Consider the following 57,671-nt stretch of genomic DNA (forward strand, 5'->3'; position numbering starts at 1 on the left):
GGTTGATTCACCCTGAATAATACTTGCAAAGCTTTTGTCTTTAGCAAAAGTGAACAGAGGTTGAGAACCTCCACCTGTTTGTGCTGATACTGTAATGGTAACGGGTGAAGATTGATCCGTGATATTTACTGCAGTGGCAGAAAGCGTCAGATCGGGTGTTACCGGCTCAACAATAGTGAATTTCACGGAGGCGGTGCTTGTACCCGAAGTATTGGTGTATACTACTTCGAGTTTGTTTTCTCCGGCATTCAATGCAGTTGTATTAATGGTGATACTGCCATTATTTACTGTCACCGGAGTACCGTTTATCGATGCAGTAACAGTTGTTCCGCTTGTTGCCGTAGGTAAATTATCGAGCGCAGCTGTGAGTGACCCTGCATTTCTGCAATTGGTACTTTGGATGCCACTGATAGAAGGCTGATCTGGTTTTACAATCACCAGTGTTGTCTGATGCAAATTGGTGATCACCGGCAGGTTGTAATCGAAGAATATAGCAGCAGAATTTTCCAGTACCGATCCCACAGAAAGGCCGGGTACCGGTTTTACCCGGAATGATACAAAACCGTGACTCCGGGGTTCATTGCGATTGCTGTCCGGAAGCAGGATGCGCTTGAATTTCCAGATATAGATATTATCCTTTACTCTGTTGAGTTGATATGGATGGCTTGCAGCAATCATTTCAAGACTGCTTCTGTCGAACCGGTTGCTTAGGGTATCGGTGATGGTAATGTTGAATGCAGTATCCGTTCCAGTATTCTGGAAGCGGATGGTATAGTACAGATAATTTCCTTTATCGTAGGCTGATTTCGACCAGCTGTTTCCTGTGCTGGTGATCTTGTCGTTAGGATCATACGAACCTGTTACAATCTGATTAAGTGTAAAGAAGTTATCATCTCTGGCCAGATCGCCCACGGAATCTACATTTACGGTGCTAATCAATGTATCGTTAAGGTTGAGATCGGGAGGGATGGCGGCATTGAAGCGAAGCTGGATCTTAACAGTGGAGTCCGGGTATACATTATTCAGCACCCACTTCAGAGTATCGCCAGAGTTATAGGATTGAGTGGGTACAGCGTCAACAAAAAACAGTCTGCTGTCTTTTATCATTTCTACTGTTCTGTTCTTTAAAGTATCGGTGCCTTTGTTCTGGACAACCACTTCGTATAGTATTTCTTCCCCGGGCCTTGCAGGCGTGAGAGGAATGATGGCTGCAGAGTAGTTGCGTTTTCCCGGCAGCATCGTAAGTGCGAAATCTACTTTGTCTTCATTGCCATAATTGGAGAACGATGAGTTGTGAGATACTGGCTGAACACTGTAGAAAGGATTGGTGAGCACCGTAGTAACATAGTTGCCGGTATCAGTCTGATTGTTATAGATACCGCCGTAAGGAATTGCTTCGATTGTTTCAGTGCCTTTGGTTGTGCGTACTTTGAACTGATCGAACAGTTTATCGCCTGCATCGAATTGCTGGTTGTTGTTGTGGTCGATATAAACCAGTCCGCTTACCAGATTCTTTTTGATATCTGCTGAATCGTTGAGGCCTACGATCCAGAAGTCGTTCATCCCTTTATTTCCGGTGAGGTCGCCATCTGAAGAAGAAGAAAAACCGGCTACAACAAAGCCTGACCCCAATTCTCTTTTGATGGCAGAAAATCCATCTTCATTGCTGCCACCGAAATAGAGTGGAGCTGGCTTGTCTGGTCCGTTGAAACTGTACCTGAAGAGGAACGCTTTACCATTTGAAGGATCCTCCTCCCCATTAGGAAAGGTAATGCGCTGGCCTGTGATCAGCAGATTGCTGTCTGTAAGAGCAAGGATACTATTAGGAGTAAGGATATTGGCATGACTGGTAATAAAACCTTCAAATTGATCAATAGGATGTTGTTTGTAAAGGTTGGTGGTAGTTCCATCATACCGGTTAAGATACATGGCAAACACGGTTTGATTGGGGTAAGCCTGACCTGAGCCGATAATTCCGTTTTCTACCAGCACAATGCCATAAGGGGTAAGCTGAAGTGCGCCCTCAGAGCGGTCGGCTCGAGGATTGAAAAAAGGAGGAGGTGTAGGACCAACGATCGGTTTTTGCCATATTTTTTCACCATCCGGTTTCAGTTTTATCAGCCAGGCTTGGCTCTGAAAGGGGTTTTGAGGGAAAGTGAAACCTTCATTACCCAATACCGGTTGAACAGACATCAGCAAATTTCCATCCGGCAGTAAACGGAGATCCTGTCCGGAACTGCCTGAAGCGTTTGGAAAGGTATGACCGCCCAGGAAATTTCCTGATTCATTAATCCTGAAATACCAGATCGTATGATTCAGGCCCGATATCACCGCGTTGACCTGACCATCTGATGAAGAAGAGTTTCCGGTGATCATATATCCACCGCCCGGAATGGCAACCATATTGCCGGCAGTATCTTTTGCGCTTCCGCCGTAACTTTTACTCCAGATGATATTGCCGTCTCCGGAGAATTTGATTACCCAGATATCCTGTCCGCCGAAGTTGTTGGTGATATCGTAATCAGCTGTTGAGGAAGTGCCGAGTGCGATGAAGTTTCCATCACTTGTTTTGAGTACAGATCTCAGGTGATCATCCCCTGTTCCTCCTGCACTTTTCTGCCATACGATCTCCTTCTTTGCATTTAATCTTACGATCCATCCATCGGAAGTAGAAGTGCTTCCATGATGCCCTGTTACATCACCATCATTTGAAAAAGAATAACCAACTACAAGGTAGCCGGAATCGCTCAGGGGAAGAATGTCGTTGGCCCGGTCTTTCTGGCTTCCGCCGAAGTTCTTTTGCCATTTAATAGAATAAGGTAGCTGGGCCATAGCAAACGTACCCAAATGCACCATCAGAAAAATCAGGTAGAATTTGATTTTCATAGCAGCGTGAAGTTTATAAATTAATTGTTAGAGACCGGTACTAAAAAGCACGGGTAATATGGGCTGGCTGTATCTTGTAAAAAGCTGATACAAAATAACAAAGAATAATCTGATATTGAAAGAATGCAATTCCCGGGGGATATCAAATGAGTCTGTTGCTGATCCGTTGATTGAATAAATCCCTGTAACTGTTGCTAATAGGCAGTTTTGCGTTATGGATCTCCACGAGGCCCGGCTCGATACTTTTTATGTATTGCAAATTGATGATATAGGAGTTGTGAATGCGTACAAACTCCGCAGGCAACTGCTCCGCCATTTCCTTCATGCGCTTGTATACGAGTACCGTACCCGTATTGGTGTGAATAGCGATGTATTCTTTCAATGCTTCTATAAAGTAAATGCCGGCATAATTGATTCTGTGGATCTGCTTTCCGCTTTTTACGAATAGAAAATCGTGCGACTCTTCTGTAGTCTGTTTTTCTGCAACGGAGACGGGTGCTGTGAGGTATTGCAGTTTATTGATGGCCTGCATGAACCGTTTGAAAGAAATCGGTTTCAGCAGGTAGTCGATCACATGAAATTCAAAACTGCTGAGCGCATGCTCCGAATAAGCTGTGGTGAAAATAATTTTCTGATAAGGAGGAAGCATTGCCGCCAGTTCTATGCCATTCAGTTGCGGCATATTGATATCGAGAAAAATCAAATCGCACTGATGGGCTGAAAGAAACTGCGCTGCTTCGGCCCCATCGTAACACTTGCGGATCGGTTGCAGGTAAGGAACCTTGGCAATATGATCTTCGAGCAACTGCATGGCAGGCGGCTCATCTTCAACTATCATGCAGGTGATCTTTCTCAAATGGGAATATTTAGTTGTGTACGATAGATTCCTTGCTCTTCTGCTGAAACCAGACTGTAATCCGCGCCATAGATCAGATCGAGGCGGGATTGGAGGTTGGTTAATCCTTTTCCGCTTTTGCTGCTTTCGTCGCGATGTGCAATGCGATTGCGAACCTGCACGAATAAAAACCCGGATTGCATAGTCAGCTTCAACTCGATAAAATTATCGTTTCTTCTTTTATCGATTCCATGTTTGAATACATTTTCAACAAGTGGTATCAGCATCATGGGCGGCAGTTCGATGCTCTGATCGATGTGCTGATCGGCAATGGTTACTTCAAGCGGAAAGCGCATGCGCAGCTTTTCGAGTTCGATATATCCTTTTACAAATTTCAGTTCTTCTGACAAATGGACTTTGTTTTTTGGGGCTTCATCCACAAAGTACCGCATGATGGCAGAAAGCTGTTCCAGCAAAGCCGCTGTAGCAGGAGATTCCCGGTGTGCAGTAGCGTAGATGTTGTTGAGCGTGTTGAACAGAAAATGAGGCTGCACCTGTGCTTTCAGCAGGTTCAGTTCGGTTTCTGCATTTTTCTTCTGCAGCTCTTCCTGTTTTCTGCGAAGCCGGAAATAATTCATGGCAATCCGGAAAAGAATGCCGGAGATGAAAACAAGTGTAATAGACAAAGCAGAATTAATAACGGCCGCCCATTGGAAGAACGACGGCTCTTTTGCAAAGAATCTCGAATAAATAAAGTAGCTGGCAAAAAAGCGCCCTAATGTAATGGCTATAACAAAAACCAGCGAACAGAGAATGTAGAGCAGCTTATGTCCACGTTCATATAATCTGGGCAGCAGAAAAAAAGCATTGCCATAAAAAGTGATCACATAAGAAACAATGAAGAGCAATGAATAGCTGCCGGCTTGGATAATAGGATCATAGGGAAGCAGTGAAACGATATTCAACCCAAGTAGAATTATCCAGATAATCCACTGCGCCTGCACCACTGATAACTGCCTTGCTTTATTCATATGTACAAAACTATTTATTCGCCCATCTATGCCCTGATTTTTTCAACGCATTGAAGCGGTTTTTCAACGGATCATCTGATTGATCATAAACGCAGATCCGTTAAAACCTTGTGCTGTATTGTTGAATTCAGCAGCAACCGCAAACCGCAGTGCTGCACCTTTATCTCACAATCACTTAAATTATGAAAAAAGAATGGCTATTAGTACTGCTGCTGATTGCTCAGCTGTCAGTTAACGCACAAAAAACCGATACCGTTCGGATCGATTCCAAACAACTCGATACCAAGGTACTGATACCAGGCACTCATCGCTGGCTGGTCTATTACAAAATGGGAAAAGACAGCAGCCGTACCTGGCTTCATATCTGGACACGCAAAATAGATCTCATCAATTATCAGGGTCGCGACGCTATCAGCATCACACAGGAATGGGAAAGCGATAAAGAGATCATGCATACAGCCTACTCCGTTTGCGACCGCAAAACCTTTGCGCCACTGGTGCATAATTTCTGGTGGCTGAAACCCGGCCAGAAATGGGCCATGAATTTTGAGAAAAAAGAATTTACCATAGACGGCGTAGCCAAAAGCAATGCCGATACCACAAAAGCCATCCGTACTGCCTGGAATTCGCTGGACTCTGCGGTACTTGAACCCACAACAGCCCTCAACTGGCATCTCGATCTGGAAACCTTTCCCCTGCTGCCTTTCAAAGAAAACAGAACATTTCTGATAAACTATTTCGAACCCGGCTTTTCTGCTCCGCAATGGGTGCCATATACCGTAACCGGATCTGCAAAACTCGAAGGCTACGATAAACAGGCCATCGATTGCTGGATAATGGAACATAACAGCAACTGGGGAACAGAAAAGTTCTGGATCAGTAAAAAAACAAAAGAAGTTTTGAAGCTCGAGCAGGGATTTGGAGGAAGATTCAGGTATAAAGTGAAGCTCGGTTTCAGCGCATAATGCAGATCCTTTTTTTCACATGAGAGAGAGTCTCGAAAGATGATCGCTGTTTTGGTTCGCCCCGGTAGAGCTCACTCTTTCCGGGGCTTTCTTTTACAGGGAGAGATGTTGTAAATTAGGGGGATAAACCCTGCCGGAATGCAATGGCTTCCTTCTGAAATATTAAGGCCTTATGTGAAGAATTATACGCTGATCACTATCGACGTTGATCTGGAAGACGAAGTTTTCTATCCCAGCGGATATGTTGATTTTGTAATGAATGTTTCAGACGGCAATGCAACTACACTGATCGATGGCCGCAAAAGAAAATTGCCCGGTGTAGAAGTGCTTGGGCATTTGACCACCTGGTCCCGCCTGAGTGTCTCAAAAGGAACTTCGGTGCTGATCGCCCGCATCTATCCTCACGCCAGCTCATTGTTCTTCATCAGCTCCATGTCGGAGCTTACCAACTATGCAACAGATGCGCATGGAATATTTTCCAAAGAGATCAATGAGTTTTACGGCAGACTGCAGGATCAATCTACCATAGAAAAGAAAATTGCTGTACTGGAAGAGTTTCTGATCAGTAAACTAATCAGAAATGAAAAGCTGCATAAGAAAACTACACTGATTGCACAGGTATGCGGAGACATCTTTTCGATGGGCGAAGCATACAGCAGCAAAGCGATATCAGCGGCATATGGACTTTCTGAGAGGTACCTCGAAAAACTGTTTACAGATCATGTAGGCATAACGCCCAGTGCATTTTTCTCCGTGCACAGATTCAATAAAAGCCTCGGCCAGATCTTAACATCCGACCGAAGCCTTACATCGATTGCATATGAAAGCGGCTACTTCGATCAATCTCATTTCATACGCGAATTCAGAAAATTCACAGGCATAACTCCTTTTGAGGCCAGGGCTTCGTTGCTGAAAAACGGAGAAGAGTTTCAGCAAACAGTGAATATTGGTTTCTGAGCTAACTGCAGTTGTTATTGCTGTACTGCCCGATTGCTGCTGAACATATCGCGGTGCATCTTCCAGCCATCTTTTGTTTTCTTCCAGATCACTATTATTTTTCCTTCATCGATTAACTTGTGGTTAAGGTCATAGAGCTCATAGTTGCTTTCTTCTGTAACGAAATCATTGCCTGAGCCATAGATATTCTGAATGATGAATTTGCAGTGCACTTTAGGGCCGCCATTGAAAAACTTCAGAATGTTTTCCTTGCCACAAAGCGGCGCTGCATTGGGAGGAAGCAGACAGGCGTCCTCGGTGTATCTGCTGAGAATGGATCCATCGCCTTTCATGGCGAGGTCGGAAAAAACGGCATTACTGGCGGTGATGGCTTTTCTGGCTTCTTCGAGTTGCTGATTGTTCTTAGACTGGGCTTCACTGATGCCGGCAATGGCCAGCAATGGAAAGAGGAAAATGATTTTTTTCATGTGCTATTTTTAGGCAAAGCAACGGCACGGGGTCGGCTGGAAATTGTACAATTCCGCATAAACAGCAAAATGTATGGGCGAAATCATGCCTTATACATTTTTTTGGAAATCGATCAATGCAAACTAATTTTGGAACAGAGGGCATTTATTTTCGATAACAAACGTATCTAATGTTAGTAAGACTCATTAATAAGGCTGCCGGCAAGTTTGGATTTGAGCTGACAAAAAAAGAACCTTCGCTTAGCTTCGACATCAAGCAGGATAAGGCTTTCATGGACATTTACAATAAATGCCAACCCTTCACCATGACCAGTGCAGAACGGATGTACAGCTTATACAAGGCCATCGAGTACACGCTCGCAAAAAACATTCAGGGAGACTTTGTGGAATGCGGTGTTTGGAGAGGAGGAAGCTCCATGCTGATAGCCTTGACCCTTCTCCAGAAAGGCATAAGCAACAGAAATATTTATCTGTACGATACTTTCGAGGGAATGAGTGCGCCTACCGAAGCAGACATCGCTCATTCGGGCGATAGCGCCAGCAAACTATTGAGCGAGCAGGATAAAGCCAAAGATGATTCCGTTTGGTGTTATTCGCCAATCGATGCAGTGAAGGCCAACCTGATCTCAACAGGCTATCCAGAAAACCAGCTCCACTTCGTAAAAGGCAAAGTTGAGGATACATTGCCACACACTTCTCCATCGAATATTGCACTGCTTAGGCTGGATACAGATTGGTATGAGTCAACAAAAGTTGAAATGGAAATACTCTACCCACTGCTGCAACGCGAAGGCATTCTTATTATCGATGATTTTGGCTTTTGGGAAGGCGCCCGAAAAGCAGTAATGGAATATTTTGAGAAGACCGGTCAAAAACCTTTCATACACAGAATTGATGATACGGGAAGGCTGGTGATCAAAAGCTGATGCAATGCGAACGAATCCATAGTTATTAAATGCTATGCGTTTTTCTGCTGGTATTAAAGCCGGGCATAATACCTACCTTTCTGATTAATTACCATTAAGCGGAAATCTATCTCAAAAAAGCTCTGCCCTATGCGATTATTATTCTTCATTTGTTTTATTTCTCTTTCAGTTTCATCCGTACAAAGTCAGCCAACCAACAAGAAACCCATTCTAACCGGAGCAGAGCAGGTGAATAAATACCTGCCATACCTGAAAGGAAAAAGAGTGGCGATCATGGCCAACCTAACTACAATCATTGGCAAGAAGCACCTGGTTGATAGTCTTCAGTCGCTTGGCGTAAAGATTGTAAAGGTGTTCGGTCCTGAGCATGGTTTCAGAGGCAATGCAGGTGCGGGAGTAGATGTAAAAGATGAAGTAGACGCTGCTACAGGCATCCCCATTATTTCTTTATACGGACCCAAAAATAAACCCAGCAAGCAGGATCTGGTGGATGTGGATATTCTCATCTACGACCTGCAGGATGTTGGTGTTCGGTATTACACCAATATCAATGCACTCGTTCGGTTAATGGATGCCTGTTATGAAAGCGGAAAAGAAATGCTGATACTCGACAGGCCCAATCCAAACGCATATCTGATAGACGGTCCCATCCTGGATATGAAGTACAAATCAGGAATCGGCATGTTTCCTATTCCTATGTCTCATGGATTAACTGTTGGTGAGTTTGCACAAATGGCCAACGGTGAAGGCTGGCTCACCAATAAAGCGAAATGTAAGATCAAAGTAATACCGGTAGCAAATTATAATCATGATATGGAATATGTGTTGCCTGTAAAACCCTCTCCGAATCTGAATACGCAGCAGGCGATTATGTTGTATCCTTCTGTGTGCATGTTTGAAGCCACTTACCTCAATCATGGCAGAGGCACTTATTTCCCGTTTACTGTTTTTGGAAGTCCGGAATTAAAAGGGATTTATGAGTTCTCATACACACCTACCAGCATAAAAGGTATGTCTGCAACACCGTTGTTCATGGATCAGGTATGTTATGGGATCGATCTGCGGAATTATGATGTAAGCAAGTTGCGCAAAAGCAAAAAGATCAATCTGCAATGGATAATGGAGCTGTATAAAGCGCATCCGCATAAAGAAAAGTTCTTCGATTCGAAGCTGAGCAAGGAGATGAATGCGATTGAAATACAGATTGGCTCTGGTCTTTTCCGTCAGCAAATTATCGATGGAAAATCGGAAGAAGAGATCAGGAAGAGCTGGGAGCCGGGCTTGAGTAATTATAAGGTGATGCGTAAAAAATATTTATTGTATCCCTGATAGCAGACTAACGAATGCCCAATCTGTGAACTATCATTTCCCCCTAATACCCAACCATGCCAATCACTACTTATATCAAGAGGCTTATTTATCCATTATATATTTATCAAAGGATCACCTCAGCGAAAAGAAAAGAACTGCGCCGGTTATTCGATCATTTCAGAAAGCCAGAGAATAATTTGTCTTTGGGCAGCAAATTGCAAATTCAGCTGTTCAGTAATATGGAGGAAGATGGGATCATTTTGAGATTGATCGCTTCTTTAGGAATAGAAAAAGGCTATTTTATCGATATCGGCTCAAACGACTGTATCAACAGCAACTGTGCGAATCTGGCATTCAACTTTGAATGGAAAGGCGTGTTTGTGGATGCGGATGAAAAGCTCCTGAAGATCGGAAAACGGAACTACAGGTTTTTCAATAAAGAAACAGGTAACCGGTTTGTACAAAGTTTTCTCACTGCAGAGAATATCAATAGCATTATAAAGGAGAATAGCAGCACAGAGGAAATCGACTTTCTGAATATCGATATAGATGGGGATGATTATGCCATCTGGAAGGCAATCGACTGTATTCAGCCCAAAATCGTTCTCGTGGAGAACAAAATTGAATATGGAACACATGATATAATTGTGCCTGCAACGGAACCATTTCTGTCATCGGAATGGGGAGCTTCTCTGGTGAGCTTCAATAAACTGGCAAATCAAAAAGGATATTCCCTGGTGGCTACAAACCGCGAAGGGTTCAATGCATTTTTTATGAGGAACGATTGCCTGAAAACTTCAGGGCTTCAGGTGCTGTCTGTGGTGCAGGTTTTGAACAGGAGACATATAAAGAATTCCTTTTATTCGCAGGAGGTGATGATGCCATTGATTGAAAGCTGCAAGAGGGAGGAGGCTGAAAAGAAAAAGCGACTACAACTTTCGCTGTAATCGCTTCTTTTTGTGGTGCGAGACGGGATCGAACCGCCGACACAAGGATTTTCAGTGTTGAAAACAGCAACTTTACATGGGTCTAAAAAACGCTAATCATCTAAGGAGCAGCTTTTTAGATATATTGTAATTTCATACTAGACCACGTAAATACATAAATTGTTGTACCTATGTTGTACCAATCTTAGGTAGCAACTAATGGTACTGGTTAGTCTTCCAGATCAGGAATTGTCCCTTTCATCACATGATCCGGGGTCTTCAGTCTGGGCGAGATATTTTCCCAAACCTTTCTTGCCTCATCTTCTGGAAACGTGCCTAACACGTGGTAGGGATTTATTGTATCAGTCTTGCTGACCCAGAATCCGAACGCTTTAAATGAGTTGATAAAATCTGAGTGATCGTCATTTTGAAAGTAGACAATCCATTTATCTGATACCTCTTCAACCTTGACAACTGCCTTCCGGTTACTAACCACAGTTTTAAAGAACTTTAATTCGTAAGTCATCTTACAAAATTTAGGATGCAAATGTACTGATTTCATTGAAGCTGGTTCGATAAGAATCTATCTGCTTTTTAATGAGTGTTAGTCAATATTATGTGTGTATAGTTCACGACGAAAATTCCCAATAAACTGCTGTTCAACCGTACCTCTGCTGTACCACTCAAACAAGGTACAGCAGCATGTCCTCTCTCAAAATCGTTTTACGCCAAAAGTCCACGTTATGCCTCCTGTTGCCACCTCAGAAATTGCCATACAGCGATTGCTCCTATCCAGCAGCATAATTTTGAACTGCTCGACAAGCTGGATTTTGTCTTTGTCCCAGTTGTCTAAAAACAATTTATAAGCGTCTTTTGCCTCCTTGATCTTAGGTCTTTCTGACGGCTTAATTTGATTGCGATAGATAAGCTCCACTCGCGCAATGTTGAATGCTTGTTCAATAGGTAACGTATCAATCATTCATTACCTCTCAAACCCAGTTTTGAAACAAGAAAATGATTGAGGTCTTTATGTTCTTTGTATTGATGCCGCATACAACTATGGCGCAGTTCATTTTGAGTTCCGCAAAAACTTGCCAAGTAATTGGTTGCTTTGTCTCCTGCTTTCCGATTGGGAAACCATGTATACACCGTTTTATAAGTGTAGTTCTGAATCAGGGGCGGAGCTTCTTTTAAAAATCGTAAGGAATGCAAAACAATTGCGTCATCCTCATGTTTTACCTTGCCTTTTATGCGAAGCCATGAAAGAAAATCCTTTCTGTGCAGGAATAAATGGACTTTTTCTTGTATTTCTTTCGTTCCCCGGATAAAAGAAATGTCTTCTTTTCTTACATAGCTTTCCAAAAACTTAGTGCAGAAATAGTAGCCGCCGGATTCATTCTTCATACCAAGTGCCAGAAAGCTCTTGTTTTTTTCATGGTTGTAGATCCGCAGTTCTCTGAAATAAGATTTAGCAAGAAGTTCGGGAATGCCTTGATATTCCGCAAACCTTATTAAAGCAACATTCTTCAGTCTTTTTACTTCTTTGAGTTCAAGAGATTGGGGGGCTGGTGGTCGCTCCTTTTCTGAAATTTGGGCAATAGGGTTCTTATTTGTTTGTGTGACTTTCACAGCAAACTCCTTTTATAGAGGTTAGTTTTTTTATTGAGTTGTTTAAGAATTAGCCTTAGAAAAACTTGGTTTGGTTTTCTAAGAATGCATCAAGCTCAGTAAGTCGGTAATACGTTCTTCCAAACCTCTTGATGAGCTTTAAGTTATAACGATTAGTGCTGTGCCATACGGCAAGTGTTCCGGGCGATTTACCAAGATATTTTGCCGCTTCTTTTCGTGTTAGCAAAAAATCGCCAACTACTTTGTCTGTCATTTATCCCTCCGGGTTATTTTATTGAGGATGTTAACCTCGTGTTTTGGAGGGGTGTAGATACGGAAATATTTTATGACGGTCAACAATAGGCCGTGAAAGTTTAAACTGATTAAAGGTCAATGCGAGTTGATTGATACCAATGTATGCATGGGCAATTTTATGAAGTGAATTTTGTTTTAATCACAATTGGGATTTTGAAATGAAAATTTTGCATCTGCTATGCCTTGCGCTGATTTCAGAGAGGAAACATGAAAACCATTTGTCAGGCATCCGATTCTCATCAACCTTCAATTCAAGAATTGGAAAACACATTGAAAATTGCAGCAAAAGTTGTTGCGATGTATGGCGAAGTTTATTTGACGGGATTTCTTCGATTGCAAAAAGAAATAGAAGTAGCCAAAGAAGCTCATGAAGCCAGATCCGTTGCCATTGCTCTCGCCAGAGAAATTGCAGGAGCGTAGTCTTAAAAAGGTTGTTATTATTTCCTCGTTTGCTATGATGGCATATTGAAATTCCGGCTACATAGTCGGCTACAAAAGCGGCTACACTAGAATTTCATGAAATATATTCTACAATCATTTCAACAACATAGGAGCGTGGAACTCTTAGCTATGCCGCCTGCCCAGGGAGCCATTTTCAATCTGAATCGGTCTTAATTCCATTAAACAGGTGATTGATTTCATTCAAATCACACCTGTCATTGCCTTTTCTGCTGCAAATTGCCTTCCCATTTCCGGCTACAAATCCGGCTACATAGCTCAGACCATGAGAAGTAATGCAGTATCTGACAAGGATAAATAACCACTATTATTTTTACCGTCGTATCCCGGAAGAAATACAGGAATTTGATCCCCGCAAGTACATCCGCATATCCCTGAAAACGGATTGCCAAAAGGTCGCCCAAAAGCTGGCACTGGCCCGAAATGACCAGATAGAAGCATACTGGAATGATTTAGTTCAAACCGGACAAAAGCATTGCCACAGCGTCTATCAAGATCTGGTCAAAAGGGCAAAGCTGTTTGGTTTCTCATACGTACATAATTCCTTGTTTGCCTCATTGCCTATCAACGAGGTAATCGAGCGATACACGCATGTAGAAAAGGAACAGTTTAACGAAAGGCATGTAGAGGCAGTTCTGGGCAAAGAAGAACCTCCAGCACTCAAAGTTGATGAGGCGTTGGTCAAATATTGGGGATTTGCCAAAGACAGAGTAATAAACAAGTCCCCTAATCAATTTCGGAAGTGGCGCAATCCTCGCCAGAATGCAATTGAAAACTTCATCAATTGTATCGGAAACAAAGAGCTTTCCAAAATCACACGCGATGACATTTTGAAATTTCGAGATTGGTGGCTTGGCCGTATTGAAAAGGAAAATCTTGCGAAGAACAGTGCGAATAAGAATTTTACGCATGTAAAAGATGTTATCGAGACTGTAAGCACAAACCTGAAGCTTGGTTTAGACATCGACCATCTGTTTGTAAAACTATTTTTGAGCGAAGACGATGCTGGTACCTATCCACCTTTTGAGATGGAATGGCTTGTAAACAAACTGCTGAAAGTCGAAAACTTCATTGATCTTGATAGTCAAGCAATGTGGGCAGTCTTTGCATTTTCGGAAACTGGTGCAGGTCTGGCTGAATTGTTGAGCTTGTTGCCGGAAGATATTCACCTGAATACTGAAGTTCCGTACATCTCTATCAAGCGGCGACGCGGAAAAAGTTCCAAAACAATGTTCCGTCCTCGTGAGATTCCGTTAGTTGGATTTGCGCTGGACGCCTTTAGGTCTTGTCCGAAAGGCTTTACTGATTATCTGGATCAGCCAGACACCTTAGGCACAAAAATCGGGGTTTATCTACGCGAAAGAGCTTTGTATCCTTCAGATGAGCACGTACTCTATTCACTTCGGCACAGCTTTCAGGACAGGCTTATAGACGTAGATGCACCAGACCGGGTTCAGGCTGAATTGATTGGGCATAAATTCAATCGTCAGAAGTACGGCAAAGGCCCTACACTTCAGAAAAAGATGGAGTGGATGAAAAAGGTACAGCTAAAGGCAGTGATGGAGAATCCAATCAGTTGATAGAAAAAAATTGATGGCCAATTAAATCTAGGCGCTTGATTTTGTTTCTTGATATTTCTGTTTCAGAAACCTGTTTTGTTTTGTAAAACGTGCCCGAATATATTCATTTAGATCTGGCAAATCATTTGTTAAGCGATCTGAGTTTATTGTCAAAATGTATTGTGTGCCTTCAAAAGCAGCCTTGTCGGTCAGAAAACTAATGCTTCGGTTTAAGGTGTCCTGATCAACGTCAAAAATATTATCATGTATTAAAAACCCCGGATGCCTTTTCTGGGTATAATCATTAAGGAGCAAAGCAATGTCGTAAATAAATACCTTTTCTCTTTCAACACTATGACTTCCATCGTCTGCTATACGCATTATGATTTCAACGACCTGTTTTGTGTTCGTGTGCTTTAATTGAAATGATGCTTGCTTGTTTCCTTGAATATATTCGTGAATACTTAAAATCGTTCTCTCGAAATTGTCAGTTATCTTTTTTTGCTCTTGGATTAATGACTGAAGCTTCAATAATTCCTTTTCTTTTTCAGTTTTTGCTTTTTGCTTGTCAATTTCCAGCTGATCATATCGATCAACAAAACTTCGGAGTTGTGCAAGTTGGTCGGATTTTTCCTTGAATGCTGCGTATGTCTGTTTCAGACTCTTTAAGTCCCCCTGTTGGTTGAGGACTTTTAGGGATTTTGTGTATTGTTGGTCAAGAGCCGAAAGCTCCTTTTCAAACCTATTCACCTCTTTAGTCAGAATGGTACGTCTTTCTGTAATCAGTTTGTTTTGGAACTCGTCTATTTTGTCTTTAAATCTTATGGCCTCATCAAGACTTTTTTTAACTAGTGAACCTAGCCCTTGTTTTAATTGTTCGTAAAATTCTGCTATTTCGGCAGGATCTATGTCCACCCTCTGGGATACGTATTTAAGCTTAGATAGTTGTTGTTTTAAAATACCTTTTTGGGTTCGTCTTGAGTCTATCTCTTCTTCAAGCTTGATTAATTCAGACTTTATTACTTCATAGCCTGAAATATTTTCCAATTTATCTATACTTTCTTCAATTGCTTTTACTTCGCTGTCTAATTCATTTAAATCAGATCTTGCATCATCAATATCCTTTTGTCGGATCAGCAAAACGTTTTCCTTTATTCTGGAAATGTCTTTTTGTATTTCGTCAATAATATTTATATGCTGCTTTATTAGTTCGTATAAACTAATATCAATGCCTAAAAGGTATAAATGTGGAGAGTAGTCGTCAGCTATTCTTAGTTTTGTGTCATAACAGCCTATTAAAGACTTAAATTCAGAACGTTCATCCCTTATTAAGGGGCCAAGCATCGTTCTAAAGGAAGGATAAGGGTCTTCGGAATTGAAAAAAAGCTTTTCCGTCAGGAAATTATTTGCGTCTTCGATTTTACTGAAAACTGTCTTGGTATTATTTTCTATTATTGTTGGAGTTTCTGCCTCAGCTATTGACCTTTGAATAGTATAGTTTTTACCATGTAACTGAAAGTCTAGGCAAATTTGAACATCATGCGGAAATGTTTCTTTGGGTATTTGAGCAACCCTGCTACTTGATTTCCTTTTAAAGAAGGCGAAATTTATGAACTCAACACATAAGGATTTTCCTACTCCGTTTCTTTTGTCACTTGTTTCGTCTTTTTCTCCTAAAATTATATTGAACCCAGAAGTAAAATTAATCGGGTCGATTATTGAGGGTTCTGTATATAATTTAGTTAGAATAAGCATACTATTTCTTCAAAATATAAGAGTTGTCAAAATCAATGATCTCAAGAGTAAAGAGAAAAATCATTGCTAAGTATAAATTCTTTGGGCTAAACCAATAATCATTCTTGAAGTGTTCGGCAACATCAAAGATGCTGATCTTCTCAACTTTCTTCACCTTCATAAAGTGCAATAGGCGATATGCAACTATAGGCGGTGAAGTCATCAAATTCTCGTCTTTTAATATGATATTTGACATTACGCTATTATTGCCTTGTTCGGGAAAACGTTACATTTTATTAGCTGATCTAATAAGAAGAACCTTATTGCACTTCTATCAAAAAGCAGGCCCTTGTCTCGTAAAACAGATTCGTATCGATCTGTAAGAGCATCAATCGCTAATTTGGGATCATTTTTTTGTTCGGTAAGAACTCGGTCGCTTTCATTTTTTAAATGAAGCCCAAGTCTTCTAATTCTAACCTGCCCAATATCAGAAATTTTCAATACATCAGTCAAAACTAAACCATACTCAATGTATAGATTTTGATACTCGGATGTTAAATAACTCGCATGGTCTGAAAATCTATTATAGACTTTTTTATCTGGGTCAGGTTCTTCAATAAATCCTTGTCCCGCTCCGGGTTGTGCTTCGTCGCTCAAAAAAGATATGAGGGACATGAAGGTTGTTATTTCTTTAGGAACACTGGGCCCATTTCCAAACTTAATTTCAGCATCTAAAAAGTTTGATATTTTCTCTAGTTTTCCTACGTCCTGAATGTCCTGTATTTCTTTTAAAAGGGTGCTGATATCCCAGATATCATTTTGAGTGCATAACTCAAACTTTTGTGGGTCTCCAATTTTGGGGTCTCGATGATTACTTTTAGAAGCAATATTGAGAATAACCAATCGGTCATACTTTTTGTAAAGCTCCATTTTAATGAAGCCAGTTACAGTCTTTTTAGTTTTTGCGAGAGCAGAAGTTGATGTAACCTGAAAGCAAATCTTACTTGTTTCATCACCCAAGTCTATAGCATCAGCATTGGCTTTGCTCATATTTAGGTTTTCTAAGCTATATCCAAACAAAAGATTTAAAAAATCTCTGAAGAAATTTTCGGAGATGATATTGATATCTGTAAAATTAAGAGGATTAGATATTTCAACTTCCGATTTCAGGTAGCTTAACTTGCTTATTATGTTGGCAAGTGCAGTTTTTCTTTGAATCATGGCTGAAGCAATAGGTGGTTTAATGGGCTGTACTACCAAATATAACATTTTAGAAAATATACTACAATACCCTCGTCGTAGATATGTTGTACCTATGTTGTACCCACATAAAAAAAGCGACTACGTTGTTATCGTAATCGCTTGATTTTTCTGTGGTGCGAGACGGGATCGAACCGCCGACACAAGGATTTTCAGTCCTTTGCTCTACCGACTGAGCTACCGCACCATTATTTCAAAGTCAACTTAGAATCAATCCTCTTTTCTTTATCACCTGTTGAACTTCCCCAAACGGGTTGCAAAAATAAGGGGATTGATTCTAATTTCCTGAAAATTATTAAATTATTTCTCTTCTTTTTTCTGATTTGCTGATTGTTCGGCTTCTCTTCTTAATGAGATTACATTCCGTACTGCGCCAGAAACTTGATACGCATGATTTTCAGCTGTTCCCAGGTGAAATTGCCATCGGAAAGTTCCTGCTGCGCCAACTGCAATGAAGAGGTCTCACATCCCTTGAAATATTCGAGAATGTCTTCCTGCTCGTATTCATCCAGCATTTCATCGATCGCATAATCCAGGTTGAGTTTGGTTCCGCTGGCAGCGATGGTTTCCATCTCTTCGAGCATTTCATCCATTCTCCATCCCTTGTTTTTAGCGATGGTTTCAAGTGGAATGCGTTTATCGGTCTGCTGAATGATGTATACTTTGTTCTGGCTCTTGTTCACTACGCTCTTCATCACAAAATCGTCCGGACGCTCGATGTTATTGTCGGCAACGTACTTCGATACCATTTCAATGAACGGCTTTCCGTAACGGATGGCCTTTCCTTTACTCACACCCGAACATTTCTCCAGTTCCTGCAGGTTGGTTGGATACAGGGTGGCCATATCCTGCAGGGAGGTTTCGAGGAAGATCACAAACGGAGGAAGGCTTTTCTTCTTAGCTTCTTTCTGACGAAGATCTTTCAGCATTTCGAAGAGCTTGTCGTCGGTAGCGGCGCCAGTGGCGGCTTCTGTGCTTCCTTCATCATCATCGGCATTCGCCTCTTCGTAGAGGTTGTTGAGAATGATCGGGAACGATTTCGGTTTCTTGAAGAAGCTTTCTCCTGCTTTGGTGATCTTGAGAACGCCATAGTCTTCGATCTCTTTGCTGAGGAAACCGGCCAGCAACATCTGGCGGATGAGGCTGCTCCAGTAATGATCGGGTTCGTCTTTACCAATTCCGAATTCGGCGATGCCTTCGTGACGGAACATGGTAATATTAGGAGTGAGCCTTCCGATGAGGATGTTCACCGTGTAGTCGGTTGCAAAACGTTCATCGAGGGCTTTGATGGCTTTCAGTACTTTCAGTGCATTGTCTTTTGCTTCCACTTCTTCTTTCGGATGGAGGCAGTTGTCGCACTCTCCGCAGTTTTTGGTAGTGTAATCTTCCCCGAAGTAGCTCATGAGCACTTTCCGGCGGCAGACGCCACTTTCTGCGTAGGCAACGGTTTCGTTGATGAGCTGGGCGCCTACTTCGCGTTCGCTGAGCGGCTTATCGCGCATGAGGTGCTCCAGTTTGGCAACGTCTTTATGAGAATAGTAGAGAATACATTTTCCTTCGAGACCATCACGGCCGGCGCGACCGGTTTCCTGATAATAGTTCTCGATGCTCTTTGGAATATTGTAGTGGATCACAAAACGGATATCGGGTTTATCGATACCCATGCCGAAGGCGATGGTGGCAACAATCACCTGCACATCCTCGTTCAGGAACAGATCCTGCCGTTCGGCGCGCAGCTTGCTGTCGAGACCGGCATGGTAAGCAACAGCTTTGATGCCATTGGCCACCAGCATGTCTGCCAGCTCTTCGGTGGTTTTGCGGTTGAGTGTATAAATGATACCGCTCTTATCTTTCATCTGCACAATGAAGCGCACGATGCTTTTGAGGGTCTGGTCTTTTTTGATCTTGGGCTGGATCTCGTAGTAGAGGTTTGGCCTGTTGAAAGAAGATATGAATACATCCGGTTCGCGGAGACCGAGGTTCTGGATGATATCGCTCTTTACTTTCGGAGTGGCAGTAGCCGTGAGTGCGATAACGGGAATATCAGGATTGATCTGCGTCATCATTTCGCGGAGACGGCGGTATTCCGGGCGGAAATCGTGCCCCCACTCGGAGATACAGTGTGCTTCGTCCACTGCAAAGAAAGACAATTGCAGACCAGCGAATAATTCGAGGTTCTCTTGTTTGGTGAGCGTTTCAGGAGCAACGTACAGCATTTTGGTGCGGCCGCTCTGAAGATCTTCCTGAACGGTTCGGATCTCTTTTTTGCTGAGGGTTGAGTTGAGGAAGTGAGCCACATCGTCTTTACTGCTGTAACTTCTTACGAGGTCTACCTGATTTTTCATCAGGGCAATCAGCGGGCTTACAATTATGGCAACTCCGGGGCTGATGATGGCCGGAAGCTGATAACACAAACTCTTACCACCTCCGGTGGGTTTAATCACAAAAGTATCTTTTCCGCTGAGCAAGCTCTGGATGATGGCTTCCTGATTTCCTTTGAATTTATCGAATCCGAAATGTTCCTGTAATGCTTCACGGAGAAATGCACCGGTGGGAGTTGCATTAGTGGCAGAGCCGATTGATGAGTTATCGCTCTCGCTTTTTGTTGCTTTTACCGCTTTGGCGGTTTTTTTGGTCGTTGTTGCCATGCTCTTAGTATTTCCTTCACACAAAAGTTTCCAACAATACCTGCTACTATCAGTTTATTTTATTGTTGTTCGAATATCAGACTGCTGTATAAATATAGAATTAAAGCACCTATTTTCAGGTGTTGAATAGGAAAAGGACCATTCATTCACTATGCTCAACAGCAATAGCTTCCGGTCTCATGTGGCTGACCCCCGTTAAAGGTCTTAGTTAGTTTAGGCACCGGGCGAAGCCCGTAATGGTGGCTGGTATTAAATAAGGGTTGCGAATTTACTTCAAATTACTGGTTATGCCATAGATTTAACACTATTGTTTCAACATTTCGACCATTGCTGCATTTAATTAAATTCACACTACATTTTCGTAGGTTTGCCACTAATTGAAATATGACAGCCGTGTCTTCTATTGATATTAAATCAGTTGCGCTGAAAACCATTCAGCAGGAGGCCAATGCGATCAACGCATTGCAGCCTATGATCGACGACCAATTTGAGAAAGCTGTGGAGGCCATCCAGCAGACCAAAGGCCGGCTGGTGATCAGTGGCATTGGCAAATCGGCCATCATTGCCCAGAAAATAGTGGCCACCCTCAATTCTACCGGCACTCCAGCTATCTTTTTACATGCCGCAGACGCCATTCATGGCGATCTGGGAATGGTACAACAAGATGATGTTGTGATGGTTATCAGCAAAAGCGGGGAAAGTCCCGAAATAAAAGTGCTGATTCCTCTCATCAGAAATTTCGGCAATACCCTCATTGGAATGGTAGGGAACATGGCCTCCTTTCTGGCCAAAAATTCAGATATCACCCTTAATACCACCGTTTCGCAGGAAGCTTGTCCCAATAACCTCGCCCCTACTTCGAGCACCACCGCACAGCTGGTAATGGGAGATGCTATCGCCGTTGTACTGATGGAACTCAAAGGCTTCGGGTCCGACGATTTTGCCCGCTTCCATCCGGGAGGCACCCTGGGCAAGAAGCTGTACCTGCGCGTAGGCGATCTCTACATCCAGAATGAGAAACCGGCAGTGCTCAATACCGCCTCTCTCCGGGAAGTAATTGTGGAGATCTCCCGCAAAAGACTGGGCGTAACAGCCGTAGTTAATCCGGATCAGCACCTGCTGGGCATCATCACCGACGGAGACCTTCGGAGAATGCTGGAAAAAAGCGTAACATTGGACAATGTAACCGCTTCCGAGATCATGACCGTTCACCCTAAAACGATCTCCCCGGATGCACTGGCTGTTGAAGCACTTGATCTGCTCAGACAATACGATATCACTCAACTGGCAGTAACCGCCGGAACCCAATATCTTGGTATTATTCATCTGCACGACCTCGTAAGAGAGGGATTGATATAGAGCGTACAAATTTTCACAATGAACAAACACCATTATGTAGTGATCATGGCCGGAGGAATTGGCAGTCGTTTCTGGCCAATGAGCCGGACCAACTACCCAAAGCAGTTCCTGGACATTCTCAATACAGGTAAAACACTTATCCAGTCTACATTTGATCGATTTGCAGCCTTCGTTCCCACTGAAAACATTTATGTGGTAACATCAGGTGAATATGTGAACATCGTGAAAAATCAGCTGCCCGATCTGCCCCTGCAGAACATCCTCGGAGAGCCATCGCGCAAGAACACCGCTCCCTGCGTTGCCTATATTTCTTTCAAGCTGATGCTGCTCGATCCCAATGCTACCATGATTGTAGCCCCTGCGGATCACCTGATTCTCGACAATATCGCTTTCAATAAAGTTTGCTTCGAAGCGCTCAGCTTTGTTACCAAACACAATGCACTGATCACACTCGGCATTAAACCAACCTATCCAAATACAGGCTATGGTTACATCCAGTACGAACAGCACGAAGTGAGCGACAATGTGTACAAAGTGAAAACCTTTACGGAGAAACCCAATCTCGAACTGGCCAGAACTTTCCTTGCCAGCGGAGAATTTCTCTGGAATGCAGGCATCTTCGTATGGCAGGCAAAGAATATCGTTGCCGCCTTCGAAAAACACCTGCCCGAAATGTATGAAGTATTCGCTGCTGAAAAAGCGCGTTTCAATACACCCGAAGAACACGTGGCATTGCAGGAAATATATCCGCTCTGCACCAATATTTCCATCGATTTCGGCATCATGGAAAAAGCAGACAACGTTTACCTCATCCCCGCCTCTTTCGGATGGAGCGATCTCGGCACCTGGAACAGCGCCTACGAAAACCTGGGCAAAGACTATTTCGGCAATGCCGTTGCCGGAGATCAGGTGATGGTGTTCGATACCCACAACTGCATGGTACATACGCAATCGGACAAACTGGTACTGCTGCAGGGAATGGAAGACTTCATTATTGTAGATACTTCAGATGTACTGCTCATCTGCAAAAAAGAAAAAGAACAGGAGATCAAAGAATACGTAGCCGAAGTAAAAAGAAACAAGGGCGATAAATATTTATGATATGATCCCACTTAATAACATTCTCTTTCTCGACATAGAAACAGTTTCGCAATATCCCACCTACGATCAGGTACCTGAAGAGTGGAAAGAACTGTGGACGGCCAAAAGCGCCTTCCTGCTGCGCGGAAAAGAAGATGAAACAGTGGAATCTGTATACAATAAAGCTGCTATCTACGCTGAATTTGGAAAGATCGTCTGCATCAGTTGCGGACTGGTTCAGGGAAACAGCGAAGGAAAAAAGCTGATACTGAAATCGTTTTACGGGGATGATGAACAACTCATCCTCGTTCGCTTTTGCGAAATGCTCAAACGATGGGCTACCGACAGCAATAAATTCCTCTGCGCGCACAACGGTAAAGAGTTCGACTTTCCCTATCTCTGCCGCCGGATGATCATCAATAATATCATCATCCCTCCCATTCTCAATACCGCCGGAAAAAAACCATGGGAAGTTGCCCATCTCGATACCATGGATCTCTGGAAATTTGGCGATTTTAAAAACTATACTTCCTTAAATTTGTTAGCTCATACATTAGGTATCCCCACCCCCAAAGATGATATCGACGGCAAAATGGTGGGCGATGTTTACTGGCGCGAAAAAGACATTCACCGTATTGTTACCTATTGTCAGAAAGACGTAGTGACTGCTACGCAAGTTTTCCTCAGGTTGCACAATGAGGCACCAATCCTGCCCGACAATATCGAAATCAAGAACTGATATGAATAGAACCAATTATTCTTCGGGAGCCAAATGGGAAGACATTGTTGGCTACAGCCGCGCTGTGCGCGTAGGAAACGTTGTTGAAGTAACCGGAACCGTTGCCGTAGACGAAAACGGTAAAACCGTTGGTGTGGATAACCCTTACGAACAAACGAAATTTGCCTATCAGAAAATCGAGAAAGTGCTTGCTCAGGCCGGCGCTTCGCTCAACGATGTGGTAAGATGCAGAATGTTTGTAACCGATATCAGCCAGTGGGAAGCCTATGGCCGCGGACACGCCGAGTTTTTCAAAGACATCAAGCCATGCCTGTCGATGATCGGCATCAACGAACTCATCGAACCGGAATACATGGTGGAGATCGAAGTGAGCGCCATCATTCCGTAAATTCGTAGCATGAATATCGAAACACTGAGAGCATACTGCCTGGCAAAGCCGGCGGTGGAAGAGACCCTGCCCTTTGGTCCGGATACACTGGTATTCAAAGTTGCGGGTAAAGTGTTCCTGCTCACCGGGCTGGACAGTGATCCGCTCAGCTTCAATGTAAAGTGCAATCCCGATCTCGCAGAAGAGCTCCGGGAGCGATACGAAGCCGTGAAGCCGGGATATCATATGAACAAGAAGCACTGGAACACCATCACTGTAGACGGAACGGTTTCTTCGAAGCTGATCAAAGAGTGGATCGATCATTCATACGACCTGGTAGTGGATAGCCTGCCCGCAAAAGTGAAGGCCGAGCTGAAAAAATAGCCAATTACTGCGGTTGCCCGCTAAGAGAACGATTTTCAAAAAATTTTTTTCCGCCTTCGGCGGAAGCAGCCCATGCTGTGTCACATTTTTGGTGGCTGAACTCCCATGCGCCGCGCATAATTTTTGCAGCAATTATTTATGGAAGAACACGCAAAACCGCAATCAGGTCTTACGTATATTTGAAATGCGCGCAGAACAAGCGCAATAACCGAAGCATAAAAAACATTGAAATGATTGCTGTGAACAATCCAATAACCATCACGTCGAAACTGCCGGATGTTGGCACCACCATCTTTACAGTAATGAGCGGCCTGGCCAGCGAGTACAACGCCGTAAATCTCGGACAGGGGTTCCCTGATTTTCCCATGAGTGAAGAGCTCACCGGATTGGTGAACAGCGCCATGCAGAATGGCTACAATCAATATGCACCGGCGCCCGGATGGATGCCGCTTCGCGAAGCCATTGCAGAAAAAATTCAGTTTCTCTACAATACAAAAGTAAATCCCGATACAGAGATCACCATCACACCAGGCGGAACATATGCTATTTACACAGCGCTCACCACCGTTCTTCAGCCAGGTGATGAAGTGATTATTTTCGAACCGGCTTACGACAGTTACATTCCGAATGTTACCATCAACGGAGGCGTGCCGGTACTCATCGATCTGAAATTTCCGGATTATCGCATCGATTGGGAAGAAGTGAGAAACAAGATCACACCACGCACGCGCGTGATTGTTCTCAACACGCCGCACAATCCCACAGGGTCGGTACTGCGCGAAGACGATATCGATCAGCTCCGCTCCATTGTGCAGGATACCAATATCATCATTCTCTCCGATGAAGTGTACGAACACCTCATCTTCGACAATATTCCGCACCAGAGCATGTTGCGTTATCCTGATCTGTTGGCGCGCAGTTTTGTATGTTTCTCTTTCGGAAAAGTATACCACTGCACCGGCTGGAAACTCGGTTATGCAGTAGCGCCCGCCGCACTCAGCAAAGAATTCAGAAAAGTGCATCAGTTCAATTGCTTCAGCTGCCACACTCCATCGCAGGTGGCACTGGCAGCATTTCTGCAAACGAGGGATTCTTATCTGAGCCTTGCTCCGTTGCTGCAACAAAAACGCGATTACTTTCAGGAGCTGATGAGTAAAACGCGCTTCACGCCACTGCCCAGTTACGGCAGCTATTTCCAATGTTACAAGTACGACAGAATCAGCAACGAAAGCGATAAGGACTTTGCCATCCGCATCACCAAAGAATACGGAATTGCAACGATCCCCGTATCGGCATTCTACAAATCCGGAAAGGATGATAAAGTGATCCGGTTCTGCTTCGCCAAAAAAGAAACAACTCTGGCGCAAGCGGCGGAAAGGCTCAGCAAAATCTAAGCAGGTCAGAAAAAAATTGTTTCGAAATAAAAACGGTTCCTGATAAGTTGTGAAACGAATCAGGAACCGTAAATTTTTTATAGGGGATCAGTCTTTCAGATATTTTTCGGGGATCGGCAACTGAGGCGTTTCATTTTGCCAGTAAATGGTAACTACCCACCAGCGTTTTCCATCATTCCATAATTGAATGCTGTTGATGCCGCGCATGAATGGCGCCGGATCCTCCTTCATTTTTCTCGATTCATAGGTGCTGAACACATGCACTACGCCACCGAAAGTTTCCACTTTGCGATGCAGCTCCGTTTCGAAGAAACCCATTTTTTCAAGAATGGGAGAACTGCTGTTGATGTAATCTTCTATGCTCATTACTTTTTTACCGGTGTTGCCATCCGCTCTTTTGCCAATGGGAATCATGCGCGCTTCGGGAATGAAAAGAGTACGGAACCGGTCCCAGTTGCGCTTTTGTCCGGCCGGACCGGAAATTACATCGTAGAGAGCGGTGAGGATACCGTCCATCGAACCCACATCTTTCGGATCGGGGGCAATGCTATCTTTGCTCATCCCTTCTCCTGCAAATGCGCCGAAGCTGCAAACAATAGCAAATGCAACCGCAAGAATTATCTTTTTCATATTTAAGGTTTGATGCTTGAATCTATCCAATAAGCGTCATACTTTCAACGCCTGTTTTCCGGAATGTGTTAAAACATTGTTGAACGGTTCATATTAAGAATCCGCTAACAAGCTCCGGAGTAAAATTTGAGTCTATGAATAACATAAGCCCACTTCGTATGAACCGTATTTTTACCCTCATTGCAATTGCAGTAACCCTGGCATCCTGTGCTTCTTCGAAGTTCAGGCCTCCGACAAAAGAAGACAAACCATTATTCGCGGCGATCAATGAACTGATCAAACATCCGGATAATGCGAAAGCGCAGAACGATCTCCGTTATTTTCATGATCAGTCTGTTTCCCGCCACGAAAACGCGGCAGTAACTTATAAGAACAGCAACGATCCCAACCGCTGGGACAGAATCATCAACGAATACAACGCTCTCCAAACAATTTATACTGCAACGCAGGCGGTGCCTAACGCAACAGCATATGTGCAGCCGAAAAGCTTTCTCACCGAACTGGAATCTGCCCGCGAGGATGCAGCTGAATATTTTTACCGTGAAGGCCACAGAAGCGCTGGCGAAGAATCCAGGAAGGGAGATCTGCGTGCACACGAATTATTCAAAAGAGCAAACGCATATATCCCCGGATACAAAGATGCCCTTCAGTTAAGCAAAGAAGCTTACGAGAACAGTATCGTAAATGTTATGGTAGGACCCGTTCGTGAAGATGATCCTCTGTTCTTCCGTGAGTGGGACGATGAAACCCGCTACAGATCCGACTACTATCAGGATGCGCTGGTGCGCGAGCTCGGTGGAAAAACTGCCGCATACACTTCTGCCAGATTCTTTACTGATTATGAAGCGAGCAAAGAAAATGTGCGTCCCGATTGGGTACTGGATGTTGAGTGGGATCGCATCAGTCCTTCCACCGGAATACCCAGCAGCAGCAGCCGCTCATTGTCGAAGAAGATTCAGGTAGGAAAAGACTCAACAGGTAAACCTGTGTATGAAGTGGCAACCGGAACACTCACCCTCTACAACAGAAACGTATCGGTAAATGCAACTATCGATTTCAGATTGTGGGAAGTGTACAGCAAGAAAACCATCCAGACAAACAGTGTATCGGAACGCGTGGAATGGAACGAACAATATGCCACTTACAATGGCGACAAACGTGCGCTCACCGACGAAGACCGGGCATTGCTCCGCCGCCGGAACTTCGATCGCGGCCCATCCAAAACACAGGTGATGGATGCGCTGATGCGAAAAATGTTCCCTGAGCTTCGAAGCAAAATCATTCAGCTGGTAAGCAACTCATAAAATATTTTTCAGTCGGACGGTTTATATTTTACCATTTGGGTATTGGAAAACGGAAGGGCGTATCATCGGATACGCCCTTATTTTTTTGTTGTGCCGAACAGTGAGTCGATCCGCTTCCTGCAAAAAAAATCGCCCGCAATTTGCGGGCGATCGGAGTATCGGTTAAATCAGCTTATTTGAAAATGTTGTAGACCAGCAGGCTCATGAAGTACGCGAGTCCGGTCATGTAAGCGAGTTGAATCAGTGGCCATTTCCAGCTTTTGGTTTCGCGTTTCACAATGGCGAGGGTGCTCATGCACTGCATTGCAAAAACATAGAACACCATCAGCGAAAGTGCGGTGGCGAGAGTGTACACTTTGCTTCCGTCGGAGCGTTTGGCGGCATCGAGTTTCTGGGCGAGGGTGGCTTCATCTGCATCATCGCCTCCTTCTACACTGTAGAGGGTAGCCATGGTTCCGATGAATGCTTCGCGGGCAGCAAAAGAAGTGATGAGCGCGATACCGATTTTCCAGTCGAAGCCCAACGGCTCGATGGCTGGTTCCAGCTTGTGACCAAGAATGCCTGCATACGAATTTGCCAGCAGTGCTGAACTTTTCGCTGATTCCAGCTCTGCTACTTTCACGGAATCGGATTGGTTTTGCTCTATCAGGGTAGCATACTCTTTTTCTACATTGGCCATTTTTTCTCCGGGGCCATAAGAACTGAGCACCCAGAGAATGAGCGAGATTACGATGATCACTCTACCGGCTTCGAACACAAATATTTTTGCTTTGCTCACCATGGTTACCAGCGCATTCTTCCAGCGTGGCGCACGATAGGTAGGCAACTCAAGTATGAAGAAACTTTTCTCTTTGATGTTGATGAACCATTTGGCTACATAGCTAACGATCAAAGCCATCACCAGACCTAACAGATAAAGCCCCATGAATACGAGCCCCTGCAGACTGATAATGCCGAGATAGAATTTTGAAGGGATCACCAGGGCAATGAGAATGGAGTACACCGGAAGACGGGCACTGCAGCTCATGAGTGGCGTAATCAATATGGTGAGTAATCTTTCTTTTTTATTCTCGATGCTTCTGGAGCTCATGATGGCGGGAACCGCGCAGGCGAATCCGCTGATCATGGGCATTACGCTTTTTCCGTTGAGTCCCACCTTGCGCATGAGCTTATCGGTAAGGAAGCTGATGCGGGCCATGTAACCGGTGTCTTCGAGTATGGTGATCAGTCCGAACAGGATCATGATCTGCGGAATGAAGACCACTATCCCTCCGATACCTGCCAGCAGACCATTGATGATGAGATCGCTCCACCAGGCTTGCGGCATCCAGCTGCTCATCCAGCCGGTGAGGGCGGCAAAGCTCTGATCGATCCAGTCCATCGGATAGCTGGCCAGCCAGAACACGCTCTGGAAAAGCATAAAGAGAACAGCAAACAGAATCACATATCCCCAACGGCGGTGGAGCAGAATATCATCGAGTTTTTCGGTGAGCAGGGTTTTCTCCAGCGGAGAAGGTTCCGTTACCGCCTGTTTCATGATATTTCCGATCCGCTGGTAACGCTGCAGAATTTCTTCCGCCTGCGTTTTGGTATGATTGAACTGATTGGCTTCTTCGATGGCTTCGATCTTTTGCTGGATGGCTTCGTCCAGCATAAAAGATTCGTGATTGATAAGGTAATGGATGGCTTTGTAGTCGCTCATGCCGGGGATCAGCGCTTTCACGCCTGCAACGGCATTCGAAGCCAGGGCCTCATTATTGATAAAATCGCGAACGGGCGTTTTGTACAATTGCTGGGCGGTCTGCTCGATGGCGCGTTTCAGCTGGGGCATGCCCTTGTTTTTCCGGGGATTGATGGGAATTACAGGAACTCCGAGTTCGCGTTCCAGTTCCGGAACATCGATGCGGATGCCTTTGCTTTTGGCCAGATCCATCATGGAAAGGGCTATCACCACGGGAATCTTGAGGTCGATGATCTGCGAAGCGAAGAGCAGATTGCGTTTGAGATTGCTCGCATCGGCCACCAGCACCACCATATCGGGGGCTTCTACCTGTTTATCCTGCTGCATCAGCACGCGATAGGCCACCCACTCGTCTTCGCGGCGGGGGTACAAACTGTAAGTTCCGGGAAGATCGATGATAGTAGCGTTCATCCCATCCGCAATGAATGAGCTGCCCGTTTTCTTATCCACCGTTACTCCGGGGAAGTTGCCTACTTTCTGGTTCAGACCTGTAAGTGCATTGAACAGGGAACTCTTGCCGCTATTAGGGTTACCGACTAAACCGATATTTATTGTTGCTTTCAAGACCGTTGCGTATGGTACAAAAGAGCAAATTTACCGAAATCATCGGGGCGGGATTTACGAATTGCAGAAAAACATAACCTCCGCGGGCGTCAAAATAACCGGAGAAGGCCGCTAAAACCGAATTTGTACGCTTTGTTTCTGGCCGCTGCTGGTTATCTTTGTTCCCCGCCTGCAAAAAGCAGGCATTTATTGATAAAATCTGCAGAATTATGTTTAACAAAAGAGTCAAGATCAAAGAACTGCTGGCTACCGAACCGACGGGCCAGGAGGTTACAGTTATGGGTTGGGTGCGTACATTTCGCAACAATCAATTTATTGCGCTGAATGATGGCTCTACCAATAATAATCTGCAGATCGTAGTTGAACTCGGAATGCTGGACGAAGCCACGCTGAAAAGAATCACCACCAGCGCTTCGCTGAAAGTAACCGGAGAATGTATTCCTTCGCTGGGCAAGGGCCAGAAAATGGAGATCAAGGCAAAAAGCATCGAGATCCTGGGCGACAGCGACCCTGAGCAATACCCTATTCAGCCCAAAAAGCACAGTCTGGAGTTCCTGCGCGAAAAAGCGCACCTGCGTTTCCGTACCAACACATTCGCGGCAGTATTCCGCATTCGTCATACACTGGCTTTTGCCATTCACAAATTCTTCCATGAGAAAGGATTTGTATATATGCACACGCCCGTGATCACTGCCAGCGATGCCGAAGGCGCCGGTGAAATGTTCCGTGTAACCACCCTTCCGATGGATAACCCTCCGCGCAACGAAGACGGTACCATCGATTTCAAAGAAGATTTCTTCGGACGCAGCACCAACCTCACTGTGAGCGGACAGCTCGAAGGTGAACTGGCAGCTACCGCATTCAGCGAAATCTATACTTTCGGACCAACCTTCCGTGCCGAGAACTCCAACACAGCGCGTCACCTCGCTGAGTTCTGGATGATTGAGCCGGAAATGGCCTTCTGCGATATCGAAGACAATATGAACCTCGCGGAAGAATTCATCCGCTACGTAATCAAATATGCACTGGAACACAACCGTGAGGATATCGAGTTTCTGGCGCAGCGCCTCGCCGAAGAAGAGAAATCGCTTCCGCAGGACAAACGCAGCGAACTGGGACTTCTCGAAAAACTGGATTTTGTAGTGAACAACAACTTCGAGCGCATCACTTACACAGAAGCAATCGATATTCTGCTGCAATCGCCCGCGTACAAGAAGAAAAAATTCCAGTACGAAGTGAAATGGGGAATCGATATGCAGAGCGAGCACGAACGTTATCTGGTAGAGAAGCATTTCAAAAAACCGGTGATTGTTACCAACTATCCGAAAGACATCAAATCTTTCTACATGCGTCTCAACGAAGATGGCAAAACCGTAGCAGCGATGGATATTCTGGCTCCGGGCATCGGCGAAATCGTTGGAGGATCGCAGCGTGAAGAACGTTATGATGTGCTGGTCGAAAAAATGAATGCCATGGGCATCCCCACCGAAGAACTGTGGTGGTACCTCGATACCCGCCGCTTCGGAACTGTGCCCCATGCAGGTTTCGGTCTCGGATTCGAGCGTCTGGTGCTGTTCGTTACCGGTATGACAAATATCCGCGATGTGATTGCATTCCCTCGCACACCAAAGAGCGCAGAGTTTTAATTGAAAGAAATATCAAACCGCATAACAGGGCTGTCTCAACAATGAGGCGGCCCTTTTTTCTGTGATATATTGGAAGATGTATGGAAAAGTTTTCATCGTGTATCTCATATGAAAACTACCTGTATGGCTGAAATAAATATGGCAGCCAACTCCGGCAGAGCCGGTGTTCGCCGAAGCAAAAAGTTATCTACCCGCGTTGATCTTACTCCAATGGTAGATCTTGGATTTCTGCTGATCACCTTCTTTATTTTCACTACCACCATGTCTGAGCCGAAGGCTACAAAGTTAATCATGCCTGCTGACGGCCCTCCGTCAGAATCCGGCGAAAGCAGCTCCCTTACTGCAGTTCTGCTCGATGAAGACAAAGTGTTCTACTACCACGGCTCATTGGAAGAAGCTCAGAAAAATGGCACCTATGGCACTACCAATTTTTCATACGCTAACGGTCTCGGACAAGTGATTCGTGAAAAACAAACGCTCCTCAACAGCAGAAAACAAAATGGCAGAAAAGACCTTGTATTCATGATCAAACCACTGGACAACTCAGCTTACAAAAACGTAATCGATGTGCTCGACGAAGTAATGATCAATGGTGTTGGCACATATGCCCTGATGGACATCGACCCAACCGAAAAAGAAACAATTCTCAAACTGGTAAAGCCATGAAAAGTACCAGACACTACAATCCTTAATCCCTGATGGTTGTACAGAACAGCAACCGAAAGCAACTCCGAAATCCCGGCCCTTCGCCGGGATTTTTGTTTGCTCTGCCATATCCTGCCGGTAATCCCCTCTTTCAAACACCGCAGGATTTTCGTAAATTGTTATTTGCAGTACCTTCGCATAACATTCTTAAATAATTTGTCATGGCAATACCGGTAGTTAACCTCGCCGATTTTACATCAGGCGATCCTGAGCTGAAACAAGCATTTGTGAATCAATTGGGCAAAGCATATGAAGATGTTGGCTTTGTAGCTGTGAAGAATCATGGTATCCCCGACGCATTGATCGCCGACCTCTACAAATATGTGCAACAGTTCTTTTCACTTCCTTCGGATGAAAAGAAAAAATACGAAGTTCCGGGGCTGGCAGGCCAGCGCGGCTATACATCTTTCGGAAAAGAACATGCGAAAGGAAGTGATGCACCGGATCTGAAAGAGTTTTTCCAGTATGGACAGATCGTTGAAGACAATGATCCCATCAAATCGGAATACCCGGATAATGTGAAAGTGACTGAAGTAGCAGGGTTCAACCCAACATTCGAAGATGCATACCGCGCATTCGAAGTATCCGGAAAAGCGCTGCTGCAGGCGATTGCCCTCTATCTCGGCCTCGATGAGCACTATTTCGATCAGCATATCCACAATGGCAATTCCATTCTGCGCGCCATTCACTATCCGCCGATTACGCAGGAACCGAAATCGGCTATCCGCGCAGAACAGCACGAAGATATCAACCTCATCACCTTACTGGTAGGAGCATCAGCAGACGGATTACAGATACTCACCAAACAGAACGAATGGGTGGGAGTAACATCACTGCCGGAACAGATTGTAGTGAATGTGGGCGATATGCTGCAACGCCTTACGAACAACAAACTGAAATCAACCACGCATCGTGTGGTGAACCCTTCGCGTGACAAATGGCATACTTCACGCTTCTCTATTCCGTTCTTTCTTCATCCGAAAGGAGAAATGAGTCTGGCTTGTCTGGAAAGCTGTATCGATGCCAATCATCCAAAAGCTTATCCTGATGCCACTGCGGGAGAGTATTTAGACGAACGTTTACGCGAAATAGGGTTAAAAAAATAGAACGGATAGGGGTAGACCCGGTTCGGTTTGTCTTATAGCTGATTCAGGTACCGGAAGAGTACCCAGAAACCTGAAAATCAGCGGCATGGGCGGTTTTAACGCCCGGTTAACGCAAACCTGATTAGCTTTGTATCAGTTCATTAAAACTAGAAGGCTATGAAAAAAGTAATACTTCCACTTTTTGCCTTGATCACTCTGGCAACAACAGCCGGAGCTCAAAACCTTGCACCCGACCAGAACCCCAACTATCTGGTGAGCCAGCAAAAATATATGCGAATGGCTGACTCCGTGAACACATGGCACAGCACTACACCACAGGAAACCTATAAGGCTATCGATTTTCTGGCCGATAAAAGGGAAGCCCGTGCGCAACGCAAACAGTTCCGCCGCGAACTGAGACTCGAAAGAGCACGCTGGGGGTACGACAGTTACTATGGTAACGGCTACTACTATCCTACTTCTTACTATGGAGGTTGGGGTGGCTATGGCAGGTACGGTCGTCACAATCACTGGAACAATTATCTGTGGGGCGCCGCAGCAGGTATTGGATTATCATCCTGGTGGTGGTAATAAAATCAATTGCCTCACCTGCGCGTTATTCACAAAACCATTTGTATTAAATATCTCAATATGAAAAAATTTCTGTTGGCTTGTACAGCTGTTGTGGCTGTAAGTGTATTTTCTGTATCCTGTAAAACCCAGGTAACCCGTATCGATCCGGGTGAGCAGGTTGATCTCAGCGGCCGCTGGAACAATACCGACTCCAGACTTGTATCTGAAGAAATGATTCAGGACGTATTGAATCAGGCATGGCTCGGCAATCACCTGGAAGCCAACAAAGGACAGAAACCTGTAGTGATCGTAGGCTTTGTTACCAACAAAAGCCATGAACATATCGAAGCAGAAACCTTTGTGAAAGATATCGAGCAAACCTTCATCAGATCACAAAGAGTAAGACTGGTTCAGGGTGGAAAGAAAAGAGAAGAACTCCGTGCCGAAAAAGCAGACCAGCAAACGAACGCCTCCGCTTCTTCCATGAAGAAATTCGGACTGGAACAAGGCGCTGACTACATTCTGCAAGGTTCTATCAACTCCATTGTGGATTCACAGAAAAGAAGAAAAGTGGTATACTATCAGATCAATCTGGAGCTTACCAATATCCAAACCAACGAAATCGTTTGGAACGGAGACAAGAAGATCGCTAAATACGTGAAGAACTAGTTTGTAGTAAACCAGAGCCTTTTCAATGCAGTTACTACCTAATAATAAGAGAGCATTGGCTTTACTTCCGCTAATGCTCTTTTTCTTTTCCTGCGTTACTTACAACAACCGCATTGCTGAATACTATTCAGAAGTGCGGCAGAATAATTTTGCCGCAGCGGATGCAAAGCTGGAAAGCACCAAGATCCTGCGGGCAAAACGCAATCGCCTGCTCTATTATTTCGAGAAAGGAAAGATGGCCCATCTGCTGAAACAGTACGATTCGAGCAACAGGTATTTCAACGATGCGGATATCTTCATGGAAGAAGTTCGCACCACGGCCGGAGATGTTGCCGTGGGTACTTTGCTGAACCCTATGATGCAGACCTACAAAGGCGAAGCCTTTGAAAAGTTCATGCTTCATTACTACAAAGCGCTCAACTATCTCTATCTCGGCAAAACGGCTGATGCACTGGTTGAAGCAAGAAGGATCTCCATTTCCAACTACGAACTCGACGATAAGACCAAAAGCGAGAACAAATACAGTGATGATGCATTCTCACTTATGTTGCAGGGCATCATTTACGAAACCTCTGGCGACTGGAACAATGCCTTCATTTCGTATCGCAACTCGGTAGATCTTTTTCTGAAGAACAACAACAGCTACTACGGAGTTTCCATTCCCGATCAGCTGAAAAAGGATTTGCTGCATGCAGCCTACATGAACGGATTTTCCGATGAACTGGGCCGCTACGAAAAATTACTCAATACCACCTATACCCGAAGCGAAGCATCGCCCGGCGGTGAGCTGGTATTGTTCTGGGAAAACGGACTGGCGCCAGTTAAGGAAGAACAGAATTTCTTTTTCACGCTCACCAAAGACGGATTAGGAAACTTCACATTTGTAGATGCTACCGGTTCTTTCAACATACCATTCAATTTCAGCGGAACCAGCATCAGGGATTCGGACCTTAAACTTGCTGATCTCCGCAGTTTCAGAGTGGCGTTTCCGCGATATGTGGAGCAACCGATGTTCTATCGCAATGCCACAGCCACCTTAAACGGAAAGCAATTCACGCTCGAAAAAGCTGAGAACATCAATGCGCTTGCATTCACTACGCTTCGCGAACGTTTTCTCAAAGAGATGGGAGTAGCGCTCAGCAGACTGGTGGTGAAAAAGCTTGCAGAAATGGCGGTTCGTCCGAATGAGAACGACAAGAACAAAGACACCCGCGAAGCGATCTCACTGGCTATTCAGGCTTTCAGTCTGGCTACAGAGAAAGCAGATACGCGCAACTGGCAGAGCCTCCCGCATACTATTTATTATACGAGAATACCTTTGCAGGCAGGAACCAATCAGATCAAGTTCCAGGCGAGCGGCCAATCTAATCAGGATGTGAATCTGGTTATTGAAGGAAAGGGAAGATTGGTGGTGCAGAATATTGTTACGTTGAGATAAGCAGTGAATCAATAAAAGATATCAGCCCGGCTCATCAGCCGGGCTTTTTTATTCGCCGCACAGGCCTTTTGAATGAAGGTTATGAGCCAAAAACTTTCCTGAATCGATTAGGTAAAGGGAGTTTTCATAAAACACCTCAGAAAAGCAAAGACCACGCTCAACTATCTTTTATTATGTATTGTGCATAATCAGCCACCCCTCATTCTCCCACTCATAGCGGGTAAGGCGGGGGTGTCGGGGTATGATAACTGCGGCCTTGGAATATGTTGAACAACAGTTGATTAGACACCTCTCGCTTAATCCTCCGTACCTCCGTCCATCTATGTAACTACTCTGCCGGGCATATTCCTCGCCCGCTGTTTTCATACCCCGCAACCAGCCGAAAATACTCCTCAACCACTCATCCCACCTCAATAACCATCCATCAAAACCCCAAAATCGCCCATTTCGCCGAAACCCGCTCTCCATCTGCATTTCCCCTCAAACCCATTACTTTCCTATAAAGATTACCTGAAAAAACTAAGTACTATGTGTTGCATAGTACTAATATTCTTCCTATGTTTGTGTTGTGAATGATCGATCTCATCAAATATTGACCATTCAAAGTATATGTTAGTAAAAGTTGCCTTGGTTGTTTTTATCTTGACCTCTCTGCTGACCGCCAGCATGGACGATCAGCAAACAATCGCAGAACCGGTAGCCGCCTCTCGATCAGTAACTGCTGAAAAAGCGGAAACGAAAGTGTCGGAAGCCACTGCCGGATGGGCCGAAGAATTTACACCCATTACTTTTGTGTCTTACAGATAATAGCAATCAACAAGTATAGCCAGCCCCTCGGGGCAAAAAAGAACAAGCATATGAATATCGAGAACACACAGAGCCAAATGCGAAAAGGGATTCTGGAGTTCTGCATCCTGTCAATCATCAGGCGGGGAGAAGCTTACCCGAGTGATATTGTTGACGAAATGCGGGGCGCCAATCTGCAGATCCTTGAAGGAACCCTGTACCCCCTGCTCACCCGTTTGAAAAATGCAGACATGCTAACTTATCGATGGGTCGAAAGCAACAGCGGGCCGCCACGCAAATATTTTTCTTTAACCCCCAAGGGTGAAACGTTCTATCTCGAACTGCAGGAAACCTGGAACGAACTGGCAAATGCCGTGAATGCACTGGCCAGCAAGAAGGATTCACTTCCTTCCACCGCAGGTGCCAACGCAATAGAACCCGAACCCAACGATTCCAACTAACCAACTATCAACCGCCAAATTGCAGAACAATGAAAAAAGTCATCAACATAAATTTCCAGGGCAGGGTGATTCCCATCGAGGAAACCGCCTTCGATCTGCTGAAGCAATACATAGACAGTTTGCGCAGCTATTTCGCCAGGGAAGAAGGTCGGGATGAAATTATCAATGATATTGAAAGCCGCATTGCGGAACTGTTTTCCGAGCGACTGAAAAAAGGCGCCGTTTGCATCACCGACGACGATGTGAATGCCATCAGCGCCAGCATCGGACGCCCCGAAGATTTTGAAGAAGATAATGGTGGATCATCCACTGAATCGGCTTCCGCATCAGCGCACTCCGGCCAGCAACAGCAGCAGCACACCGAATCAGCGTCTGCGCGCAGCTACAATACCGGTACCGGCCGTGGCCGTCTCTACCGCAACAGCGACGATCAGATTCTCGGTGGTGTATGTAGTGGTCTTGCCAACTACGTTGGTATCGACCCTGTGGTACTGAGAATTCTCTTTGTACTGCTCATCGCTCCACTGTTCTGGGTGTACATCCTGCTGTGGATTGTGGTTCCGGCAAAATCAATTCAGACCAATATCACCAAACGTCTCTACAGAAGCAGGGAAGATAAAGTGATTGCGGGTGTGGCTGGTGGTCTCGCATCGTATTTCAAGATCGATGCATGGATCCCCCGACTCATCTTCGCCCTCCCTCTCCTGCTGGCATTGATTTCTGGTCCTTTTGATTTCTTCTGGCACGACTGGGGTTTCTGGAGCGGACCTAAATTCATCACCGGATCTCTCGGAAGTACACTCTTTATAACATATGTGATCCTTTGGATTGCAGTACCAGTAGCAGTTACAGCCTCAGAGAAACTGGAAGCACGTGGCGAAAGAGTTGATATCAATTCCATCGCAGATACTGTAAAAGAAGATCTCGAAAGCATCAGAGCCAAAGGCGGAAGCTTCGGCAGTGAAGTGAAACAATCTGCAGAAAACCTCGGAGCAAAAGCAAAAGAAATGGGCGCTGAAGCCAGTCAGGCTTTCAAAACCTATTCTTCGGAAGCAAGTAATAAAGTTCGCAGCTCTGGTGCCGGCCATGTGATTGGCGTACTCTTCAAAGCTTTCTTCCTCTGTATCGCAGGCATCATCGCCATCGCACTGTTCTTTGTGCTGCTGGGATTGCTGTTCGGAAGCTTCTCCGTGTTCCCGCTGAAGAATTTCCTGCTCGAAGGTTTCAATCAGGATCTGCTGGCATGGCTCACGCTGCTGCTTTTCCTCGGAATACCTATCGTGGCATTGCTTACCTGGCTGATCCGCCGCATCGCAGGTGTTCGTTCAAAAAACAATTACCTCGGTTATGCTTTCGGAAGCCTCTGGACCATCGGACTGATCAGCATGATTGTACTGCTGGGACTCGTAAGCCGCAATTTCAAAACCAGCGACTCCGCACCGCAGCAATACACCGAACTCAAAACCAGCAGCGACAGACTGATGGTAGACCTCAAGCCCGAACCCGCACACGATTATACCAGCGACTGGTTTGGCATGGACGAAGAAGACTGGCCGTTCTACGCTGTAAATCCCGATACACTTATGCTGAGCACAGTTCGGGTGGATGTAGTGAAAAGCCTCGATTCTAATTATCATGCAAAAATTGTGAGGCTCTCCCGCGGACGTACTCCTGAAGTAGCAAGAGCACTCGCCAGCAAGATCGATTTTCCGATTGCACTGGAAAATAATACCCTCTATCTGCCGCATGGCTTTGGCATCAGCCGCGATGAGAAATTCAGAAACCAGCAGGTAAGAGTGATCATCGAAGTGCCGGTAGGGAAAAGAATTCAGTTGGCCCGCGATATCAATAATTACGAGTCTTTCGAGATCCGTACCACCCGCCGCCGCAATCGCTACGACGATGAGATCGACCGCCACAGATACTGGATCGAACCTGGCGAAGAATATATCATGACCAGCAACGACGGTCCAAGAAAAGTAGCGGATATGGACGAAGTAGAACTGAGAAAAGGAAATATCAAACTCCGCTTCAAAGACAAAGACGCAGAGTTCAATGCTGAGATCAATACTGGAGACAGTGACGAGAACAACTCAGACGATCAGCAGACCAAACCCAATAGCGACAACAATCCCAATAACGAATACCGTTATCGCGGAAGAGAACAGAAAAAAGCAATTACAGATACAGTGGCCACCGCTCCTAAAAAAGCGAAGATCTAGTACCACTGCACTAACATAGGTTGAAGTTGGAACAAAAGGGTCCGGCGCCGGTAGCGGCGGGGCCCTTTTTCATTTTATCGCTGCTTTAGGGCCATCCGAACGGTTACCACGGATTACCCCGGTATGATCATTTCTTCACCTGGTACATCCTTTTGTTTTATTATCAATCGCAAACTTTATTTTTGCTGCTCTAAAATCGCTATATGAAGAATACTCCTTTTACGAACAAGCACATTGCGCTGGGTGCTAAGATGGCTGAGTTCGCGGGTTACAACATGCCGATCTCTTATACGGGAATCAACGATGAACATGCCGCTGTGCGCAACAACGCCGGTGTTTTTGATGTAAGCCATATGGGCGAGTTCATTCTGAAAGGAGAAAATGCCCTGGACCTGATCCAGCGTGTTACTACCAATGATGCCAGCAAGCTGACCGACGGAAAAGCACAGTACAGCTCACTTCCCAACGACAATGGCGGACTGGTGGACGATCTGCTGGTTTACTGCATCGAAGAGAACAAAACCTACATGCTGGTGGTGAACGCCAGTAACATCGAGAAAGACTGGAACCGCATTTCCAGCTTCAACACAAAGGGCGTTGAAATGCACAATGTGAGCGACAAAACCTGTCTGCTTGCCATTCAGGGACCAAACGCAACCAAAATGCTGCAGGCTCTCACAGACATGGACATTCTCAACCTCAAGTACTACACATTTGCCAAAGGCAAGTTCGCCGGAGTAGACAATGTACTCGTGAGTGCAACAGGTTATACCGGTGCAGGTGGTGTGGAGATCTACTTTGAAGACAAAGACGGCAATGCCGATAAAATATGGGATGCCATCTTCGAAGTTGGCGGACCACAGGGCCTGAAGCCAATCGGCCTCGGTGCACGCGACACCCTTCGCCTCGAAATGGGATTCTGCCTTTACGGAAATGATATCGACGACAATACCTCTCCGCTCGAAGCTGGTCTCGGATGGATCACCAAATTCACCAAAGACTTCCCTTCGCGCGCGATCTTCGAAAAACAAAAAGCTGATGGTGTAGCCCTCAAGCTGGTTGGTTTTGAAATGATCGACAGAGGTATTCCCCGTCACGATTACGAAATCGCAGACAAAGACGGAAACGTTATCGGAAGAGTAACCTCAGGAACACAGAGCCCAAGCCTCGGCAAAGCCATTGGCATCGGTTATGTACAAACAGCGCTCGCTACGCTGGACAATATCATTTACATCAAAGTAAGAGATAAACTCCTGCAAGCGAAAATTGTGAAGTTCCCGTTTGCATAAGAAGGCTTGGCGCATTTATTGCAGCTGTATCCACCCGATCACCGCAGCAATCAATCACCTATGCCCACTATTCATCTCACAACATTTATTGCGGCTCCGGTAGAACGTGTGTTCGACCTGAGCCGCAGTATTGAACTTCACCGGAAATCGATGAGCCATACCGGCGAAGAAGCCGTTGCCGGAACCACCTCCGGTCTGCTCGATCTCAACGACACTGTTACCTGGAAAGCAAAACATCTGATGAAGACCAGGTACATGAAAGTAACCATCTCCGCCATGAGCCGCCCCTTAACTTTCACCGACGAAATGGTCAAAGGCGACCTCAGGAGCATGAAGCACGAACACCATTTCAAGCAGATCGATAACGGCACACTGATGATCGATGTGTTCCAATTCGAAAGCCCCTACGGATTTATAGGATCGGCACTCAACAAACTGTTTCTCAGCAAATATTTCGCAAAACTGCTGGCGCAGCGCAATGAATTTCTCCGCCAGTGCGCGGAGACCGACAAATGGAAATTTGTTCTAATGAACAGTAACGTGTAAAATTGCAGCGAATTTCAGGTTATCTAATCAAATCTCAGCCACAGGCATGTCTCAAGCAAAACCCTCATTATACACTTCTCTTTCTCCGGCGCTTTTACATTTATACGATCTCAACAATACTGTAGTAGTAATTATCGATGTATTGCGTGCCACCAGCACCATCGCTACTGCTCTGTTCAACGGCGCGCGCAGCGTTATTCCCGTAGACAGCGTAGCAAGATGCATCGAGCTGGGAAAGAATATCGATTCCATCACCGCAGGTGAGCGGGACGGACAAATTGCAGAGGGACTGCAATACGGCAACTCGCCTTTCGAATATCCTGAATCGTTCGTTAAAGGCAAAACCCTTGTGCTCACCACCACCAATGGCACCAAGCTGCTGCATATGGCGCTGGAGCGCGGTGCAGGTGAGATCGTTACAGGATCATTTCCCAACCTCTCGGCAGTTTGCGATTATCTCGTTGCAGCAAAGAAGAATGTGATTCTCGGTTGTGCGGCATGGAAAGACAAAGTGAATCTCGAAGACACACTCTTTGCCGGTGCAGTGATCGATCGCATCAGCGAGCACTTCTCCATCAACTGCGATTCTTCCAAACTCGCATCCACATTGTATTCCGCAGCTAAGAGCGATCTCTATGAATTCATGAAGGCACAGAATGCTTCGCATTATCAGCGCCTCACCGGATTCGGACTCGAAAAAGATATCCGTTACTGCCTCACACCTGATGGTGCGAATATCCTTCCCTTTTACGCCAACGGCAAGCTCACAATACACAGCTGGTAAGGAGGTTTCTTCGGGTTAAACGATTTTAATGGTCCGCAATTTGCTGCAAAAGCCAGATTGGCCGCTCATTTGCGTAAGTTTGCAGCATCCCCCCTGCCTCAACCGTTATTTCGTAATACCTGTAAAAACCCGCGTTTATGGATTCATTCTGGAAGTACCAGTTCTGGGGCAACAGCATCCTTTCGTATACCATTGCAGCCGGCAGCATATTGCTCGCCTGGATAATTATTCGTCTCATCAGGGGAAAACTGCTGAAGAAAATACTGCAATGGACCTCCAAAACAGAAAGCCGTTACGATGATATCGCATTAAGCAGCATACAGAAATTTGTACTGCCCTGGATCTATATTTTCGTAAACTATCAGATACTACAGCAATTGACATGGACGCCAAAATGGGAACGTGTTCTTCACGTAGCCATGGCCGTTGTATCCATGTATTTCTTTATCCGCATTGTTAATCACGTGCTCTCGCTGATGCTCTCCGGCATCATGCGCAAACGCAACGAATCGGAGCATCGCATGAAACAGATGCGTGGCGCATTGCTGGTGCTGAAAGTGATTGTGTGGGTACTCGGCATCATCTTCCTCATCGATAATCTCGGTTACAACGTTACCACCATGATTGCCGGTTTGGGCGTGGGTGGCATCGCCATTGCACTGGCAGCGCAAACCATACTGGGCGACCTTTTCGGCTATTTCGTGATCTTCTTCGACAAACCATTCGAGATCGGAGACTATGTAGTGATGGGAGACAAATCGGGGAACATCGAATACATCGGCATCAAAACCACGCGCATCAGAAGTTTGTCCGGAGAACAGCTGGTGATCACCAACTCGGACCTTACCAAGCAAAGCCTTGCGAACTTCAAAAGTCTGCAGCAGCGCAGGGAAGTGATGAAGCTCGGTATCACCTACGACACACCAGTGGAAATGCTCAGAGAAGTGCCGGCGATGGTGAAGCAGATTGTAGAGAGCAAGCCCAAAACAAAGTTCGATCGTGCACATATGTCTGCGCTTGCAGACTCCAGCATCAACTTTGAAATTGTTTATCTTATCCAGACCAACGATTACAGCGAATACATGGATGTACGGCAGGCGGTACTGCTGGATATTCTCTCCAGGTTCAAAGAGTCGAAGATCAACTTTGCCTATCCCACTCAAACGCTTTACTACAAAACCACTGCAGTGGTGTAGGTTGACGAATAGCAATATTTTCAGCATCGGCAATTGGCTGCAACAACGGATTCGGCCCGCTTTCGACGAAAAGTGAATAAGCTGAAGGCTGAGAGCGAAAGCTTTTGTGTCGAACTGTAATTCAGCGCGGCAGGCAACAGAAAATGGTACAATCAATATCTGAAGAACAATCGGGAAAGCCGCAATACACCAGCGTTTCGCAAGTTGCACTGCATTGCAGCGGGCTGTTAATGAATCTGTAAATGAAGGGAGGAAACCAGGGCGTGATACTAACAGGTAAGGGTAAACCTGTACCCGCAAAAGAGCACGGTAAAGCCCGGATTGTCAGGGTTTCAGAGCGGCTGAAAGCCGCGATGGACGGTGAAAATTGCCCGCGGACCGAAGCCTTTGCAGGCATTGAAAAATTTTTGCTTTTTGCAAATTTGACGTATTATTGTGCCGGAATAAGACTGATAAGTCCCCCCGAATTCTCTCAAAGCTCGTCAGTTTTTCTGATTCCGTTCAAAAAAGTAACTCATTTCAAATCGTTTTTTCAACACACAAAGATTGGTTTTCTAATCAAGTGTTAAACACTCATCAAGACTTTTATGTATGACATTCTGCAACTGAACGACATGCTCGTTCCTGAGCTGCTGGATATAGCAGAGCAGTATAAAATCTCCAACGCTAAAAAGCTCGACAAGCAAGAACTGATCTACAAGATCCTCGACAAACAGGCCGTCCTGGCCAGTGCCAACAAAGGCAACAACGCTGCAGAAGACAAAGGCAAACGCAAACGTGTTATCAAAGCAACCACTGGAAATACAACTGAAGAAGCAGAAGTAATGAGCGGTGGCGACGACAAGAAAAAAGAAGCAAAAGAAACTCCAAGAAAAGAGCCTGTAGCAAAGAAGAAAGCTGTAGCTGAAAAAGCAGCAGCTCCCGCAGCGGCTCCTGCACCTGTCGCCAAAAAAACACGTGGCAAAAAGGAAGCAGAGCCGGTAGAAGATGCTCAACCACTCGATATCGAATCTAACCAACCAGATATTCATGAAGATGATGTAGCAGAGATCCCGCAACCTGCCGAGGTTACAGAAGCACAGCCACAGCAGGGAAATGGCAATGCAGATCATCAGCAAAGACCTTATCAGAACCGCCGCGAAACAGCCTTCAACATTGAGTTCGATGGTGTGATCCTCGGCGAAGGCGTTCTCGAAATGATGCCCGATGGATATGGTTTTCTCCGTTCTTCAGATTACAACTACCTCTCTTCTCCCGACGATATTTATGTGTCTCCTTCCCAGATCAAACTTTTCGGTCTCAAAACCGGGGATACTGTGTACGGAGCCGTTCGTCCTCCAAAAGAAGGTGAAAAATATTTCGCACTGCTGAAAGTTGAAACCATCAACGGCAAGCAGCCGGAAGATGTGCGCGACCGTGTTCCTTTCGATTACCTCACTCCGCTTTTCCCTTACGAGAAGCTGAATCTCTTCACTACTCCTACCAGCTACAGCACGCGTATCATGGATCTCTTCGCGCCGATCGGTAAAGGTCAGCGTGGATTGATTGTGGCGCAACCAAAGACCGGTAAAACCGTTCTGCTGAAAGAAGTAGCGAATGCTATCGCTATGAACCATCCGGAATGTTACCTGATGGTGGTACTGGTAGATGAGCGCCCTGAGGAGGTTACCGATATGGAGCGCAGCGTAAAAGCTGAAGTAATCGCTTCTACCTTCGATGAGCCAGCTGAAAAGCACGTGAAGGTTTCTACCATCGCACTGCAGAAAGCCAAAAGACTTGTTGAGTGTGGTCACGATGTGATCATCCTGCTGGATTCCATCACACGTCTGGCCCGCGCACACAACACCGTAGCGCCTGCCTCAGGTAAGGTTCTCTCAGGTGGTGTGGAAGCTAACGCCATGCAGAAACCGAAACAATTCTTCGGTGCTGCCCGTAAGATCGAAAATGGCGGATCACTTACTATTCTCGCTACTGCACTGATCGACACCGGCTCCAAAATGGATGAGGTGATCTTCGAAGAGTTCAAAGGTACCGGCAACATGGAGCTTCAGCTCGATCGTCGCCTGGCTAACCGCCGCATCTTCCCTGCAATCGATCTCGTTGCTTCTTCTACCCGCCGCGACGATCTGCTGCTCGAAAAAGAAGTATTGCAGCGCATGAACCTGCTTCGTGTATACCTCACCGATATGAATACCGAAGAAGCGATGCACGAACTGCTCAGAAGAATGCGTGGAACCAAAGACAATCAGGAGTTCCTTGCGAGCATGAATGGATAATAACAGGATAACAAACCTGCTAAAATATAAGAGGGCGGCTCAATTACCTGAGTCGCCCTCTTTCTTTTTATCGTTACTTTTCTGCTTAGATCTTTACCGCTGTACCGGTGGCTACTACCATCAGCATACTGCCTTTGCCGCCTACGGTTTCAAAATCGAGATCGATGCCAACTACTGCATTTGCTCCGAGCGCCTGCGCCTTTTGCTGCAGCTCTGCCATCGCATTTTGTTTAGCCTCAGCAATCACCCGCTCGTATGTGCCGCTACGGCCACCTACGATATCGCGCAGGCCTGCGAATATGTCTTTGAAGATATTGGCTCCGATAATCACTTCGGCGCTGATTACGCCGAGGTAATGTTGAATGGGTTGCCCCTCTACGGTGTTGGTGGTGGTTAATAGCATCGATTAGTGTTTATAGATTAGTAGAGAATCGGGGTAGAATATTACGGTTACTTCAGGGTTACTCCTTTCAGGCGCTCTTTCCGCCAGGTGCCTGCGAGCTTTTGAGCGGCATCCAGATCATCGAGTTCGTAGAGATCGTACATCTTGTCGGTGAGATTGATTTTCCAGACGGTTACTTTTTTCCCTGCATCTTCCTCATTCTCCTGCGTTCCTACAATGGCGAGTTCGTTGTTGCTAAGCCAGAATGCATCTTCCACAGTACCTCCGGGCCCCATAAAAAGCAGTCGCTCTTTTTTGCCGGTTTTCGGATTGATGAGACTTACTTCTGTATCCGGCCCGCCGGCAGTGCCGATGAAGCGGCCCCTGCCATCTTTTACGATATCGATATTGTAGCTGTCGAGATCGATGAACCTCGTGCTGTCCGGCGAATACTTGAGAAAACTTCCGTAATTGGCGTAATAGCTTTTAGGAGGAGAGAATTCACTGGTGAGCGTGCTGTCTTCTTCATAGCTGCTCTTGTATTTGAATTTGCTCCAGTCGAACGAAGGGATGCGGGTTTTCACATAATCGGTGAACCCTGCCGTATGAAATTTCTGAATGGTTTCAGACGTAAGTGTGGTATCCGGACCAACCACCACTATGCTGTCGGTATCAGTATCGTTGTCTTCTGCTTTTTTATCGGAACTGTTATTGCATGCTGCAAAGAGCAAAGCCAGCAAACCTGTGTAAATAGTGTATTTCATCGTGTATCGGTTGATGATTAAGATACGCAATAATTGTGCAGCTGCCTGTTAAGCAGGCAAAGGGGCAGGATGATTTAACGGCGTTTTAATTGATAAACAAACCGTGAAAAGTTGGTTGAACAGCTGGGCTGAGCAGGCAGATCAGTTGCCTGTCTGGCTTTTGCCGGATCCGGCACCCGTGTCTGCGAAGATAGCATCGATCTTCTGCGCCAGCTTTTTGTCTTTTTCGGTGATGATATTCCCCGCATCGTGCGTGGAGAGCCAGATCTCTACTTTGCTGTACACGTTGCTCCAGAGTGGGTGGTGATCCAATTTTTCAGCTTCGATGGCTACACGCGTCATAAAAGCAAATGCTTCGGAGAAGTTCCGGAATTCGAACTTCCGGTACAACTGATTATTCTTTTCCTGCCACATAAAGAGAATTTTGAGTGCTAGAAAATAAGATGCCCCCTGTTCTTGATCTTTTCGTTGGTCAACTCGGTAACAAGCTGAACAGCGGTAATGGAACGGATGCTCTGTACCAGTTGCTGCATAAAATCTTCTGCCACGATATCGCCCTTCAGCAACCAGAGAAAATCGAGGTGTTTGAACTCAGGCAACAGGTATTCGCCATCGAACTGATTGTGATAGAGGTAATGCACCAGGCTGGCGGTCGGCTCCCTGTATTCGAAGATAGAGAAATAATACTGGCGCTGTTTCTTGTACAGCTGTATTTCGATATCATTATTGATACGAAAATCATATCGCAGCAGGTTATTGAGCTGCCAGCAGAACTGGTAGTTCTTTACGGAAGCTACGATACCCAGCAGCCGGGTATTGTCGAAAAAATCATCCGCCAGATCGTCGAAATCGAGTTTGAGTTTCATGTGTGAAGTTGTAACTAAAACTGTACGCTGGCTTCAAGGCTTTCTTTGCCGCGATTGAATTTCACAGTGGTGCTCTCTCCTTTTTTGAATTTGGAGAGCGCCTGCATATAACCTTCCACCGATGAAATGGAATGCGCGCCAAGTTGTGTGATTACATCGCCGGCTTTGAGACCTGCTTTCTGGGCGGGCCTGTTATCGCTCACGCCATCCACACGTACACCCGATCCGCTGAAGCTGTAATCCGGCATAATGCCGAGGGTTACACTGAAGCGGGCGGAAGTAGTGGTCTGCGTTTCGCGGGTTTTGGTGAATGCGAGTCTGCCTTTGAGATTGCTGGCCGTTACCAGATTCTCGATGAGCTTTATCACATAGAATTCGCCGGTATAGTTGATCTTGTTGAAATCGTCGGATGGTTTGTGGTAGTCTGTGTGCAATCCGGTAAAGAAGAACAACACAGGAATATCCATTCTGTAGAAAGAAGTATGATCGCTTGGGCCGGTACCGCTGCTGTCGAATTTGAAAGTGAGCGGAGTGGTTTTGCTGGTGAAGCCGCTGAAGAGCTCGCCCCACACGGGTGATGTTCCGTAACCCCCTACTGTCAATACTTTGCTGCTGTCGTTGAGGCGGCCTACCATATCCATATTGATCATATAATTCACCGTTTTGAGATCGATGGTAGGGTTCTGCGTAAAATATTTAGAGCCGTTCAATCCCAGTTCTTCGGCTGAGAATGCAATGAAGAGATAGTTGTTGTTCTTGTTCTTCGAGGCTTTGATGAGGCGCGCGAGTTCGATAAGTGCTGCCGTACCACTGGCATTGTCATCAGCGCCGTTATGGATCTGATTCTTCACATTCGGCACCATGGAGTTGCCGTCTTCGCCATATCCGAGGTGATCGAAGTGTGCTCCCAGCACAATAGTTTGCGGAGCGCCGTTATCGAGGTAACCGATTACGTTATGTCCGGTTCTGGTTTTGTTGCCAATGTCTACACGGATCTTGATATCATAAGAAGCTGATTCGTCTTTCAGGTGATCTTTCATGGCTTTGGGCGTGAGGTAAACCACGGGAATGGGCGCAGCAGCTACACGGTCTTTGCCATTGAACTTCAGATTGTCTTTGATAGAACTGGTATTGTAGAGAACCAGTGCGGTGGCTCCTTTCGAAGCCATCTTGATGGCTTTTTCTTTGATGGCTGCCTCGATATCGAAATGCGGATTCTCTTTGTTATCCTCCAGCATATTCTTCAGATCGAGAAACCAGGGAACATCTTTCTCTGCAAGCGCCATGGTAACAGCAGCATCTACACTGGTATTGGGACTGAATGCCAGCGGAAAGAAATCTGTATTCAGTTTCAGATCATGATCATTGATAATAAAAAGCGTGGAAGGATTTACCTGACGGCCTTCGTTGATCTCAAAAGGTTGAAGCCATTTATCGCTGCCCTTCGGGTTGAGGCCAGCCAGTTCAAACTGTTTGCTGATGTACTCGCTTGCGAGTTTTTCGCCATTGGTTCCGGCACGGCGGCCTTCGAGCTTGTCGTCTGCGAGGTAAGAAATATGTGCCTCCAGATTGGCAATAACAGCCTTATCTGCCTTTTTGAGGCGTTGTGCATTTGTACCTTGAGAAACGATAAGCAACAGGGAAGCTACACTCAATGCGCGGGTTAGCATACAGTAGTAATTTATCTTTAATAGTAGGAATCGATGCAAAGGTATAATTGTCAAACCCTATACCAATCATCCGGCGCAATAAATTCCTGCTTTGGTAAACCAATCTCCAGCACGGATAACCGCAAAACTGCGGATATGCCCACTATTTGCGCAACTCGCTGATTGTAAACCCCGGATGTTGAATTTCCATTAAGATTTGCTTTTTGCCTTTATAAGCTCGTGTTTTTTCCTTTACTTTTGCAGATTGCCCTTTTCAAAGAGGAAGGGGGAGGAATAACAATTAAAGATCAGCATGGCACTACCACATCTCATTAAGTACGTGTATACCAATGGAACTGATGAAGTGATCCGTAGAGGAAAGAAGATCCACGCCATTGGTTATGTAGAGTTGGTGGATTACGACGAGCTTCTCGACTCCGTTGTCTTCCGTGTAAAGGACGATAGCTACGCAACCTACTATAAAGTGAGCATCCAGAAGTTCAAAGACCCAAGGAATCTCTCCGTTCGTTGCGCCTGTCCATACAACCTGGGCGATATCTGCCGGCACGAAGCTGCTGCACTCATCATGCTGCAGGAGATGCTCGACAAGAACATGCTCAAGACCGAAGAGGTTGAATACGATCAGCGCCACACCGTGGTGAAGATGAAATTCATCGATCTTAAAACCCTCCGCCTGCTCTGCTCTCCGGAATCTTACACCGAAGCAGAAGTATACCTCCGCACACAGCGCGCAGATATCGAATATGCTAAAGACGAAGTGGTAAAAGCCAATGTAACCATCGAAGGCAAAGCATACAAAGTGGTGCTTCGCAAAAATGAAGAGAGAAACTTCGATACCAGCTGCGATTATGAAGACAAAGCGCATCCGCTCGGCCTTCCCAAAGTAATTGTGTTTTTGCAGCTGCTCAATGCATATGGTCCCTACTACTTCGACACCATCCGCAACTGGGATAAAGAAAAAAATAAACTGCTCGAAGCATACGGATATTCACTCACCGATAACCTCGAAGGCAAATTTGAGTTTACCTACAAAGAAGGAAAACCATTTCTGCGGGTGCTCGATCCCAGCATCAAACGTGTGAGCCCACAAGACTCTGCCCGCATGCGTGCCAAACCGGTAATGGCCGAAGCCGAAACGGTAGAAGTTGAAATTCCCGAAGAAGGACTCAAAGCCGCACCAGCCGGGCCTTCACAAAGGCTGGGTATTGTTTTCAACTTCACTGCCGAAGGTTATCCCGGCTTCACCATCGATGCTATCAGCGGAGAAGCCAATGAATCTTTTACGGAATTCACCGGAAAAGTAGAGAAGCACGATCTCAGCAAATTTGTGAACATCGACAGTTTCAACGAACAGGATAAACAACTCTTCGCCCCCATCCGCAAAATGCAGGATAGCGAGATCACCAAATACCTGAACCGCAACTCGCCATTCAGCGGTATCTGGGAAAATATCATTCACCACGAAAGCGATGAGCTGCCCGAAGAGACCAAGGCGCTCATGAGTGAATACCTGCATCCCAAACTGAAAAAACTTTTTACCGATATCGCCTCCAATCCTTTCGTTTTTTACCTGAACGAGAAGAAGGCGTTCAAAACAGCCAATCTGCAAACGGTTGGTGTAGTAACGGATTTCATTGTTCCTTACTTTAAAGTGGCTCCCAATAAGAACCAGTTTGAAGTAGAAGCATGGGTTAGGCTGAACGGACAGAATGTGCCCATCACCGAAAACATGATGAACACCGGACTGGTTTTCTTTTACAACGAAAACCTCTTCCTCTGGGATACATCAGAAATAGTGAACCTCATAAGCCGCTTCCAAAGCAAAGGCGGCAAACTCAGCTTCTCCAAATCCGAATGGCCTGAGCAGCTCCGTTCGTTTGTGCTGCCGCTCACGCGGGAGTATCATGTAGAGTTCGATCCTTCGCTGATCAGTGAAGTGAAAGACGGTGATCCTGAAAAACGTGTAGTGCTGCAGGAAAAAGGCGACTACCTCATCTTCATGCCCCTCTTCTCCTACAAAGGATTTGAAACAAAGGCAGGAGGAAAAGATGAACTCATCATCCCTGACGGCGACAAGGTGTTGGTAGTTCATCGCGATAAAGAAAAAGAGCTCCAGTTCTTCAAAAAACTGGAAGCACTCCATAGCAATTTCGTTCGCCCCGATGGCGGACAACAACTGGCACTCAAGGGAAGTGATGTTCTGAAGAACAACTGGTTCTTCCTCTTCGTTGATGCCATGAAGGATATGAAAGTGCCCGTATTCGGATACGATGCACTGAAGAATTTCCGCTTCAACACAGCCAAGCCACAAACGCGCATCCATATCAGCAGCAATACCGATTGGTTCGATGCCCGGGTAGACATTCTCTTCGGCGAACAGAAAGTAACCATTGCCGATGTGAAGAAAGCCCTCGCCAACCGCCAGCAGTTCGTAACGCTGAACGATGGCACGCTCGGTATTCTTCCCGAAGAATGGATCAAGAAATATTCCCTGCTCTTCCGCGTAGGCGAAGGCAAGCAGAACCAGCTGAAGTTGTCGAAATACCACATGAGTGTGATCGATGAACTGTACGAAGACAGAAACGAAGAAGAGCTGGTACTGAAACTGGAAGAAAAATACGAAACGCTCAAGAGCTTCAATAAGATCAAAGAGATACCCGTACCGGAACACTTGAAACCGATATTGCGTCCGTATCAGGAGCACGGCTTCCACTGGCTCAATTACCTGAGCGAGATCGGATGGGGCGGTATTCTGGCAGACGACATGGGTCTCGGTAAAACCATTCAGGCACTGTCGTACCTCTACTACTTCCGTATGCATCATGGAAAACTGCGTGCACTGGTTGTGTGCCCCACCACCCTGATGTTCAACTGGGAGAATGAGATAAAGAAGTTCACGCCGGAGCTTACCTACCATATTCATCATGGCGGCGAGCGCACGCGCGACAAAGAGCAACTGGCTAAAGCAGAAGTGATCATCACCACATACGGAACACTCCGCAGCGATATCAAACTGCTGGTAGATCTTCCGCTCGACTATGTAGTGCTCGATGAAAGCCAGGCTATCAAGAACCCCGCCAGCAAGGTAACGAAAGCAGCGAGCCTGCTGAATTCGAAAAATCGTTTGTGCCTTAGCGGTACCCCATTGCAGAATAACACTTTCGATATTTTTGCGCAGATGAACTTCCTGAATCCGGGCATGCTCGGAAGCATCGAGTTCTTCCGCCAGGAGTTTGCAATTCCTATCGACAAGTTCGGTGAAGCCGATCGCAAAGATCATCTTCGCAAACTGTTGTTCCCGTTCATTCTCCGCCGTACCAAAGAACAGGTAGCGAAAGATCTTCCCGAAAAAACAGAAACCATCCTCTATTGCGAAATGGAAGATGAACAACGCAATATCTACGATGCGTACAGGAACGATTTCCGCGACAAGATCCTCGGTACCATCGAATCGCAGGGCATTCAGCGTTCTCAGCTCACCATCCTGCAGGGCCTGATGAAGCTGCGCCAGATCTGCGACTCTCCGGCCATTCTCAACGAACAGGAGAAATTCCCCAATCACAGCATCAAACTCGAAGAACTGGGCCGCGAGATCACCGAAAACATCAGCAACCACAAAGCGCTGGTGTTCTCGCAATTCCTCGGCATGCTGGGATTGATCAAAGAAAAATTAAGAGAACTGAATGTAGATTTCGAGTACTTCGACGGAAGCACCACAGCGCCCGATCGTGAGAAAGCCATTCAGCGATTCCAGAACGATGAGAAGTGCCGCGTATTCCTGATCTCTCTCAAAGCAGGTGGTGTGGGTCTTAACCTTACTGCCGCAGATTACGTATACATCGTTGACCCATGGTGGAACCCTGCCGTTGAGCAACAGGCCATTGACCGTACACACCGTATCGGACAAACTAAAAACATCTTCGCTTACCGGATGATCTGTAAGGATACCATCGAAGACAAGATCCTTCAGCTTCAGGATAAGAAAAGAGTACTGGCCAAAGACCTGATCACAGACGACGAAGGATTTGTGAAGAGTCTCAGCCGCGAAGATGTGGAATACCTGTTCAGTTAAACTTGTTCCAACCAACAGGATCATAGCAATACTATTTCCGGATAACCGGCTGGCCGGCAAACAAACCGAGCACAAGTTTGTTTGCCGGCCAGCCGTCTAAATCCTTATTACTATTCTATTATCCCAAAGCCATGAACAAAGCGCTACTGCTGTTTCTTTTTGTACTCATTGCAACTGCTGCGTCGGCCCAACGCATTTCGGGCAGCATCAAAGGCAAACTCACAGACACCATCTATAAAGAACAGATGGCCGAAGCTACCGTTTCGGTATTGCATCAGTCCGATTCCACCCTCGTTTCATTTGTATTGTCGAATAACAAAGGAGAGTTCGAAGTAAAAGACCTCGATACCGGCGCTTATCGCCTCATGATCACTTACCAGGGATATGTTCCGTTTGTGAAGGGATTCCGTATCACCCCCGATTCACCGCACATCGATTTGCGTACCATCAACATGGACAAAAAAAGTACCCTGCTGGATGAAGTGATCGTAGAGGCACCGCCCATCTCCATCAAAAAAGATACAGTGGAGTTCCGCGCCAATTCTTTCAAAACAAAACCCAATGCCACAGCCGAAGATCTGCTGAAGAAAGTACCCGGGGTGCAGGTTGATAAAGATGGCAATGTAAAAGCACAGGGCGAAGATGTAAAGAAAGTATATGTGGATGGAAAAGAATTCTTCGGTACCGATCCTAAGATGGCTACCAAGAATATCACGGCAGATATGATCGAATCGGTACAGGTGTTCGACGATATGAGCGATCAGGCCAAGTTCACCAGAATAGACGATGGAAGCCGCTCCAAGACCATCAACATCAAACTGAAAAAAGACAAGAAGAAAGGATATTTCGGAAGAGCCACCGTAGGGGCGGGTTCCGATGGAAGATATGAAGGAAGCCTCAGCTTCAACCGTTTCGATAACGACCGGCGCATATCCATTGTAGGAGGATCGAACAACGTGAACAAACAGAATTTCTCTTTCAATGATGTAGTTGGAGGAATGGGAGGATTCGGTTCCAGGGGCGGCGGTGGCGGCGGAATGGCCGGCGGTGCAGCCATGATGAGCATGGGCGGCGGCGGATTTGGCGGAGGTGGTGGTGGATTCGGCGGTGGCGGTGGTGGCCGCGGAGGCGGTGGAGGTCGCGGTGGTGGCGGATTTGGTGGATTCAGTGGAGCCGGAAGCAGCGGCATCACCAAGAACACCTCGGCAGGTATCAACTACATCGATAAATGGGGATCCAAACTCGATGTTACTGCCAGCTACTTCTTCTCTCAAGGCGATACCAGATCCGAACAATCCAGCATCAGAACTACACAACTCGAAGACACGCTTCAACGACAAATAGAGAATGCGTTCTCCAATAACAAAAACCAGAACCATCGCATCAACCTCAGGATGGAGTACTATATCGACTCGATGAACTCACTCCTGCTTACCAGCAACGGAACTTTTCAGCACTCCACTACCAACAGTGTGGACACATTCAACACTTTCCGTTCTGTAAAAACTTCTCCAGAATACAGATACATCAATGGCCGCAACGATAATTCCAATCTGCGCGACGGATTCAGTCTCACCAGCTACCTGCTGTACCGCAAGAAATTCCACAAAGCAGGACGTACCTTAACGCTCGGCTGGAACAACGCCATCAATCGCAGCGATGGCAACGGCAGAACCTATGCGCCATTCATGTATTTCAATGAAGATGGAAGTCTCGACCGCATCATTCCACAGGATCTGAAAAGCAATCAGAAAACAAGATCGAACAATAATCAGTGGAGCGCATCGTACACCGAACCGATCGGTACAAACAAACTGGTTGAACTGAATTATTCTTATCAGGATAACAAAAGCACTTCCGATGCAAAGTCATTTGCATTCAATGAAAAATCCGGATTATACGATTCTGTGAATGCGCCGCTCACCAACTACTTCGAGAGCGACTACATCGCACACAGAGCAGGAGCCAATTTCAGAATGCAATGGAAGCTGAACAGTTTTCAATTCGGTGGTGCTGTGCAATACTCCGAGCTGGAAAGCAGAAGTCAGCGCAACCTGAAAGGAAGAGATACAACCCTGATAGTTTCGCAGAACGCATTGAACTTTGCACCAACAGCCAATCTGAATCTCGGATTCACCAGAACAAAGAACCTGCGCATCAACTATCGCGGAAGAACCAATCAGCCAAGTGCAACGCAATTGCAGGATGTGCCCGATCTCAGCAACCGTCTGCAGATCCGAAACGGTAATCCTGCATTGAAACAGGAGTTCATCAATAGCATATCGGCGAACTATTCTTCTTTCAATCCCGCTAATTTCAGATACGTCAGCGCTAATCTGCAGTTCAACAATACCAGCAATAAAATTGTGAACAGCATCGGCAATGTTCCTTCGGGATTGCTCGAAGCAGATTCGCTCGGCAAAGGAGCGCAATACATTGTGCCGGTGAACATGAACGGATCTTACAATACATCGGCCAATCTCACATTCGGATTTCCTTTGAAAGGATCACTGAAGGGAAGTAACCTGAGCTTTAATTCCAGCGGCTCTTTCAACCGCGATGGAAGTGTGCTGTTCAGCGAAAAGAACTTCACCAACACACTTGCGCTTACGCAGGGAGCGGGCATCAACCTGAGTTACAAAGACAATCTGATCCTCGGACTGAATGCCAGCCTCACTTACAACAAAGTGAATTACTCCAGCAAACGATCTGCTTTGCAGAATCAGAAATACTACACGCAGACTTATTCTGCAGACCTGAGTTATACTTTCTTCAACAGTCTGGTTTTCTCTACGGACTTCGATTATTACATCAATACAGGAAGAACGGATGGCTTCAACCAAAGCATCCCATTGCTCAATACCAGCCTTGCATTGCAGGTGTTCAAGAAGAAAAACGGAGAACTGAAATTTTCTGTGTACGATCTGCTGAATCAGAATCAGAGCATCAACAGAAATGTGGGCGACAACTACATTGAGGATGTTCGTTCTGTTGTGTTGAAAAGATACTTCATGGTATCATTCATGTTCAACCTCAACAAAGCAGGAGCCGGCAATCAGCGTCCGAAAGGAATGCCGGGCATGCCAAGGAATATCGAACGTCAGATGAGGAATATGCAGGGCGGTCATCCTTAATAAAAAGATCATCTTTCCCCCAAAATAAAAGTCCCGGCCTTTTGGGCCGGGACCAGCACATACAAATGTGGTTTCAGAGGTAAGTGCTTATAGTTGTAGAGTTACTATCGCAGGTGCTACTTACGTTTGGCGTAACCAGCTGTTGTAATCGGCGACTGGCCGATAAACAACACTGTGCAGATACTTCTGAGGAAGCTTAACAAATTGAAAGAGGGCCTGTAAATGCCACTGTAGATCTTAGTACGATGAATGTCATGGTACATTGTGGTCTTTTTCATTGATATTGGTTTAGAGATAAAAAAACTTGCGAACAGAATATTACAACGCTCTATTGTAGGTTTTATTGTACAAACGTGTAACGTATTTTTTCTATTTGTGCTGCAGTAATCATTTACTATTTTACCGGCAAATCCCAGGCCCATGAAAAGTATACAGATACTGTTGCTCTTTATGGTAACAACCCTAACGGCATCGGCACAGGGCGTTTTCAATAATCAAACCAATGCTGCATTGCAGCAGGTGATTGAAGACTATCCCAACCGTTTCAGGAATATTACCGGAGAGCGCCTCCGCGAGCACAATGGCTTTACAGATTACAAATCGAAGATTTCGATACCGGGATCCGTGGACTGCGTTATTTCGCAGGTGAATCCGCCGGAGAAGATCTGCACCTGGACCTGCTCCTTGTTTGTAAGCAACAACTATGAACAGGCCCTGCAGAAATATCAGGAGTTATTCGATCAGATACACAATACCATCATCCGGGTGAAAGGAGAAAAGCCTTTCATTATCACAGGAACTTTTGCTGCACCGGATCAGGAAAATAAATCAGCTTCCATACGGTTTCAGTTCCATCCTGTACCACAACTGGCACAGAGCCTGCGGGTAGAGTTGAATATGATCCATAATGAGAACTGGGATGTAATTCTAACAGTAACCAAACAGGCCGATTAATCAATTAACCGGCCTGCCGGTTTCACGAAATCTTATTTCTTCACACCAAGGGTGTAGATACGGTCTTCTTTTTCACTGATATTCACAATCTGCTTGCCATCAAGAAAACTCTTTATGGCATAGTCAGCCTTACTGTTATTCAGCAAATTCTGGTTGTTGTACACCAGGCTGAATTGGATATCGGTATTGGTTTCCTGTGTGCGGGTTACTTGTCCGGATGTGTTGAGTTTCTGACGTTTCACTCTTTCTTTATATCCGCTCAGGTTGTTTTTGGCTAACAGCAGTTCGGGCATTTCTATCGAAGTGATGTCGGTGAGGAACAACGTTCGGCCTACTCCATTCAGAGAAAAAGGATTGGTATTTTTGTCGTAGGGTTCTTCAAAAGACTGAGACACCAATTCATTATCACCGGGCTCCAGTGTGCTGGTGCGGATAATGTTGCCATCGGGCAGGTTGTTCCATTTAAAGAGGAATACTTCTCCCTCTATCACTTTTCTGGTGCCGCTCAGTTGTCCTGAACTGTTGTACTCGAAGTAAATCGTATCCTTCCCTATTTCGCTACCATTTTCTTTGTAAGCTATATGCGAAGTATAGGCTAAACGGTCGCCACTGTAATTGAACTTTGATGCTACAAAACGATAAGGGGCCGCATTCTTTTCCTTTTTGGTAATTTCTGCTGTAACGGGTTTTCCATTAGACCAGGC

Annotated in this window: 51 protein-coding genes and 1 tRNA gene (2 of these 52 cut by a window edge); 31 read left to right on the forward strand and 21 right to left on the reverse strand. The window is 45.6% G+C overall.

What is annotated here, in order from left to right; all coding sequences use genetic code 11:
* The 3 genes from HHL16_RS03905 to HHL16_RS03915 all read right to left on the reverse strand — a co-directional run.
* Positions 1 to 2,886 carry the 5' portion of a T9SS type A sorting domain-containing protein gene (locus HHL16_RS03905; RefSeq protein WP_169423827.1) on the reverse strand. It extends 408 nt beyond the left edge of the window, so the window shows 2,886 of its 3,294 coding nt (coding positions 1-2,886); it begins with the start codon at positions 2,884 to 2,886; the stop codon falls past the left edge of the window.
* Between the two features lie 142 nt (positions 2,887 to 3,028).
* Positions 3,029 to 3,742 (reverse strand): LytTR family DNA-binding domain-containing protein, encoded by a 714-nt coding sequence (locus HHL16_RS03910; RefSeq protein ID WP_169423828.1) that lies wholly within the window; start codon positions 3,740 to 3,742, stop codon positions 3,029 to 3,031.
* A complete protein-coding gene (locus HHL16_RS03915) occupies positions 3,739 to 4,752 on the reverse strand; it encodes a histidine kinase (RefSeq protein WP_169423829.1) in 1,014 nt (337 codons plus the stop codon). Before HHL16_RS03915 ends, HHL16_RS03910 begins: the two co-directional genes overlap by 4 nt.
* 182 nt (positions 4,753 to 4,934) lie before the next feature.
* Here HHL16_RS03915 and HHL16_RS03920 point away from each other — a divergent pair, with 182 nt between their 5' ends.
* Both HHL16_RS03920 and HHL16_RS03925 read left to right on the forward strand, forming a co-directional pair.
* On the forward strand, positions 4,935 to 5,717 hold the full coding sequence (locus HHL16_RS03920) for a hypothetical protein (RefSeq protein ID WP_169423830.1): 783 nt from the start codon (positions 4,935 to 4,937) through the stop codon (positions 5,715 to 5,717).
* A gap of 138 nt (positions 5,718 to 5,855) precedes the next feature.
* On the forward strand, positions 5,856 to 6,674 hold the full coding sequence (locus tag HHL16_RS03925; protein WP_169423831.1) for a helix-turn-helix transcriptional regulator: 819 nt from the start codon (positions 5,856 to 5,858) through the stop codon (positions 6,672 to 6,674).
* Between the two features lie 14 nt (positions 6,675 to 6,688).
* On the opposite strand, the gene HHL16_RS03930 is transcribed toward HHL16_RS03925, so the two are convergent.
* Complete coding sequence (locus HHL16_RS03930; RefSeq protein ID WP_169423832.1) at positions 6,689 to 7,141, reverse strand: hypothetical protein; 453 nt, start codon at positions 7,139 to 7,141, stop codon at positions 6,689 to 6,691.
* Positions 7,142 to 7,311: 170 nt separating this feature from the next.
* On the opposite strand from HHL16_RS03930, the gene HHL16_RS03935 reads away from it, so the two are divergent.
* The 3 genes from HHL16_RS03935 to HHL16_RS03945 all read left to right on the forward strand — a co-directional run bounded on the left by HHL16_RS03935 (position 7,312) and on the right by HHL16_RS03945 (position 10,325).
* On the forward strand, positions 7,312 to 8,067 hold the full coding sequence (locus HHL16_RS03935; RefSeq protein WP_169423833.1) for a TylF/MycF/NovP-related O-methyltransferase: 756 nt from the start codon (positions 7,312 to 7,314) through the stop codon (positions 8,065 to 8,067).
* Between the two features lie 129 nt (positions 8,068 to 8,196).
* Positions 8,197 to 9,396, forward strand: a complete 1,200-nt coding sequence (locus HHL16_RS03940; protein ID WP_169423834.1) for a DUF1343 domain-containing protein — start codon at positions 8,197 to 8,199, stop codon at positions 9,394 to 9,396.
* A gap of 56 nt (positions 9,397 to 9,452) precedes the next feature.
* Positions 9,453 to 10,325 (forward strand): hypothetical protein, encoded by an 873-nt coding sequence (locus tag HHL16_RS03945; protein WP_169423835.1) that lies wholly within the window; start codon positions 9,453 to 9,455, stop codon positions 10,323 to 10,325.
* A 208-nt stretch (positions 10,326 to 10,533) separates the two neighbouring features.
* Here HHL16_RS03945 and HHL16_RS03950 read toward each other — a convergent pair whose 3' ends face one another.
* From HHL16_RS03950 to HHL16_RS03965, 4 genes are all read right to left on the reverse strand, one after another.
* The gene (locus tag HHL16_RS03950) at positions 10,534 to 10,830 is read right to left on the reverse strand and encodes a hypothetical protein (protein ID WP_169423836.1); all 297 of its coding nucleotides are present in this window, start codon (positions 10,828 to 10,830) and stop codon (positions 10,534 to 10,536) included.
* Between the two features lie 186 nt (positions 10,831 to 11,016).
* Positions 11,017 to 11,283, reverse strand: coding sequence for a hypothetical protein (locus HHL16_RS03955; RefSeq protein ID WP_169423837.1), 267 nt, complete (start codon positions 11,281 to 11,283; stop codon positions 11,017 to 11,019).
* Positions 11,280 to 11,933 (reverse strand): hypothetical protein, encoded by a 654-nt coding sequence (locus HHL16_RS03960; protein ID WP_169423838.1) that lies wholly within the window; start codon positions 11,931 to 11,933, stop codon positions 11,280 to 11,282. Before HHL16_RS03960 ends, HHL16_RS03955 begins: the two co-directional genes overlap by 4 nt.
* A 55-nt stretch (positions 11,934 to 11,988) precedes the next feature.
* Positions 11,989 to 12,186, reverse strand: coding sequence for a helix-turn-helix domain-containing protein (locus HHL16_RS03965; protein ID WP_169423839.1), 198 nt, complete (start codon positions 12,184 to 12,186; stop codon positions 11,989 to 11,991).
* Between the two features lie 248 nt (positions 12,187 to 12,434).
* Here HHL16_RS03965 and HHL16_RS03970 point away from each other — a divergent pair, with 248 nt between their 5' ends.
* A complete protein-coding gene (locus HHL16_RS03970; protein WP_169423840.1) occupies positions 12,435 to 12,647 on the forward strand; it encodes a hypothetical protein in 213 nt (70 codons plus the stop codon).
* 314 nt (positions 12,648 to 12,961) lie between these two features.
* A complete protein-coding gene (locus tag HHL16_RS03975; RefSeq protein ID WP_169423841.1) occupies positions 12,962 to 14,266 on the forward strand; it encodes a DUF6538 domain-containing protein in 1,305 nt (434 codons plus the stop codon).
* A gap of 27 nt (positions 14,267 to 14,293) precedes the next feature.
* On the opposite strand, the gene HHL16_RS03980 is transcribed toward HHL16_RS03975, so the two are convergent.
* The 4 genes from HHL16_RS03980 to recQ all read right to left on the reverse strand — a co-directional run bounded on the left by HHL16_RS03980 (position 14,294) and on the right by recQ (position 19,887).
* Positions 14,294 to 16,000 (reverse strand): DUF2326 domain-containing protein, encoded by a 1,707-nt coding sequence (locus tag HHL16_RS03980; protein WP_169423842.1) that lies wholly within the window; start codon positions 15,998 to 16,000, stop codon positions 14,294 to 14,296.
* Between the two features lie 234 nt (positions 16,001 to 16,234).
* On the reverse strand, positions 16,235 to 17,239 hold the full coding sequence (locus HHL16_RS03985; RefSeq protein ID WP_169423843.1) for an SMEK domain-containing protein: 1,005 nt from the start codon (positions 17,237 to 17,239) through the stop codon (positions 16,235 to 16,237).
* A 114-nt stretch (positions 17,240 to 17,353) separates the two neighbouring features.
* Positions 17,354 to 17,426 (reverse strand) — tRNA-Phe (locus tag HHL16_RS03990).
* A 169-nt stretch (positions 17,427 to 17,595) separates the two neighbouring features.
* The gene (gene recQ, locus HHL16_RS03995) at positions 17,596 to 19,887 is read right to left on the reverse strand and encodes a DNA helicase RecQ (RefSeq protein ID WP_169423844.1); all 2,292 of its coding nucleotides are present in this window, start codon (positions 19,885 to 19,887) and stop codon (positions 17,596 to 17,598) included.
* A gap of 384 nt (positions 19,888 to 20,271) precedes the next feature.
* On the opposite strand from recQ, the gene HHL16_RS04000 reads away from it, so the two are divergent.
* The 6 genes from HHL16_RS04000 (at position 20,272) to HHL16_RS04025 (ending at position 25,210) form a co-directional block, all read left to right on the forward strand.
* Positions 20,272 to 21,246, forward strand: coding sequence for a KpsF/GutQ family sugar-phosphate isomerase (locus HHL16_RS04000; protein ID WP_169423845.1), 975 nt, complete (start codon positions 20,272 to 20,274; stop codon positions 21,244 to 21,246).
* An 18-nt stretch (positions 21,247 to 21,264) separates the two neighbouring features.
* On the forward strand, positions 21,265 to 22,347 hold the full coding sequence (locus HHL16_RS04005; protein WP_169423846.1) for a mannose-1-phosphate guanylyltransferase: 1,083 nt from the start codon (positions 21,265 to 21,267) through the stop codon (positions 22,345 to 22,347).
* A 1-nt stretch (position 22,348) separates the two neighbouring features.
* Positions 22,349 to 23,065, forward strand: a complete 717-nt coding sequence (locus HHL16_RS04010; protein WP_169423847.1) for a ribonuclease H-like domain-containing protein — start codon at positions 22,349 to 22,351, stop codon at positions 23,063 to 23,065.
* Between the two features lies 1 nt (position 23,066).
* A complete protein-coding gene (locus tag HHL16_RS04015) occupies positions 23,067 to 23,453 on the forward strand; it encodes a RidA family protein (RefSeq protein WP_169423848.1) in 387 nt (128 codons plus the stop codon).
* Between the two features lie 9 nt (positions 23,454 to 23,462).
* Positions 23,463 to 23,816: an MmcQ/YjbR family DNA-binding protein gene (locus HHL16_RS04020; RefSeq protein ID WP_169423849.1), complete on the forward strand. Its 354-nt coding sequence runs from the start codon at positions 23,463 to 23,465 to the stop codon at positions 23,814 to 23,816.
* A gap of 239 nt (positions 23,817 to 24,055) precedes the next feature.
* Positions 24,056 to 25,210, forward strand: coding sequence for a methionine aminotransferase (locus HHL16_RS04025; protein ID WP_346766822.1), 1,155 nt, complete (start codon positions 24,056 to 24,058; stop codon positions 25,208 to 25,210).
* Positions 25,211 to 25,297: 87 nt separating this feature from the next.
* Here the strand turns inward: HHL16_RS04025 and HHL16_RS04030 are convergent, their stop codons facing one another.
* Positions 25,298 to 25,840, reverse strand: coding sequence for a hypothetical protein (locus HHL16_RS04030; RefSeq protein WP_169423851.1), 543 nt, complete (start codon positions 25,838 to 25,840; stop codon positions 25,298 to 25,300).
* A gap of 134 nt (positions 25,841 to 25,974) precedes the next feature.
* On the opposite strand from HHL16_RS04030, the gene HHL16_RS04035 reads away from it, so the two are divergent.
* Positions 25,975 to 27,144, forward strand: coding sequence for a hypothetical protein (locus tag HHL16_RS04035; protein ID WP_169423852.1), 1,170 nt, complete (start codon positions 25,975 to 25,977; stop codon positions 27,142 to 27,144).
* A 172-nt stretch (positions 27,145 to 27,316) separates the two neighbouring features.
* On the opposite strand, the gene feoB is transcribed toward HHL16_RS04035, so the two are convergent.
* The gene (gene feoB / locus HHL16_RS04040; RefSeq protein WP_169423853.1) at positions 27,317 to 29,449 is read right to left on the reverse strand and encodes a ferrous iron transport protein B; all 2,133 of its coding nucleotides are present in this window, start codon (positions 29,447 to 29,449) and stop codon (positions 27,317 to 27,319) included.
* Between the two features lie 209 nt (positions 29,450 to 29,658).
* Between feoB and asnS the strand changes: the two genes are divergently transcribed.
* The 14 genes from asnS to rho all read left to right on the forward strand — a co-directional run bounded on the left by asnS (position 29,659) and on the right by rho (position 45,125).
* On the forward strand, positions 29,659 to 31,095 hold the full coding sequence (gene asnS, locus HHL16_RS04045) for an asparagine--tRNA ligase (RefSeq protein WP_169423854.1): 1,437 nt from the start codon (positions 29,659 to 29,661) through the stop codon (positions 31,093 to 31,095).
* A 123-nt stretch (positions 31,096 to 31,218) separates the two neighbouring features.
* Positions 31,219 to 31,761, forward strand: a complete 543-nt coding sequence (locus HHL16_RS04050) for a biopolymer transporter ExbD (RefSeq protein ID WP_169423855.1) — start codon at positions 31,219 to 31,221, stop codon at positions 31,759 to 31,761.
* A 200-nt stretch (positions 31,762 to 31,961) separates the two neighbouring features.
* The gene (locus tag HHL16_RS04055; protein WP_169423856.1) at positions 31,962 to 32,906 is read left to right on the forward strand and encodes an isopenicillin N synthase family oxygenase; all 945 of its coding nucleotides are present in this window, start codon (positions 31,962 to 31,964) and stop codon (positions 32,904 to 32,906) included.
* A 156-nt stretch (positions 32,907 to 33,062) separates the two neighbouring features.
* Positions 33,063 to 33,476 (forward strand): hypothetical protein, encoded by a 414-nt coding sequence (locus HHL16_RS04060; protein ID WP_169423857.1) that lies wholly within the window; start codon positions 33,063 to 33,065, stop codon positions 33,474 to 33,476.
* A 60-nt stretch (positions 33,477 to 33,536) separates the two neighbouring features.
* Positions 33,537 to 34,127: a penicillin-binding protein activator LpoB gene (locus HHL16_RS04065; protein WP_169423858.1), complete on the forward strand. Its 591-nt coding sequence runs from the start codon at positions 33,537 to 33,539 to the stop codon at positions 34,125 to 34,127.
* A 25-nt stretch (positions 34,128 to 34,152) separates the two neighbouring features.
* Complete coding sequence (locus HHL16_RS04070; RefSeq protein ID WP_240965776.1) at positions 34,153 to 35,565, forward strand: hypothetical protein; 1,413 nt, start codon at positions 34,153 to 34,155, stop codon at positions 35,563 to 35,565.
* A gap of 627 nt (positions 35,566 to 36,192) precedes the next feature.
* Positions 36,193 to 36,372: a hypothetical protein gene (locus HHL16_RS04075; protein ID WP_169423859.1), complete on the forward strand. Its 180-nt coding sequence runs from the start codon at positions 36,193 to 36,195 to the stop codon at positions 36,370 to 36,372.
* Positions 36,373 to 36,422: 50 nt separating this feature from the next.
* Positions 36,423 to 36,812, forward strand: coding sequence for a PadR family transcriptional regulator (locus tag HHL16_RS04080; protein ID WP_169423860.1), 390 nt, complete (start codon positions 36,423 to 36,425; stop codon positions 36,810 to 36,812).
* A 29-nt stretch (positions 36,813 to 36,841) separates the two neighbouring features.
* The gene (locus HHL16_RS04085) at positions 36,842 to 39,034 is read left to right on the forward strand and encodes a PspC domain-containing protein (RefSeq protein ID WP_169423861.1); all 2,193 of its coding nucleotides are present in this window, start codon (positions 36,842 to 36,844) and stop codon (positions 39,032 to 39,034) included.
* Between the two features lie 203 nt (positions 39,035 to 39,237).
* On the forward strand, positions 39,238 to 40,323 hold the full coding sequence (gcvT, locus tag HHL16_RS04090) for a glycine cleavage system aminomethyltransferase GcvT (protein ID WP_169423862.1): 1,086 nt from the start codon (positions 39,238 to 39,240) through the stop codon (positions 40,321 to 40,323).
* Positions 40,324 to 40,383: 60 nt separating this feature from the next.
* A complete protein-coding gene (locus HHL16_RS04095; protein ID WP_169423863.1) occupies positions 40,384 to 40,869 on the forward strand; it encodes an SRPBCC family protein in 486 nt (161 codons plus the stop codon).
* A gap of 46 nt (positions 40,870 to 40,915) precedes the next feature.
* Positions 40,916 to 41,653 (forward strand): 2-phosphosulfolactate phosphatase, encoded by a 738-nt coding sequence (locus tag HHL16_RS04100; RefSeq protein WP_169423864.1) that lies wholly within the window; start codon positions 40,916 to 40,918, stop codon positions 41,651 to 41,653.
* Between the two features lie 137 nt (positions 41,654 to 41,790).
* Positions 41,791 to 42,849 carry a mechanosensitive ion channel family protein gene (locus HHL16_RS04105; RefSeq protein WP_169423865.1) on the forward strand — a complete coding sequence of 353 codons (1,059 nt, stop codon included), beginning with the start codon at positions 41,791 to 41,793 and terminating at the stop codon, positions 42,847 to 42,849.
* A gap of 587 nt (positions 42,850 to 43,436) precedes the next feature.
* A complete protein-coding gene (gene rho / locus HHL16_RS04110) occupies positions 43,437 to 45,125 on the forward strand; it encodes a transcription termination factor Rho (RefSeq protein ID WP_169423866.1) in 1,689 nt (562 codons plus the stop codon).
* Between the two features lie 85 nt (positions 45,126 to 45,210).
* On the opposite strand, the gene HHL16_RS04115 is transcribed toward rho, so the two are convergent.
* The 5 genes from HHL16_RS04115 to HHL16_RS04135 all read right to left on the reverse strand — a co-directional run bounded on the left by HHL16_RS04115 (position 45,211) and on the right by HHL16_RS04135 (position 48,807).
* Positions 45,211 to 45,528: a heavy metal-binding domain-containing protein gene (locus tag HHL16_RS04115; protein ID WP_169423867.1), complete on the reverse strand. Its 318-nt coding sequence runs from the start codon at positions 45,526 to 45,528 to the stop codon at positions 45,211 to 45,213.
* A 47-nt stretch (positions 45,529 to 45,575) separates the two neighbouring features.
* Positions 45,576 to 46,271, reverse strand: a complete 696-nt coding sequence (locus HHL16_RS04120; RefSeq protein ID WP_169423868.1) for a hypothetical protein — start codon at positions 46,269 to 46,271, stop codon at positions 45,576 to 45,578.
* A 141-nt stretch (positions 46,272 to 46,412) separates the two neighbouring features.
* Positions 46,413 to 46,685, reverse strand: a complete 273-nt coding sequence (locus HHL16_RS04125; RefSeq protein WP_169423869.1) for a 4a-hydroxytetrahydrobiopterin dehydratase — start codon at positions 46,683 to 46,685, stop codon at positions 46,413 to 46,415.
* A gap of 17 nt (positions 46,686 to 46,702) precedes the next feature.
* On the reverse strand, positions 46,703 to 47,137 hold the full coding sequence (locus HHL16_RS04130; RefSeq protein ID WP_169423870.1) for an IPExxxVDY family protein: 435 nt from the start codon (positions 47,135 to 47,137) through the stop codon (positions 46,703 to 46,705).
* A gap of 14 nt (positions 47,138 to 47,151) precedes the next feature.
* Positions 47,152 to 48,807: a M20/M25/M40 family metallo-hydrolase gene (locus HHL16_RS04135; RefSeq protein ID WP_169423871.1), complete on the reverse strand. Its 1,656-nt coding sequence runs from the start codon at positions 48,805 to 48,807 to the stop codon at positions 47,152 to 47,154.
* A 292-nt stretch (positions 48,808 to 49,099) separates the two neighbouring features.
* Between HHL16_RS04135 and HHL16_RS04140 the strand changes: the two genes are divergently transcribed.
* Positions 49,100 to 52,879 carry a DEAD/DEAH box helicase gene (locus tag HHL16_RS04140; protein WP_169423872.1) on the forward strand — a complete coding sequence of 1,260 codons (3,780 nt, stop codon included), beginning with the start codon at positions 49,100 to 49,102 and terminating at the stop codon, positions 52,877 to 52,879.
* A 131-nt stretch (positions 52,880 to 53,010) separates the two neighbouring features.
* A complete protein-coding gene (locus HHL16_RS04145) occupies positions 53,011 to 56,013 on the forward strand; it encodes an outer membrane beta-barrel protein (protein WP_169423873.1) in 3,003 nt (1,000 codons plus the stop codon).
* A 116-nt stretch (positions 56,014 to 56,129) separates the two neighbouring features.
* On the opposite strand, the gene HHL16_RS04150 is transcribed toward HHL16_RS04145, so the two are convergent.
* The gene (locus tag HHL16_RS04150; RefSeq protein WP_169423874.1) at positions 56,130 to 56,291 is read right to left on the reverse strand and encodes a hypothetical protein; all 162 of its coding nucleotides are present in this window, start codon (positions 56,289 to 56,291) and stop codon (positions 56,130 to 56,132) included.
* A gap of 142 nt (positions 56,292 to 56,433) precedes the next feature.
* Between HHL16_RS04150 and HHL16_RS04155 the strand changes: the two genes are divergently transcribed.
* The gene (locus tag HHL16_RS04155; protein ID WP_169423875.1) at positions 56,434 to 56,967 is read left to right on the forward strand and encodes a hypothetical protein; all 534 of its coding nucleotides are present in this window, start codon (positions 56,434 to 56,436) and stop codon (positions 56,965 to 56,967) included.
* Positions 56,968 to 56,999: 32 nt separating this feature from the next.
* Here HHL16_RS04155 and HHL16_RS04160 read toward each other — a convergent pair whose 3' ends face one another.
* Positions 57,000 to 57,671, reverse strand: partial view of a hypothetical protein gene (locus HHL16_RS04160; RefSeq protein ID WP_169423876.1) — the 3' portion only. The gene runs 249 nt beyond the window's last position; only the last 672 of its 921 coding nucleotides appear in the window; its start codon lies beyond the right edge, outside the window — the gene reads right to left on this strand; the stop codon is at positions 57,000 to 57,002.

The organism is Pseudoflavitalea sp. G-6-1-2 (assembly GCF_012927185.1).
Taxonomy (GTDB): Bacteria; Bacteroidota; Bacteroidia; order Chitinophagales; family Chitinophagaceae; genus Pseudobacter.

Excerpts from the sequence above, each read along its gene's own strand:
- HHL16_RS03915 (WP_169423829.1), bottom strand. The coding sequence starts at position 4,752 with ATGAATAAAGCAAGGCAGTTATCAGTGGTGCAGGCGCAGTGGATTATC.
- HHL16_RS03920 (WP_169423830.1), top strand. The coding sequence starts at position 4,935 with ATGAAAAAAGAATGGCTATTAGTACTGCTGCTGATTGCTCAGCTGTCA.
- HHL16_RS03925 (WP_169423831.1), top strand. The coding sequence starts at position 5,856 with ATGCAATGGCTTCCTTCTGAAATATTAAGGCCTTATGTGAAGAATTAT.
- HHL16_RS03930 (WP_169423832.1), bottom strand. The coding sequence starts at position 7,141 with ATGAAAAAAATCATTTTCCTCTTTCCATTGCTGGCCATTGCCGGCATC.
- HHL16_RS03935 (WP_169423833.1), top strand. The coding sequence starts at position 7,312 with ATGTTAGTAAGACTCATTAATAAGGCTGCCGGCAAGTTTGGATTTGAG.
- HHL16_RS03940 (WP_169423834.1), top strand. The coding sequence starts at position 8,197 with ATGCGATTATTATTCTTCATTTGTTTTATTTCTCTTTCAGTTTCATCC.
- HHL16_RS03945 (WP_169423835.1), top strand. The coding sequence starts at position 9,453 with ATGCCAATCACTACTTATATCAAGAGGCTTATTTATCCATTATATATT.
- HHL16_RS03950 (WP_169423836.1), bottom strand. The coding sequence starts at position 10,830 with ATGACTTACGAATTAAAGTTCTTTAAAACTGTGGTTAGTAACCGGAAG.
- HHL16_RS03955 (WP_169423837.1), bottom strand. The coding sequence starts at position 11,283 with ATGATTGATACGTTACCTATTGAACAAGCATTCAACATTGCGCGAGTG.
- HHL16_RS03965 (WP_169423839.1), bottom strand. The coding sequence starts at position 12,186 with ATGACAGACAAAGTAGTTGGCGATTTTTTGCTAACACGAAAAGAAGCG.
- HHL16_RS03970 (WP_169423840.1), top strand. The coding sequence starts at position 12,435 with ATGAAAACCATTTGTCAGGCATCCGATTCTCATCAACCTTCAATTCAA.
- HHL16_RS03975 (WP_169423841.1), top strand. The coding sequence starts at position 12,962 with ATGCAGTATCTGACAAGGATAAATAACCACTATTATTTTTACCGTCGT.
- HHL16_RS03980 (WP_169423842.1), bottom strand. The coding sequence starts at position 16,000 with ATGCTTATTCTAACTAAATTATATACAGAACCCTCAATAATCGACCCG.
- recQ (WP_169423844.1), bottom strand. The coding sequence starts at position 19,887 with ATGGCAACAACGACCAAAAAAACCGCCAAAGCGGTAAAAGCAACAAAA.
- HHL16_RS04000 (WP_169423845.1), top strand. The coding sequence starts at position 20,272 with ATGACAGCCGTGTCTTCTATTGATATTAAATCAGTTGCGCTGAAAACC.
- HHL16_RS04005 (WP_169423846.1), top strand. The coding sequence starts at position 21,265 with ATGAACAAACACCATTATGTAGTGATCATGGCCGGAGGAATTGGCAGT.
- HHL16_RS04010 (WP_169423847.1), top strand. The coding sequence starts at position 22,349 with ATGATCCCACTTAATAACATTCTCTTTCTCGACATAGAAACAGTTTCG.
- HHL16_RS04015 (WP_169423848.1), top strand. The coding sequence starts at position 23,067 with ATGAATAGAACCAATTATTCTTCGGGAGCCAAATGGGAAGACATTGTT.
- HHL16_RS04020 (WP_169423849.1), top strand. The coding sequence starts at position 23,463 with ATGAATATCGAAACACTGAGAGCATACTGCCTGGCAAAGCCGGCGGTG.
- HHL16_RS04030 (WP_169423851.1), bottom strand. The coding sequence starts at position 25,840 with ATGAAAAAGATAATTCTTGCGGTTGCATTTGCTATTGTTTGCAGCTTC.
- HHL16_RS04035 (WP_169423852.1), top strand. The coding sequence starts at position 25,975 with ATGAATAACATAAGCCCACTTCGTATGAACCGTATTTTTACCCTCATT.
- asnS (WP_169423854.1), top strand. The coding sequence starts at position 29,659 with ATGTTTAACAAAAGAGTCAAGATCAAAGAACTGCTGGCTACCGAACCG.
- HHL16_RS04050 (WP_169423855.1), top strand. The coding sequence starts at position 31,219 with ATGGCTGAAATAAATATGGCAGCCAACTCCGGCAGAGCCGGTGTTCGC.
- HHL16_RS04055 (WP_169423856.1), top strand. The coding sequence starts at position 31,962 with ATGGCAATACCGGTAGTTAACCTCGCCGATTTTACATCAGGCGATCCT.
- HHL16_RS04060 (WP_169423857.1), top strand. The coding sequence starts at position 33,063 with ATGAAAAAAGTAATACTTCCACTTTTTGCCTTGATCACTCTGGCAACA.
- HHL16_RS04065 (WP_169423858.1), top strand. The coding sequence starts at position 33,537 with ATGAAAAAATTTCTGTTGGCTTGTACAGCTGTTGTGGCTGTAAGTGTA.
- HHL16_RS04070 (WP_240965776.1), top strand. The coding sequence starts at position 34,153 with ATGCAGTTACTACCTAATAATAAGAGAGCATTGGCTTTACTTCCGCTA.
- HHL16_RS04080 (WP_169423860.1), top strand. The coding sequence starts at position 36,423 with ATGAATATCGAGAACACACAGAGCCAAATGCGAAAAGGGATTCTGGAG.
- HHL16_RS04085 (WP_169423861.1), top strand. The coding sequence starts at position 36,842 with ATGAAAAAAGTCATCAACATAAATTTCCAGGGCAGGGTGATTCCCATC.
- gcvT (WP_169423862.1), top strand. The coding sequence starts at position 39,238 with ATGAAGAATACTCCTTTTACGAACAAGCACATTGCGCTGGGTGCTAAG.
- HHL16_RS04095 (WP_169423863.1), top strand. The coding sequence starts at position 40,384 with ATGCCCACTATTCATCTCACAACATTTATTGCGGCTCCGGTAGAACGT.
- HHL16_RS04100 (WP_169423864.1), top strand. The coding sequence starts at position 40,916 with ATGTCTCAAGCAAAACCCTCATTATACACTTCTCTTTCTCCGGCGCTT.
- HHL16_RS04105 (WP_169423865.1), top strand. The coding sequence starts at position 41,791 with ATGGATTCATTCTGGAAGTACCAGTTCTGGGGCAACAGCATCCTTTCG.
- rho (WP_169423866.1), top strand. The coding sequence starts at position 43,437 with ATGTATGACATTCTGCAACTGAACGACATGCTCGTTCCTGAGCTGCTG.
- HHL16_RS04115 (WP_169423867.1), bottom strand. The coding sequence starts at position 45,528 with ATGCTATTAACCACCACCAACACCGTAGAGGGGCAACCCATTCAACAT.
- HHL16_RS04120 (WP_169423868.1), bottom strand. The coding sequence starts at position 46,271 with ATGAAATACACTATTTACACAGGTTTGCTGGCTTTGCTCTTTGCAGCA.
- HHL16_RS04125 (WP_169423869.1), bottom strand. The coding sequence starts at position 46,685 with ATGTGGCAGGAAAAGAATAATCAGTTGTACCGGAAGTTCGAATTCCGG.
- HHL16_RS04130 (WP_169423870.1), bottom strand. The coding sequence starts at position 47,137 with ATGAAACTCAAACTCGATTTCGACGATCTGGCGGATGATTTTTTCGAC.
- HHL16_RS04135 (WP_169423871.1), bottom strand. The coding sequence starts at position 48,807 with ATGCTAACCCGCGCATTGAGTGTAGCTTCCCTGTTGCTTATCGTTTCT.
- HHL16_RS04140 (WP_169423872.1), top strand. The coding sequence starts at position 49,100 with ATGGCACTACCACATCTCATTAAGTACGTGTATACCAATGGAACTGAT.
- HHL16_RS04145 (WP_169423873.1), top strand. The coding sequence starts at position 53,011 with ATGAACAAAGCGCTACTGCTGTTTCTTTTTGTACTCATTGCAACTGCT.
- HHL16_RS04150 (WP_169423874.1), bottom strand. The coding sequence starts at position 56,291 with ATGAAAAAGACCACAATGTACCATGACATTCATCGTACTAAGATCTAC.
- HHL16_RS04155 (WP_169423875.1), top strand. The coding sequence starts at position 56,434 with ATGAAAAGTATACAGATACTGTTGCTCTTTATGGTAACAACCCTAACG.